Below are 57,671 nucleotides of genomic sequence, written 5' to 3' on the forward strand. Positions count from 1 at the left end.
TGGCTGTTTTGACGCGCAAACGCTTTCCGCTCATATCTCTTGCCATTCTTTTCTTCTTTGCATCACATGCAATCACTAGCGGGCCGCTTCCCTTAGAGCTGGTTTTCGAACATCGCAATTACTTTGCGCTGCTTTCTCCGCTTCTGGTGATCGCATCTTTTGTGCGATGGGGAGTCGAATCCGGACAGCGTTTGGTGGCGTCTACGCTGGTCGTGGCCTTGTTGATCGGTTTTGGCTTCGCATCTGTTTTGCGTAGCGCTACCTGGGGGAATCCCGAGCTCTTCGCCAACTCAGCCACTATCGACAACAAAAATTCCGCCCGCGCTGCGTATGAGTTGGCAACTATCTACTTGCAGAAGTCGGGAGGGGACGTTAATTCGCCTTCCTACATGTTGGCAATGGCTGAATTGGAAAGAGCGGCGATGTTGCCTCGTTCGTCTCCGCTTCCGGAGCAGGCAATCATTGTGACCAAGATAAAGCTCGGGCAGCCGGTGGAATCGGAATGGTGGGTTCGTATGATAGGGAAGTTCAAGCATCAGGCCCTGAGTCCTCAGGCATTTAGTGCTTTCTATACGCTGCAAAGTGAGCGCATGGATGGTGTGGAAATACCTGACGACAAATTAAAAGAGATCAGCGAGACATATGTCGCGCGCCAGCCAAATTCTTTTGAGGCGCACATCCTGTATGCAGATTATGCCGGAAGGGTGTTGCGCGATTTTGATTTGGCCGCTCGTGAGTACTGTGTTGCGATAAAGTTGAAAAAAGACGATCCTGGCTATGGATTGCGTTTGACTTCTTCGCTGGTCAAGCAAGGGCGAATTGGCGAGGCCAAAGCTTTGGCTCCATGCGTCCTGTCGGCTCAACCTGCAGGGAACATATCAGTTGGTCGTTAGGAATTGCCGGGAGTTGATTTCTAAGCTTCCATGGTGCTGAGGATATCTTTCCAGCTTGATGTGATGCTTGCCTCTCCTAGATGCTGGATGTAATAGGATCGCGCTTTTTTGCCCAATTCCGATCGAAGTTGGGAATGCTCGGCTAGCGATAAGATTCCATTCGCAATGTCCACGGCTGTTGCATGGACAGTGTGGGCTGGGATGGGGGGGCAGCCTTCGGGAAGGCTATAAAACTCCTGCGTCACGATAGGCTTGCCAGCGGCAAGTGCAATATATATCTTCAAAGGCAGTACGCGGGCTGCCTTGTCGCGTCCGCCGAAGACGCCTAGGCAGATGTCTGACTCAACGATATGTCGTTTGATATCATGGAGTGCCATCCAGGTGCGTAGCCATTTCACCCGGGGATGGTTCGTTAGATAAGTTTCTGCTGCTTCTGCCGCTTGCCCATCTCCAATAAGCAGGAATTCGAGATTGGTGCGATCGCGTAGTAGCTCGATTGCCTGCGCGATTTTTGTCGTGCCTTGCAAGGGAACGAAGGTTCCAAAAAATAGCACCCGAATGGGGGCATCTTTTCGCCGACTGTGGACCATTCCCATGTCTGTAGTTATGTCTTCGGGCATGGCGAGCGGCAGGGCGTGTATGCGGTGGCGCTCTACGTTGAATGTTGCGGCGACGTGGTCGGCGTTTTTACTGGTGTCGACGATCAATCCGTCGGCGCATTTCAAAGCGCGTGATTCGAACCTTAGTACCAGGTTCGACAGCCATCCTCCACGTGTCCCGCCTAGCCCCCGATCCTGATAGATCGTATCCCAGATCGTGATGTATGCATCACATATGCATCGCGGCCTTAGACCTCGAGGAACCCAAGATAGTAACCAGAGTAAAAGCGCGCCCGGGTAAGGGATGTAGACCAAGTCATTGCGTCGAGTGTGTACTAGTATCTTGAGAGCAGATTTCGCGTTCCGAACTGCTAGTCTGCTTAAGGCGACAGCCGCTTGCCAGCGGGGAAGTTTCGTCAGTTTCCAAAGATGGAACTCTTCCGGAAGCCAGTAGCAGAGATCCATGACCTCTATGTCCGCGTTTCGAAGAATGCGCAGGGTGTTCCATGCATTGGGATAGCCGTTGCCGCGAAGTGCGGCTCCACCAACGATCAGCCTCCGGGGGCGGTCGCGGGTGCCGGGCGATGTATTGTTTTCGCTCGATGGCGGAAGAGGGGTCACTGGATTCGGTTCTCTTCGTGCACAAAACGAGTCGTCACTAGTGACAGCAGGAAGACAAGAATATCTCCCAGAACACTGGCACCTCTGGTCAGGAGTACGAGCAGCAGGATCTTTTCCTGATTGTGCTGGTTTTCAAGGATGAGCAGCATGATGCCTTCACGTGCGCCCAATCCTGCTGGTGCGCCCGGAGCAAGGAAGCCAAGTGTCCAGGAAAGCGCGAAGGCCGCAATCGCCATGGCAAGGTCAACATCTGCTCCAAGGCTCCCGGACAGCAACCATATTCCGGTTCCAACGGCCAGAAAGTTGGCCATATAGGCTAAGAGGGCAGTCAATGCGATCTTTGGTCCTGGCAAGCCACCGGCTCGTCCAAGGATTCTCAATATCCATAGCTTGCTTCGTTCGAGTGATGCTGCGGAGAAGTCGAGGCAGAGCAGACCGGCGCCCGCAAAAGCGGCAAAAGACAGGGCATAGAGGGTCTTGGCGTGCCCGTGTGAGACGAGCGCTTGCGCCCCGTTCGGCGATAGTGCCAGTGCGGCTGTGCCCACGCAGAGGCTTGCGGCGACGGTGAGGAGTGCTTCCTGACCGGCGGTGATGACGTAGACTTTCGCGGTGATGCCTTGCTTCATGGATAGCGCGGCACGAGACACATGTTGAGCAATATTGCCTGGAATGTACTTGGCTAGTTGGGTTAGGCCGATGATGCTTGTGAGCAGAATTGCCGAATACACCTGGCCCTGTCTTATGAGTAGCTGCTTCCAGGCAAAGCCTGTCAGTGGGTAGATCAGACAGTAGCAGAGGGCAGCGGCTAGGGTGGCAAACATCACTTCCCGGTTCGACAGCGCGCGGCGGATTTCCTGGATGCCAAGATGCGTCGCAGCAAACCACAGGACATAAAACGTCAGTGCCGCCGCGAGCAGCCTGGATGCCCAGCGCCAAAGGGAGTTCATCGTTTCCTAGCGGCGATCAGGTAGCCGCTGCCCCAGTCCGTGTTGCGCGCAAGCGATTGCATCGCCATTGCCGTGCGCAAGCCCAGGCGGCCTGGCAATGACGAGATCAGCGTGGCCAGGCGAGAATAGTCTCGCCGATCGATGCCGCTGGCATGCGTTGCGGCCAGCTTTGACAGGTCACCACGCTCCTCAATCATTCTCCGATAACTGAATTCCCCAATCCATTCAGTCAGGTTCGCGACGGGGAAGCCGTAGCACTCGAAATGCACGCAGTCCAATTGCTGCGATTCGAGCAGGCGCGCGAGGCTGTCGCGATCATACCTGCGCCAATGGCCGGCCCATTCATCGCCTGCACCCCAGCGCTGCGGGTGCGCTGGCACAGACAGCACCATGGTGCCACCCGGCGCGAGCCAGCCTTTCCATTCTTCCAGGGCTGCACCATCGTGCTCGATATGCTCAAGTACATCGAAAGCGCATACGACAGCGAATTTTTCGGCCCAGCTATCGCCAGCGCTTTCTTCTATGGTGTGTCGTTCCTGATCGAGTGCCGCAATCGTTCGTGCCACTGCAAGTGCGGATTCGGAGCTCTCCAGACCAGTGGTCTGAAACCCGATTCGATCGAAGTCGCACAGCAGTGCGCCGGCGCCGCATCCCACCTCCAGCAGATGTCCTCGTGGCAGGCGCTTAGCGATCTCAAGCACTCTCGCTCTCCGCAGCAGGTAACGGATGGGTGGCGTCCATCCTGCTTCGGGGGCAAAGATGCCCAGCGATGTCGAGTAAATCATGGCTTCTGCTTTAGGAGGAACATCAATGATCGCGACGATAGGTCAGATTGGTGATTTGTTCTGAGATCAGTCCGATCAGAAAAACGATGACTGCAGCGCTGAAAAGCAGCGCGCTCATGTTGGTAAAACGATGCATCGTCGCGAATGTGTAGCCGTAGTAGGCCAGTCCAGTGACGAAGAAAGCAATGGAAACCGGAACGAATAACTTCAGGGGCGAGTACAACGTTGCGATCTTGAAAATAATGAGCAGGAACCGGATGCCGTCTTTCAAGGGCCTGATATGGCTCGCGGTCCCTACACGTTTTGCGACTGGGATAGGCACATACGCAACGGGATAGGCGCTTCTGAAGAAGGCCATGGTGCTTGTGGTGGGGTAGCTGAAGCCATTGGGAAGCAGATGCAAGAACTCTCGAAATCTTTCCGCGCGGACGGCGCGAAAGCCCGAGGTGAGATCCTTGACATGGAAGCCCGTCATGCGGCTCGCGAGCCAGTTGTAGAAGCGGTTGGCGAAGCCGCGGTGAATGCTCGCCTGGCCGCTACGGTCACGTGCCCCAACGACCATGTCGTAACCCACATCGAGCATCGCCAGAAGTTTGGGGATGTCTTGGGGGTCGTGCTGTCCATCCGCATCCATGAATACCAGGATGTCGCCGGTAGCCGCGCGCGCGCCTCGCTTGATCGCGGCACCATTGCCCATGGAGTAAGGGCTGCCAAGCACGCGTGCCCCATGCTCGCGCGCGACTTGGGCCGTCGCATCGGTGGAGCCGTCGTCGACGACGATGACCTCCGCTTCCGGTAGGCAGTCGCGCAGCTTTGGCAACGTGCGCGCCAGTCCCGCGACCTCGTTCTTGGCCGGGAGAATAATGCTGATTCTGTCCACTGATCGTTCCCCTTTCCCCGCTCGATATGTTAGCCCTAGTCGCCGCAGGATTCATGACGGTGAAGAGGTGGCATCAGATGCATCTTGCCGGATATGCAGTATCTTTGCCGCTGGCACGGAGAACTCGGACATGAACGTAGCTGTATCGGCCAACCTAGTCGGCATCACCGGGATCGCCCGCCGCCTCGTGCAAGACGGGGCGCTCGAGGAAGCCGTAGCGCGGACCGCCATGGCCCAGGCGGCCGAGGCGAAGGTGCCGCTGCCGCAGTGGTTCTCCGAGAAGAAGCTGGTCACTGCCGCACAGCTGGCCGCCGCGAACGCGGTTGAGTTCGGTATGCCGTTGATGGATGTCTCGGTTTTCGACGCCAGCCAGAACGCGATGAAGCTGGTCAGCGAGGAGTTGCTGCAGAAGTATCAGGTGCTGCCCTTGTTCAAGCGCGGCACCCGCCTGTTTGTCGGCATCAGCAACCCGACCCAGACGCGGGCGCTGGACGACATCAAGTTCCACACCAACCTGACGGTGGAGCCGATCCTGGTCGACGAGGATCAGATCCGCCGGACCCTGGAGCAGTGGCAGGCCAGCAACGATTCCCTCGGCAGCGCGCTGGGCGACGACGAGGGCATGGACAACCTCGATGTCGGCGGCGGCGACGAGGACATGGGCGGCGGTGGCGACACCGGCATCGACGCCAAGGGCGAGGACACCCCGGTCGTCAAGTTCGTGAACAAGGTGCTGGTCGATGCGATCCGCCGCGGCGCGTCCGACATCCACTTCGAGCCCTACGAGGACGACTACCGGGTGCGTCTGCGCATCGACGGCCTGCTCAAGAGCGTGGCCAAGGCCCCTGTCAAGCTCAACCAGCGTATCGCCGCGCGCCTGAAGGTGATGGCGCAGCTGGATATCGCCGAGAAGCGGGTCCCGCAGGACGGCCGCATCAAGCTCAATCTGTCCAAGAACAAGCAGATCGACTTCCGCGTCAGCACCTTGCCGACGCTGTTCGGCGAGAAGATCGTGCTGCGTATCCTCGACGGCAGTGCGGCCAAGCTGGGCATCGACAAGCTCGGCTACGAGCCCGAGCAGCAGAAGCTGTTCCTGGATGCGATCCACAAGCCGTACGGCATGGTCCTGGTCACCGGCCCCACCGGCTCGGGCAAGACGGTGTCGCTGTACACCGCGCTGGGCATCCTCAACGACGATACCCGCAACATCTCCACCGCCGAGGATCCGGTCGAAATCCGCCTGCCCGGGGTCAACCAGGTGCAGCAGAACAACAAGCGCGGCATGACCTTCGCCGCGGCGCTGCGCTCGTTCCTGCGCCAGGATCCGGACATCATCATGGTCGGCGAAATCCGCGACCTGGAGACTGCCGAGATCGCGATCAAGGCCGCGCAGACCGGCCACATGGTGCTGTCTACCCTGCACACCAACGACGCGCCGCAGACCATCGCGCGCCTGATGAACATGGGCATCGCGCCCTACAACATCACCAGTTCGGTGACCCTGGTCATCGCCCAGCGCCTGGCGCGGCGCCTGTGCAACAACTGCAAGCGTCCGGTCCAGTTGCCGGAGAAGGCCTTGCTGGCCGAAGGCTTCACCGAGGCGGAAATCGCCGCCGGCGTCCAGCTGTACGAGGCGGTCGGCTGCGACGAGTGCACCGAGGGCTACAAGGGCCGCACCGGCATCTACCAGGTGATGCCGATGAACGACGAGATCGCGGCGATCGTGCTGCAGGGCGGCAATGCCATGGACATCGCCAGCGCCGCGCAGAACATCGGCGTCAGGGACCTGCGCCAGTCGGCCCTGCTCAAGGCCCGCAACGGCATCACCAGTCTGGCCGAGATCAATCGGGTAACGAAGGATTGAAGGCTGGGAATGGGGAATGGGGATTGGGGAATCGGAAAAGCGGCTTTCCCATCCCTGGTGGCCTGCTGGTATTCCAAGTCTTATTCCCAGGCCTCTCGTAGCGCAGGGCGCATGATGCCGGTTGCGCCCAATCGCATTACCCGCCTGGTCGGATCACTCCCTCGGGCGAAGGGCCGGGGTAGCAGGAAGAGCGGCTTTTCCGATTCCCCAATCCCGATTCCCCATTCCCGGCTCCTCTACTCCATCCCCAGCTTCTTCAGCTTGTAGCGCAGCGCCCGAAAGGTGATGCCCAGTTGCGCGGCGGTGCGGGTCTTGTTCCAGCGGTTCTCTTCCAGCGCCTTCTGGATCGCGGCGCGTTCGAGTTGCTCGATGTAGGACGGCAGGGCGGAGGAGCTGGGGTCGATGTCGACCACGCCGCGAGGCAGCGCCGGGGCGGCCTCGGCGGCGCTGCGGGCGTGGTTGCCGGGTTGCGGCAGGCGCAGGTCGGTGGCGCTGATCTGGTCGTCCTCGGCCATCGCCAGGGCGCGTTCGAGGATGTTTTCCAGTTCGCGCACGTTGCCGGGGAAGGCGTAGCTGCTCAGGGCGTCCAGCGCCGAGGGCGACAGCAGCGGGGTGGGGCGGCCGTGGCTCTTGGCCAGCCGCGCCAGGATCGCCGCGGCCAGTTGCGGCAGGTCGCCGCCGCGCTCGCGCAGCGGCGGCACGCGCAGTTCGATCACGTTGATGCGGTAGTACAGGTCGTGGCGGAAGCGGCCCTCGGCGACCAGGTCGGCCAGGTCCTTGTGCGTGGCCGAGAGGATCCGCACGTCCACCGGCACTTCGCTGGCGGCGCCGACCGGGCGCACCGATTTCTCCTGGATCGCGCGCAGCAGCTTGACCTGCATCGGCAGCGGCAGTTCGGCGACCTCGTCGAGGAACAGGGTGCCGCCGTGCGCGGCCTGGAACAGGCCGGCCTGGTCGGCATGGGCGCCGGTGAAGCTGCCCTTTTTGTGGCCGAAGAACTCGCTTTCCATCAGTTCGGCGGGGATCGCGCCGCAGTTCACCGGCACGAACGGGCCGGCGGCGCGGGCGCCCTGTTCGTGGATGGTGCGCGCGACCAGTTCCTTGCCCACGCCGGACTCGCCGAGGATGTAGACCGGCGCCTGGTTGCGCGCGACCTTGGCGATGGTGCTGCGCAGCGCGTCCATCGCCGCCGAGGCGCCCAGCAGGCGGCTGGCCTGTTCCGGGGCCGGCGGTGGTGGCGCGGCGCGGCTCTCGTTGTTGAGTTCCAGCGCATGCTTGACCAGGCCGCGCAGCACCTGGATGTCCACCGGCTTGCTGACGAAGTCGAAGGCGCCGGCCTTCAGCGCCTCCACCGCCAGGTCCATGCTGCCGAAGGCGGTGATCATCGCCACCGGCGTGCGCGGGTAGTGTTTGGCGATCTCGCTGACCAGTTCGATGCCGTTGCCGTCGGGCAGGCGCATGTCGGTGATGCACAGATCGTAGGGATTGCTCGCCAGCAGTTCGCGCGCTTCGGCGAGGTTGGCGGCGGTGCTGATGCGCAGCCCCATCCGGCCCAGGGTCAGGACCAGCAACTCGCGGATGTCGCGCTCGTCGTCGACGACCAGGGCGCTTCGGGTTTCGTTCATGTGCAGGGAAGATAGCGTAGGAACCGGGGCGTGCGCCAATTTACCGGCGCCGGCCGCGCGCTGGCGGAGCGATTCTCACCTGTCAGCCGCTGAGCATGGCGTGTGGGCCGGGCAGGGCGACGCGGAAACAGGCGCCGCCGGCCGGTACCGGCACGTATTCCAGACGCGCCTGGTTCGCCCGGCACAGCTCGCGGGCGATGTACAGGCCCAGCCCGGTGCCGTGCTCGGAGGTGGTGAAGAACGGCCGGAACAGCTGTGCCGCCACCGCCTCGGGAATGCCGGGGCCGCGGTCCATCACGTCGACGATGGCGTTGTGTTCCTGCAGCGCCACGCGCAGCCGCACCCGCGCCGGCTCCTCCATCACCCGCCCGTACTTGAGCGCGTTGTGCACCAGGGCGCTGAGGATCTGGTGCAGGTGCTTGGGATCGACCAGCGCGTGCACCGGCTGCGGGGCGAGGATCGCTTCGAGGCTGTCGGTCTCGATCGACAGGGTCTGCCGGTACTCCAGGACGAAGCGGCGCACGAACGCGCCCAGGTCCAGGTTCTCCGGATTGGAGCGCTCGCGTCGGGCCAGGCCGAGCACGCTCTCGACGATGCCGTTGGTGCGCTGGCACTGCTGGTGGATGATCTGCAGCAGGCGGCGGTCGGCATCGCCGATCGCCGGCGATTCTTCCAGCAACTGCGAGGCGTAGTTGATCGCGGCCAGCGGGTTGCGGATCTCGTGGGCCAGGCTGGCCGAGAAGCGGCCCAGCGCCGACAGCGTCAACGACTCGGCGCGCCGCGACACCACCGTGGCGTCGTCCAGGAACACCAGGGTCAGGTCGCCCTCGGCCAGCAGCCGGGCGAAGCGCGGCTGCACCTCCGGCTGGTCCGGCGACAGCTGCAGTGGACTTTCGTCCTGGTTCCAGCCGTTGCGCCAGCGCTGCAGGCGCCGGGCCAGTTCCGGCGCGGCGCTGAGCAGGTCGAGCCGGCCGCTTTCGCTGTTGCCGTCGGTGTCGCCGAGCAGTGCCGACGCGGCCTCGTTGGCCAGCGTCACCCGATTCTGCGTGTCCACCACCAGCACCCCGGTGCGCATGCGGCGGATGATCAGCTCGTTGATTTCGTAGAGATTGGCCACCTCGGCGCCGCGGCGTTCGGCCAGGCTCTGGCTGGCGCGTGCGCGCTGGCCGAGGCGGTTGCAGATGTAGGCCACCGCCAGATAGCTGGTGGCGAACATCGCCAGTTCGGCCAGGCTGCGGGTGTTGTCGGCGCCGTCCAGGACGCTCCAGATGTATTCGGCCAGCGTCGCCGCCGAGGCGGTCAGGGCGACGGCGAGGCCGCCGCGCAGGCGCAGCAGCATCGCCGCGGCGGCGACGTTGAACAGCAGCATCATCGCGATGCCGGCGCTGGCCGCGGGCAGGGCGTGCGCGGCCAGGGTCGCGGCGACGATGTCGGCGATGGCGCTGAAGCCGACGATCGGCGCCAGGTGCGCCTCGTTGCGGCCCCACACCAGCAGCGCCAGTGCCACCGCCAGGTAGGCGGTGGACAGGGTGGTGGCCAGTTGCGGGTAGCGCGGCTCGCCGACCAGCACGCCGAGCGGGCTGAACACCAGGGCGGCGATCAGCCCGGCCACCAGCACACGGTACAGCGCGAAGAAATACAGCTCGCGGCGCGGGATGGACTCGATGCGATCGATGAGCGAGGCGCTGGGGGGCAAGCCGGACTCCGGGCGGGCAGCGGACGGCGCGAGTATAGGGGTGGTGCCGTCTGCGCGGATGGCGGCCGGGGCGGCGGCGGCCTGGTCGGGCCGTCGCCGCTGGGGGGCGGTGCCCGGTCGGGGCAAGAGAAGGGCGGGCGAGTGGGGCAGGGCGGGTGCGGCCCGGTGCCTGCGCCAGCCGATGATGCCGCCGCGGACCTCCGCGGCGTCCTCGGCCGGGTCGGAGCGTCGGCGCTTTTGCGCCGCCGCCCTGGGTCGGCGACAATAGGCGTCCCGTCCGTACCGCTCCCGGCCGCCACTCAGGGCCCGGATCGCTGCGGGACGGCCGTTCCTTTTCCCACGGTGACGCATGAATTTCCACGAATATCAGGCAAAACAACTGCTTGCCGAGTACGGCATCCCGGTCCCGGCCGGCAAGGTCGCGGCGACTCCGGAAGAAGCGGTTGAAGCCGCCAAGTCGCTGGGCGCTGGCCCTTGGATGGTCAAGGCGCAGATCCACGCAGGTGGCCGCGGCAAGGCCGGCGGTGTCAAGTTCTGCAAGACCACCGACGACGTGAAGGCCGTTGCCGAGAAGCTGCTCGGCACCAAGATGGCCACCTATCAGACCGCCGGCGTCGAGCTACCGATCAACCTGGTGCTGGTGACTACCGCCGGCGAGATCGTCAAGGAGCTGTACCTGTCGGTGCTGGTTGACCGCGGCACCCGTACCATCAGCTACATCGCATCGAGCGAGGGCGGCATGGAGATCGAACAGGTCGCCGCCGAGACCCCGGACAAGATCCACACGCTCAACGTCGACTTCGTCGAGGGCGTGCAGGGTTACCACGGCCGCGACATCGGCTTCAAGATGGGCCTGACCGCCAAGCAGGCCGGCCAGTTCGCCAGCATCATGGTCAACCTGTACCGCATCTTCAACGAGAAGGACCTGGCCCTGGTGGAGATCAATCCGCTGGCCATCCTGGACGACGGCAACCTCTACGCGCTGGACGGCAAGTTCAACAGCGACGACAACGCCAACTTCCGCCACAAGGAACTGGTCGCCATGCGCGACAAGTCCCAGGAAGACGAGACCGAAGTGACCGCTTCGGAGCTGGACATCAACTACGTCACCATGGACGGCAACATCGGCTGCATGGTCAATGGCGCCGGTCTGGCCATGGCCACGATGGACGTGATCAAGCTCAACGGCGGCGAGCCGGCGAACTTCCTGGACGTGGGCGGCGGCGCCAACAAGCAGCGCGTGATCGAGGCGTTCAAGCTGATCCTGTCCTCGGACAAGGTCGAAGGCATCTTCGTCAACATCTTCGGCGGCATCGTCCGCTGCGACATGATCGCCGAGGGCATCATCGCGGCGGTCAAGGAAGTGGGCGTCAAGGTGCCGGTCGTGGTGCGCCTGGAAGGCACCAACGTGGAAGAGGGCAAGCAGCTGCTGCGCGACAGCGGCATGGCCATCATCCCGGCCGACAACATCAACGACGGCGCCAAGAAGGTCGTTGAAGCTGTCAAGAACGCCGCCTGATCCACGACACCAAGGAACTCCAATGTCTGTTTTGATCAACAAGAACACCAAGGTGATCGTGCAGGGCTTCACCGGCCAGCAGGGCACCTTCCACGCCACCCAGATGATCGAGTACGGCACCCAGGTCGTCGGCGGCGTCACGCCGGGCAAGGGCGGTACCACCCACATCGACCTGCCGGTGTTCAACACCGTGGCCGATGCCGTGCAGAGCACGGGCGCCGACGCCTCGGTGATCTACGTGCCGCCGCCGTTCGCGGCCGACGCGATCCTGGAAGCGGCCGCGGCCGGCATCAAGGTCATCGTCTGCATCACCGAAGGCATCCCGGTGCTGGACATGCTGCGCGTCAAGAACGTGCTGACCCGCTCGCATCCGGACACCGTGCTGATCGGGCCGAACTGCCCCGGCGTGATCACCCCGGGCGAGTGCAAGATCGGCATCATGCCGGGCCACATCCACAAGCCGGGCAAGATCGGCATCGTGTCGCGTTCGGGCACGCTGACCTATGAAGCGGTCAAGCAGACCACCGAAGTCGGCCTGGGCCAGTCCACCTGCATCGGCATCGGCGGCGACCCGATCAACGGCCTGAACTTCGTCGACTGCCTCAAGCTGTTCAACGAGGATCCGCAGACCGAAGGCATCATCATGGTCGGCGAAATCGGCGGCGACGCCGAGGAAGCCGGTGCCGAGTACATCGCCAAGCACGTCAAGAAGCCGGTGGTCGGCTTCATCGCCGGTGCCTCGGCGCCGGCCGGCAAGCGCATGGGCCACGCCGGTGCGATCGCCTCGGGCGGCAAGGGCACGGCCGAAGGCAAGTTCGCGGCGATGGAAGCCGCTGGCGTCAAGACCGTCCGCTCGCCGGGCGACCTGGGCGCGGCGATCGCCTCGCTGGTGAAGTAAGCCGCATTGCTGTCTTGGCGCACAGCGCCACAGCCGGCATGCGTCGAAAGGGCCCCGCACGAGCGGGGCCTTTTTCGTTGGTGGCCAGGGACCCCTCCGCGCTGGCGTCGATGCGGCGACAGGGGAATCGCCGCGCGGCCGGTCGTGGCCCGGCGCGCGCGGCGGCGAGCGCATCAGGCGGCGATCCCGTTCTCGGCCAACGCGACCGCGCGAAGTTTTTCCCGGTCCGGGGCGAAGGGCATGGTGTCCACGGCCCGTTGCAGGGCGAGCCGCGCGTGCGCCAATGCGGCCTCGCGCATCGGCGGGTGGCCGCTCTGCGCGATCGCGGCGAACGCCTTCTGCAGGCGGATGCCGACTTCCAGCATGCCCGCGGCGTCGCGGGCGATCGGCTCGAACACGTCCTCGAACATGTCGGCCTCGTCCAGCGCAGCGACGCGCACGTTGTCGAAGCGCACCTCCGGTGCCTGCGCCTTGGCGCGGGCGTGCGCCCAGCCGCACAGCAGGCGCACGCAGGTGGCGATCACGTCGATGCAGGTGCCGGGATCGTTGATCGCCGGCGACATCGCGCGCTGCCCGATCTCGGCAAGCATGACCAGGCCATAGCGCGGATCGTTCTCGATGCGCCTCGCCTCGCCCAGACTGATCGCCTCGCAGAGGCGCTCCCGAACGCTGTCCTCCGCCGCGCCCTCGACCGCCAGGATGGGCCGCACCGGCGTGGCGAAGGTGCCGGGCTGGCACAGCACGTGGACGATCAGCGCGTGTTCGCGGGCCAGCGCGTCCAGGCGCGCCACGTCGATATGCTCGACGTAGCCGATGCGCGGACTGTGCAATTGCCTGGCATGCTCGGGTAGCGGCAGGCTGCATGGCGCCGCCCCCAGCAGCGGGTCTTCGGCGCGGCGGCGCATCGCATCGCGGGTGGCCAGTTCCACCAGATCGATGGTCTCGCCCAGTCGACCGAAGCGGGAGAACTGCTCGATGGCCCGCAGCAGCGTCACCGTGATGACCGTAATGACCGCGATGGTGGCGCCGAACAGCACCAGCCGGCCGCCCTCGCCATACAGACCGGTACTCAGCGCGATCAGCCCGACGATGGAGAACAGGAACGCGCCGATGAAGGTGGCCAGGGCGCCTTGCGCACGGGTGTCCTCGATCAACAGCCGGGCGGCGCGCGGGGTGGCGCTGTTGGAGGCGGAGCCGTAGGCGGACACCATCGTCGACAGCGAGAACGTGGTGACCGTCAGCATCGAGGCGGCGAGGATGGCGAGGATGTTGCCGACCGAGTCGGCACCGATCCGCGTCGCCAGTCCCTCCGGAATCAGGAACTTCAGGAACGCGCCGGCCAGTGCGGTGATGACGCCGAGCGCGCCATACAGCGTGGAGCGGAACCACATCCGCTTGCTGAGCTTGCCGAGGGCAAGTCTCCATCGGGTCAGCATGGTGCCGCGCTCCTGGTGGTGGGGTGGTGGGGGCTGGCGCACTATCGCGCGGTAGGCGCGCAAGCCGGGTCAACGCCGTCGCAGTAGGCGCGCGGAAGGCGCCGCGCTTACGCCGTGGGTGGCCGCTGTCGGCGCCACCGTTCGTCCCTGCGGCCCGCCACTGGTCACCGGCATGGCCGTTTCTGTCCCTGCTGCGCTGCCAGGGACCGACGCGGTGCCGATACTGCCGCCACTTTCTTCGGCAGCGACAGGAGCGGATGCGTGATCAGGCGATGGCGGGCGGCGGTATGCGGGGCGGGCATGGCGATGGGCATCGGTGGCCTCTGCGCGGCGGCGCCGGGCGACTGGGCCAGTTATGCCGGCGCGCCCGGCGGCGGGCAGTATTCGCCGCTGACCCAGATCACCCCGGACAACATCGGCCGGCTGCGCATCGCCTGGTCGTTCCGCACCGGCGAACTCGGCGCGGGCCTGCCCGATCCGGAACGGCGCCGCTTCGAGGCCAATCCGCTGGTGCTGGGCGGGCGCATGTACCTCACCACCGGGACCGGCATCGCCTTCGCCCTGGATGCGACCAGCGGCCGCGAATTGTGGTCGTTCGATGCCAAGGTCGCCCGCAACAAGCACTACAGCGACCCGGCCTCGCGCGGGGTGAGTTTCTGGCGCGACACGCAGGCGACGGCGGGCGCGTGCCGCGAGCGCATCGTGTACGGCACCCTGGATGCGCGGCTGATTGCGCTGGACGCCGCCGACGGCAAGCCCTGCGCCGAGTTCGGCGAGGACGGCACGATCGACCTGCATGCCGGCATCGACGTGCACGACAACGCCAGCGATGCCTGGGCCAACTATGCGGTGACCTCGCCACCGGTGGTGGCCGGCGACGTGCTGGTGGTCGGCAGCTCGATCGGCGACAACCGCGGGCATGCGCTGGAGCAGGGCGTGGTCCGTGGCTACGACGCGCGCAGCGGCCGCGAGCTGTGGCGCTGGGATCCGGTGCCGCGCGATCCGGCCAAGGCGGCTGCGGCCGGCTGGCAGCCGGAGCAGGCGGCCACGGTTGGCGGCGGCAATGCCTGGGCGCCGCTGTCGGTGGATCCGGCGCTGGGCCTGGTCTACGTGCCGACTGGCTCGGCCAGCCCCGACTACTACGGTGGCGAGCGCCTGGGCGACAACCGTGACGCCGACTCGCTGGTGGCGCTGGACCTGCACAGCGGCCGCCGGGTGTGGGCGCAGCAACTGGTGCACCACGACCTGTGGGACTACGACCTGGCCTCGCAGCCGGTGCTGACCACGGTGCAGACCGCGCAGGGGCCGCGCGCGGCGGTGCTGCAGGCGACCAAGACCGGCTTCCTGTTCGCCTTCGATCGCCGCGACGGCACGCCGCTGTTCCCGATCAGCGAGGTGCCGGTGCCGGCGTCCGACGTGCCGGGCGAGCGCACCTCGCCGACCCAGCCGATGCCCGAGCCGGGCTTGCGGCTGGCACGGCATACGCCGCTGACCGCCGCCGATGCCTGGGGGGCGACGCCGGGCGCGCGCCGCGAATGCGCCGCGCTGATCGCCGGGTTGCGCTCGGAAGGCCTGTTCACCCCGCCCAGCGTGCGCGGCACGATCGCGCTGCCGGGCTGGGCCGGCGGGGTGAACTGGGGCGGCATTGCGGTGGATCCGCAGCGGCAACTGGCGATCATGCCAGTGTCGGACCTGCCGATGCAGGTGGCGCTGATCCCGCGCGAGCAGTTCAGCGAGGCCGAGTACGCGCGCCATCCGGACCAGCAGTTCAACGACATGCAGGGCACCCCGTACTACATGCGCCGCGGCATGCTGGGCTCGTCCCGCGGCGTTCCCTGCGTCAAGCCGCCCTGGGGTCGGCTGGTGGCGGTGGACCTGCGCACGCGCAAGATTGCCTGGGAGCGCCCGCTCGGCACCCTGGAAGACAGATTGCCGTGGCTGCCGCTGGAGGTGGGCACGCCGCTGCTCGGCGGCGCGGTGACCACGGCCAGTGGCCTGACCTTCATCGCCGCGGCGGCCGATGCGCGCCTGCGCGCGCTCGACAGCGCCACCGGCAAGACCCTATGGGAGGCCAAGCTGCCGGCCGGCGGCCAGGCCACGCCCTCGGTCTATGCGGTGGGTGGCCAGCAGTATGTGGTGATCGCGGCCGGCGGCCGCGAAGGCATGGGCACAATGGGCGACTACGTGGTCGCCTATACGCTCGACGGCACGGGCAAGGAGGTGGTGTTCCAGCATGGCGTCGGCGTGCGCATGGCGGTGCTGGGTACCGTCGCGCTCGGGTTGTGCGCGGGAGTGGCGATGCTGGTACGGCGTTGGCGCCGGCGGCGCCGTGCGCGGACTGGCGCTGGCGTCCGCTGAAGCGCATGGCGGTGGCTGGCCGGCGCTTCGGGGTTGATGCAGTCGGGACTGAAGTCCCTCCCACAGTGACGCCTCGGCACGTGCTGTCCCTGGAGTGAGCGCGGCTTCGGCGGCGACGCGCGGCGCATGCGCCAGCGATTTCTATTGGTCGTGCATGTTGCTCGATCGTGGGAGCGACTTCAGTCGCGACGCGGGGTGCCTGGCCAAACGGCTTTCTCGGGCGCGCGCAGCAGAGAGAGCGGCCTGCGGCATCGCTGCGGCTGTCGCCATGTGCGCATCCAAGATGCGGCTTGCACGGGCTGCACGCCGCATTCCAGCGCAGTGGCATGCGCATCACCGGCCGCAACCCGGCACAGCGCTACACTGCGCATGGCGCCGCGCGATGCAACGGCGCCGCGGCAGGTGCGATGCGCTCGCGTGGCGCCTGACGGTCTTCCATCCGTTCCTGCAAGGTTGCCTATGTCCGCCTCCCTCCGCCTCGCCATGGCCCAGTTCGATTTCCCGGTCGGCGCCGTGGCCCAGAACACCGACCGCATCATCGCCTTGATCGAGGAGGCGCGCGACGAGTATGGCGCCGACGTGGTGCTGTTCCCGGAGCTGGCGGTGAGCGGTTATCCGCCGGAGGACCTGCTGCTGCGGCCGGGCTTCCTGGCCGACTGCGAGCGCGCGGTGCAGCGCATCGCTGCGCAGGTGCGCGGTATCGTCGCGGTGGTCGGCTGGCCGCAGAGCGCCGGCAGCGTGGTCTACAACGCCGCCAGCGTGCTGCGCGGCGGCCGCATCGAACGCACCTATCGCAAGCGCGAACTGCCCAACTACGCGGTGTTCGACGAGCGCCGCTACTTCGATGTCGATCCCGACGGCGAGAACTGCGTGTTCGAGGTCAAGGGCACACCGGTCGGCCTGGTGATCTGCGAGGACCTGTGGTTCCCGGAGCCGCTGGCGGCGACCGTGCGGGCGGGTGCGGAACTGGTGCTGGTGCCCAATGCCTCCCCCTACGAACGCGGCAAGCATGCGCAGCGCGACGCGCTGCTGGCCGAGCGCAGCCGCGAGAGCGGCGCGGCGCTGGCCTATCTCAACGTGGTCGGCGGCCAGGACGCGCTGGTGTTCGACGGCGCCTCGGTGGTGGCCGACGGCGACGGCACCGTGCATCCGGCGGCGGCCGCCTTCACCGACCAATGGCTGGTGGTGGAGTACGACACCGCCGCGCGCCGCTTCGCGCCGCTGCGCTGGACCGACGACGGCGACGAGAGCATGGATGCGCTGGCCTGGCGCGCGGTGGTGCGCGGGCTGCAGGACTACTGCGCCAAGAACCGCTTTTCCAAGGTCTGGCTGGGCCTGTCCGGCGGCATCGATTCGGCGTTGGTGCTGGCGATGGCGGTGGACGCGCTGGGTGCGGACAATGTCACCGCAGTGCGCCTGCCGTCGCGCTATACCGCCGATCTGTCCAACGACCTGGCTGCGGACCAGTGCCGCGTTCTCGGCGTGAAGCTGGAGACGGTGGCGATCGAGCCGGCGTTCGAGGGCTTGCTGAGCGCACTCGGTCCGCTGTTCGCCGGCACCGAGCCCGACGTCACTGAGGAGAACCTGCAGTCGCGCAGCCGCGGCGTGATCCTGATGGCGCTGGCCAACAAGTTTGGCGGTCTGCTGCTGACCACCGGCAACAAGAGCGAGTACGCGGTGGGCTACGCCACCATCTACGGCGACATGTGCGGCGGCTACGCGCCGCTGAAGGACCTGTACAAGACCGAGGTGTTCGGCCTGGCGAAGTGGCGCAACACGGTCGGCGGCACGCCGGTGATCCCGCCGGCGGTGATCGCGCGGCCGCCCTCGGCGGAACTGCGCGCCAACCAGACCGACCAGGATTCGCTGCCGCCCTACGATGTGCTCGACGGCATCCTGTACCGCTACGTCGACCAAGAGGAATCGCGCGACGAGATCGTCGCCGCCGGCTATGCCGCCGAGGTGGTCGACCGCGTGGTGCGGCTGGTGCGCATCAGCGAATGGAAGCGGCACCAGGCTGCGCCGGGGCCGAAGGTGTCGCGCCGCGCGTTCGGCCGCGAGCGGCGCTATCCGATCAGCAACGGGTACCAGGCCTGACGCAGTCGTCGACCTGGCATCTGCCTTCATCTGTAGGAGCGGCTTCAGCCGCGATGGGCCTTGCTGGTAAGGCCCGTCGCGGCTGAAGCCGCTCCTACGAGAGATGTTACGAGGTGGGTCGTTGACAGGATGACGCCGCAGCGCACGCTGCAGCCGCTTTTGCTAATCCCCAATCCCGAATCCCCAATCCCGGCCTTCAAACCACCTGCAACAACCGCAGCCCGAACGCATCGTCCTGCGCATTCCAGCCATGACTGACGCGCAGGCCGGCTTCGGCGGCCATCGCCGCGAAGCTCTGGTCGGTGTACTTGTGGCTGTACTCGACCTGCATCGCTTCGCCGTCGGCGAAATCGAAGCGGCGCCCGGCCACGGTCACCGGCTGCGCGCGCTGGCTGACCAGGAAGGTCTCGATGCGCTGGCGCGTTTCGGAGTACACCGCATGATGGCGGAACTGCGCCAGGTCGAAATCACTGCCGATTTCGCGGTTGAGCCGGCGCAGCAGGTTCAGGGTGAATTCGGCGGTGACACCGGCGGCGTCGTTGTAGGCAGCCTCCAGCAGCGCCGTGTCCTTGACCAGGTCGATGCCGATCAGCGCGCAGCCGTCCGCGCCCATGGTCTGGCGCATCGAGCGCAGCAGGGCGATGCCGTCCTCGCGGGTGAAGTTGCCCAGGGTCGAGCCGGGGAAGAACACCAGGGTGCGGCGCGCGCCGCGCTGCGGCGCCGGCAGCGCCACCGGTGCGGTGAAGTCGGCGCACACCGGCAGCATCTGGATGTGCGGGAAGCGCTCGGCCAGCCGCGCGGTGCTGGACATCAGCATGTCGCGGGAGATCTCGATGGGCGTGTACGCCACCGGCATGCGCAGGCCGTCCAGCAGCAACTGGGTCTTGCGGCCGCTGCCGCTACCCAGTTCCACGACATGCGCGCCGGTGCCCACCGCCTGCGCAATCGACGGCATCCGCGCTTCCAGCAGGTCCAGCTCGGTGCGGGTCAGGTAGTACTCGGGCTGGCGGGTGATCGCCTCGAACAGGCGCGAGCCTTCGGCGTCGTAGAAATACTTGGACGGCAACTGCTTGGGGCTGCACGACAGGCCTGCGATGGCATCGGCGGTGATGTCGTCCGGCTGCGGATGCAGGTCGGTCAGGGCGGCTTCGGTCAGGGCACGGGCGGTTGCGGCATTCATGCGGAATCCTTGGCCAGGCGCACGCCGGCGAACTGCCATCGCGCATCGGAGGGGAAGAAGTTGCGGTAGCTGGCGCGGATGTGGTCGTGCGGCGTGGCGCAACTGCCGCCGCGCAACACCCACTGCGCGTTCATGAACTTGCCGTTGTATTCGCCCAACGTGCCCGACCATGGGCGGAAGCCGGGGTAGGGCAGGTAGGCGCTGCCGGTCCACTCCCAGACATCGCCGAACAGCTGCTGCAGACCGGTGTCGGCCGCTGCTGCCGGCTGCGGGTGCAGTGCATCGGTCTCGACGAAGTTGCCGGCGATGGCGACGCCGGTGGCGGCTTGTTCCCATTCCGCCTCGGTCGGCAGCCGCACGCCAGCCCAGCGCGCGAAGGCGTCGGCCTCGAACAGGCTGAGATGGCACACCGGTGCATGCGGATCGCGTTCGCGCCAGCCGCCGAGGGTGAATTCGCGCGCGCCGTCGGCATGCCAGTACAGCGGGCGCTGCCAGTCCTCGGCGCAACGCTTGGCCCAGCCGTCGCTGAGCCACAGCCCGACCGTGCGGTAGCCACCATCGGCGACGAACTCGGCGTATTCGGCATTGCTCACCGGGCGGCTGGCCAGCGCATGCGCCGGCACCAGCACGCGATGCCGCGGCGATTCGTTGTCGTAGGCGAAGTCGGCATGCGCCGGCCACGGCGCGGCACCGATCTCGCCGATCTGTTCGTCGCGCTGCAGCCAGCGCAGCGCAGAAGCGGGCGCGTGCTGGGTCGCCAGGTCGGCACGATAGGCCGGACCCAGCGGATTGCGCCAGAACGCATGCTTGATGTCGGTGAGCAGCAGTTCCTGGTGCTGTTGTTCGTGCTGCAGGCCCAGTTCCAGGATCTGCAGCGTCTGCGGCTCCAGCGTGCCGGCCTGCAGCTGCGCCAGCACGCGGCTTTCGATCTCCGCGCGGTAGTCCAGCACCTGCGCCAGCGATGGCCGCGACAACAGGCCGCGATGCGGCCGCGCATGCGCCGGACCGATGCTCTGGTAGTAGCTGTTGAACAGGTAGTCCCACTGCGGATCGCGCGCGCGGTACGCCGGATCGGCGCCGAGCACGAAACGCTCGAAGAACCATGTGGTATGTGCCAGATGCCATTTGGCCGGGCTGGCGTCGTCCATGCTCTGCACCATCGCGTCTTCTTCGCTCAGTGGCGCGGCGAGATGACGGCTGCGGTCGCGCACGCGGCGCAGGCGCTCGGCCAGCGTCGCGGCGGACGCGATGGGCGAGGGCGGTGACGCCGGAGAGATCGCTTGCATCGACGCAGTCTTAGCGCTGGGGCGTGAACGGACCGTCACGCGTCGCGGACCGTGGCGTTACCCTAGGCACATGTCTACGATCGCCTCGCGCCACGCAGCCGGTCTGGCGTCCACCGGACAACTGGTCGACCTTGATGCCGCGGCGGATGCCTTCGCCCTGCCGGCCGGGGTGCGTTACCTGGACGCCGCCAGCAAGGGGCCGCGCCTGCACCGGGCACTGGCCGCCGGGCAGGCGGCGCTGGCCGAGTCGATCGCGCCGTGGACGCTGTCCTTCGATGCCTGGCGCGCGCAGATCGAAGACCTGCGCGCGCTGGCCGCAGCCACCGTGTTCGCGGGCGACAGCGAAGGCGTGGCGATGGTGCCCTCGGCCGCCTACGGCCTGGCCATCGCGGCGCGGCAGGTGCCGTTGGCGCCCGGCGATGCGGTGCTGCTGCTCGATGGCCAGTTTCCGTCCAATCTGCTGGCGTGGCAGCAACGCTGCGCCGAGAGCGGCGCACACCTCGCGGTGGTGCGGCCTGCGCCGGGCCAGGACTGGACCGAGGCGGTGCTGGCCACGCTCGACGCGCAGCCGCGCGTGCGTGTGGCGACATTGCCGAATGCGTATTGGCGCGACGGCGGTCTGCTGGATCTGGATCGGATCGCGCCGCGCGTGCATGCGGCCGGCGCGATGCTGGTGCTGGACCTGAGCCAGAGTCTCGGCGTGCTGCCGGTCCGGCTGGACGCCTGGCGGCCGGATTTCGTGGTCTCGGTCGGGCACAAATGGCTGCTCGGGCCGATGGGACTGGCGTGGCTGTGGGCCTCGCCGCACTGGCGCGCGCACGGCGTCCCGTTCGAGCAGCACTGGCAGGCGCGCGATCCGGGCGGCGACTGGCAGTTCCCGGCCGAGGCGCCGCCACCCTACCGCAGCGGCGCGCGCCGCTTCGATGCCGGCGGCGTGGCCGATCCGCTGCGCCTGGCGATGGCCAACGCGGCGCTGCAGCAGGTGCAGCAGTGGCAGCCGGCACGCATCGCGCAGCGGCTCGGTGAACTTGGCGCGGCGTTCGATGCGGAGCTGCAGGCGCTGGGCGCAGGCGACTGGACCGTGCCTGAGCACGCGCCGCATCTGTACGCGCTGCGTCCGCCGGCCTCGACGATGCCGGTGTTGCTGCCATGGCTGCAGCACGCACAGGTCATCTGCACCCATCGGCATGGCGCGCTGCGCATCGCGCCGTACATGCAACTGACGCCCGAGGCGATGCGCGACCTGGCGCGCGAGATGGTGACGGTGGTGCGCGGCTGAAGGCACGCGTGTGCGAGCGTCGTCTGTCCGCGGCCGACGACAGATCCGAATCGTCGATCGTGTTGAGATGCATGCCTTCGTTCGTCGCGGCTGAAGCCGCTCCTACGGCATGCATGCCGCTTCTGGCGTAGGAGCGGCTTCAGCCGCGACCTCCATGTCGGTGTGAGTCGTGTTGCCACGGGCCGGCACACGCTCAACTCTCCAGGCGCTGTACCTGCTTCACCGCCGCGCCGCCAGGCGCAAGCCGCGCGGGGTCAACACCCGTTCCAGCAACTCGAACAGGCCCTGGACGAACAACGCCAGCAGCGCGGCCGGCACCGCGCCTTCCAGGATCAGGCCGAGGTCGTCCAGGCGGATGCCGGTCAGGATCGGCTGGCCGTAGCCGCCGGCGCCGATCAGCGCGCCCAGGGTCGCGGTGCCGACATTGATCACCGCGGCGGTCTTGATGCCGGCGAGGATGGTGCGCAGCGCCAGCGGCAGTTCGATCCGCCACAGCCGGGTGCCCGGCGGCAGGCCGAGTGCGGCGGCGGTCTCGCGCAGCTCGCGCGCAATGCCGGTGATGCCGGCGTGGGTGTTGCGCACGATCGGCAGCAGGCTGTACAGGAACAGCGCGGCGATCGCCGGTTTGGCGCCGATGCCGAACAGCGGGATCATGAACACGAACACCGCCAGCGACGGCAGCGTCTGCAGCACGCCGGTCAGGGCCAGCACCGCCTGGCCGAGCCGTGGCCGATGCGCGGCCAGGATGCCCAGCGGCAGCGCCACCAGCAGGGCCAGGCCCAGCGACAGCCCGACCAGCGCCAGATGCTCGCGGGTGCGTTGCAGCAGCCGCGGCAGGCGGCCGTCCTCGGCCGGCGCGGCGATGCCCAGCCAATGCGCGGCGATGGCGCTCTCGGCGCGCTTGCGGAGCTTGGCCTCGGCGTTGAGCCGCTGCATGGTCGCCGCGTCGATGCGGCCGCCCAATCCCTGCAGCGCCTGCACGAAGCGCGGCGCGCGCTGCGCCAGGTCGGCGCGGTACAGGAACACCGCGGCGTAGCGCGGGAAGTAATGCCTGTCGTCCTGCAGCACCAGCAGGTCGTGCGCGGGGATCTCGGCGTCGGTGCTGTACAGGTCGGTGAGGTCGATCGCGCCGCTGTCCAGCGCGCGGTAGGCGAGGTCGTGGTCCAGACCGGTGGGCGTCTGCGGCAGGCCGTAGGCGTCGCGCACGCCAGGCCAGCCGTCGGCGCGCGAGACGAATTCGTTGCTCAGCCCGAATTTGAGCGTCGGATGTGAGGCCAGGTCGGACAGGCGCACGATGCCCAGCGCCTGCGCGCGTTGCCGGCGCATGCCGAACGCATAGGTGTTGTCGAAGCCCAGCGGCGCGCTCATCGCCAGGCCGCGCTGCGCCAGCGCCCGCCGCAGCGCGGCGTCGTCGGCGCCGGGCATGTGCAGCAGTTCGGCGGCCAGGGTGCCGGTGTACTCGGCGTAGGCGTCGATCGAACCGTGCTCCAGCGCACGCCACAGGATGCGGGTGCCGCCGAGTTGGCGCCGGTGCTCGACCTCGACGCCGGCCTGGCGCCCGGCGCCGGCGGCGATCTCGCCCAGCACTACCGCTTCGGTGAAGTTCTTGGAGCCGACCACGACCTTGGTGTCGGCGGCGGCCGGCAGGCTCAGCAGACTGGTTGCTGCACCGAAGGCGAGCAGCGCGACCGCGCGCAAGTGCGCGCCCAGCGACGTCATCGCGCATCCTCCAGGGTGCGCTGCGCCTGCAGGAACTGGCGGACGAACGTATCGGCCGGCGCCTCCAGCAACTGGCGCGCGCTGCCTTCCTGCAGCACGCGGCCGCTGCGCATCAGCACCAGGGTGTCGCCCAGGTAGGCGGCCTCGGCGACGTCGTGGGTCACCAGCACCACGGTCTTGCCGAGCAGCGCGAACAGCTCGCGCATCTGCGTCTGCAGTTCGTGGCGCACGATCGGGTCGAGCGCGCCGAGCGGTTCGTCCAGCAGCAGCACCGGCGGATCCAGCAACAGCGCGCGGATCAGCCCCACGCGCTGGCGCTGGCCGCCGGACAGCTCGGCCGGGTAGCGCGCCAGCAGCGCTTCCGGCAGCCGGCACAACTCGGCCAGCTCGTGCAGGCGCGCGGCGATGCGCGGCCGCGTCCAGCCCAGCGTGCGCGCCAGCAAGGCGGCGTTGTCGCGCGCGGTCAGGTGCGGGAACAGCCCGCCTTCCTGGATCACGTAACCGATGCGCCGGCGCTGTGCCAGCAGGGTGGCGCGGCGCAGCGGTTCGCCCTGGAAGCGCACCTCGCCGCCATCCGGCCATTCCAGCCCCAGCAGCAGGCGCAGCACGCTGGACTTGCCGGCGCCGCTGGGGCCGATCAACGCGGTGGTGCGGCCGGGGGCGATGCAGAGATCGACCCGGTCCAGCGCCAGCATGTCGCCGTAGCGGCGGGTGACCCGATGCAGTTCGAACATCGCCGCAGCATAGCCGCAGGCGGCGACCACGCCGCGCGAAGACGCGGCCGCCTCAGTGCGCGGCGTCGGTCAGCAGGTCCAGCGTCGGCTTCGGCCGGCTCAGGTCGTACATCAGGCCGAAATGCGCTTCCGCGCCCTGCTGGTCCGGCTGGTCGAGCAGTTCGTAGAGATTGATCTCGGCGACCACGTCGGCATAGTCGCTGCGCAACGTCTGCAGCAACTCCGCCACGCTGTCGTAGCAGGCGCCGTCGCCGGGATGGCCGCTATCGGTGTTGCCGGTGTAGATCTCGGCGCAGTTGAGCTCGTTGACGTAGACCTTGGTGCCGTATTTCTGCGCGGCGGCGCGCAGTTGTCCGAGATACAGGTCCATCCAGTAGCCGCGCTCGCCGTGGAAGGCGTAGTAGTGGAAGCTGATCCGGTCGAAGTCGAAACCGGCGGCCTTGGCCTGGTCGAGGAACCACAGCGAGCCGTTGCGGTCGCCGGGGCAGCGCGCGGTGGCCGAATGGTCGTCGCTGTTGCAGGCGGTGATGTTGATGGTGAACTGCAGGCCGGCGCCCAGCTCGTCGGAGGCCTGCTTCATGCCGCGGTACATCGTGGTCATCGCCGCGATCCGCGCCGGCGCGGCGGCACGGTCCAGGTCCTGCTCGTTGCCGATCTCCCAGACCTTGATGTCGTTGGCATAGCGGCGCGCCAGCGCGTAGCCGATCTCGCGCGACATCGGATACACCATCGGCCGCAGCGCGATGTTGTACTGGCGCGAGAGCTGCACCAGCCGGTCGAGCACGGTGAAGTTGCGCGGGTCCACGTCGAACCGGTAGCTGCGCAGGTTGCGCTGATCGAGCAGGCGGAACACCGCCTCGCTCTGGCTGAGCGGGTAGGCCTGGCGACCGTCGTGGCCATTGACCCCGTACACGATGGCCGCTGCCGCGGCGGTCGGGAGGGCGGCGGTGGCGAGGACGGCGGCGAACAACCACGGCAGCGGGCGCAGGATGGGCATGGGCATGGGTCCCAGCGGATCGGCACGGAGGAGGTGTGCGGGCAGCCTAGCAAGCCTGCGCAGCGGCCTGGCCGACAATCGCCCGGATTGGGGCATGCGTCGCAGTCCGCAGCGCCAGGCTGGCCCGGCGGCGTTGCGCTGCGGCGCGGCGTTCGCGGCGTGTGCCGGTTCGGATCGGTTCGCCTTGCAGGGAGGCCGCAGCGATCGCCCTCCAGAACGCGACAGGGGCCTTGCGGCCCCTGTCGGTGTGCATCCTGCCGGCGCGGTGGATCAGCGCTGAATCTGCGAGTTGGACTGTCCGGTGGCGGCGGACTTCTCGCCGGCGAACGGGTTGAGCTTGCGGATCATCCACGGGTACTTCGGCCAGTTGCCTGTCAGCCACGGGTGCTGCGGATCGTTGAGTTCGAGCACGCGGCGCGCGTCGGCGGCCAGGGTCTTGTTGCCGAGGTGGGTGTAGGCATCGGCCAGCACCGCCACCGCGTCGTTCTGATACGCGCTCTGCGGGTAGGTCTCCAGCAGGTAGGTGGCGCGCGAGGCGGCCGACACCCAGGCGTCGCGGCGCAGGTAGTACAGCGCGTTGTCCAGCTCGTGCTGTGCGAACACGTTGCGCAGGGCGATCATGCGCGCACGCGCGTCGGCGGCGTAGCGGCTGTTCGGGTAGCGCTCGGCGACGGTGTTGAAGTCGGCGTAGGCCTGCTGCGGGGTGGACAGGTCGCGGCGGCTGGGATCCAGCGACCACACGCGGCGCAGGAACACCGTGTCGCGGTTGGAGTTGGACAGCCCGCGCAGGTAGTACATGTAGGCGATGTTGCGCTGAGTCGGATAGGTGCGGATGAAGCGGTCGATGGTCGACACCGCGTCGTCGTGCTTGCCGGCCTTGTACTGGGCGTAGGCGCTCTCGATCATCGCCTGCTCGGTGTAGTTGCCGTACGGGTACTGCGCGATCAGTCGCTTGAAGCTGCTCTCGGCACCGGCCCAGTTGCCGGTCTCCATCTGCCCGTGCGCCTTCTGGTAGAGCTGCTCCACCGGCATGCCTTCTTCGGGGTTCTTCTTCTGACGGTGGCAACCCGTCGCCACGACCAGCGTGACCAGCAGCAGGGCGATGAAACGGACGTGCGCGGACAGCGGGACGGAGCGTCGGATCATGGGTTCGGGCGCGGCAGGGCAGGAATACGAAGGGGCGATGATAGCCTAGTGGCCTGTCCTGCGACTGACTACGGCCGCCGCGACCCCCTTTTCCGACCCAAGCCGTGCCCCTGCCATGCCCCATACCCCCCCGGATCTGCCCGAGGACGCCGTCAGCGACGGCCCGCGCCAGGCGCGCGTCCCCGATCACGCCGCCGGCCGCCGTTTCGACGCGGTGCTGGCCGAACTGTTCCCCGAATACTCGCGCTCGCGCCTGGCCGAATGGATCAAATCCGGCGACGCCCTGCTCGACGGCGCCCCGGCACGCCCGCGCGATGCGCTGCGCGGCGGCGAGATCGCCAGCCTGCACGCGGTGCTGGACACCCAGACCCACGCCCTGCCCGAGGACATCCCGCTGGAGGTGCTGTACGAGGACGACCAGGTCATCGTGCTGAACAAGCCAGCCGGGCTGGTGGTGCACCCGGGCGCCGGCAACCCCAGCGGCACCCTGGTCAACGCCCTGCTGTACCGCGACCCGGGGCTGTCGGCGCTGCCGCGCGCCGGCATCGTGCACCGCCTCGACAAGGACACCAGCGGCGCCATGGTGGTGGCGCGGACCCTGCAGGCGCATACCTCGCTGGTGGCGCAGCTGTCGGCGCGCGACGTGCACCGGCAGTACCTGGCGGTGGTGGTCGGGGCACTGGTCTCCGGCGGCACCGCCAACGCGCCGATCGACCGCCACCCGCGCGATCGCCTGCGCATGGCGGTGCGCGAGGACGGCCGCGACGCCGTCACCCACTACCGGCTGCGCGAACGCTTCCGCGCCCACACCGCCCTGGAATGCCGCCTGGAGACCGGCCGCACCCACCAGATCCGCGTGCACATGGCGCACCTCAAGCACCCCATCGTCGGCGACCCGCTGTACGGTGGCCCGCTGAAGCTGCCCAAGGGCGCCAGCGACGAACTGATCGCCGAATTGCGCGGTTTCAAGCGCCAGGCGCTGCACGCCGAGACCCTGGAATTCAAGCACCCGCTGAGCGGCGAGCCGGTCCGCGCCACCGCGGCCGTGCCCGCCGACCTGCAGCAGCTAATGGCCGCCCTGCGCGCGGATGCGCAGGCGGCCGCCGAACGGGCGCGGCGCTGAGCATGGTCGCGGCGCCGCTTTCCCGCGCCATGGCACGCGGCTCCGTCTCGGGCTGCTGCCGGAGACGCCAGGCGGGCGGCATGGCGCCCCATGTCGGGCGAGGGCGGCGCCGATGAGCGACTTCGCATTGCAAGCCGACTGGCCGGCCCCGCCGCGCGTCCATGCCCTGACCACGCTGCGCCATGGCGCCGGCGCCTCGCTGCCGCCGTTCGACCGCTTCAACCTGGGCAACCGCAGTGCCGCCGACGGCGACGACCCGGCCACGGTGCAGCGCAACCGCGACGAGCTGGCCGCGCGGCTGGCGCTGCCGACGCCGCCGCATTGGCTGCGGCAGGTGCACGGCGTGCAGGTGCTGCGCTTCGACGCGCCGCCCCGCGGGACCGGCATCGACGCCGAGCCGACCGCCGATGCCGCGGTCACCGCCGAGCCGGGGGTGGTGCTGGCGATCCTGACCGCCGACTGCCTGCCGGTGGTGTTCGCTGCCCGCGACGGCAGCGAGGTCGGCGCCGCGCATGCCGGCTGGCAGGGGCTGGCCGGCGGCGTGCTGGAGGCCACAGTCGCCGCGCTGCGCACGGCGCCGGCGCAACTGCAGGCCTGGCTGGGGCCGGCGGCCGGACCGCAGCACTACGAGATCGGCGTGGAGGTGCGCGAGGCGTTCCTGCGCCACGATCCGGCTGCCGCGGCCGCGTTCGTCGCCACCCGGCCCGGTCATTGGCTGGTGGACCTGTACGCGCTGGCGCGGCAGCGCCTGGTCGCGGCCGGCCTGGCGCCGGAGCAGATCCACGGCGGTGGCCTGTGCACCATCGCCGACGCGCAGCGCTTCTACTCCTATCGGCGCGACCGCCGCAGCGGACGCATGGCGACCCTGGCGTGGATCGCGCCCTGACACCGCCGCTGTTCGCGCAGGTGCTGGGGCCGGCGTTCGCGCAATTGCCGCCGGTGCTGCGCGAACTGCACACGCCCTCGCCACAGTCGCGCTATGTCGGCCAGGCGATGGTGCAGCGCGGCCGCCATCCGCTGTTGCCGCTGTGCGCGTGGCTGGTGCGGCTGCCGCGCACCGGGCCGGCGACACCGGTGGAAGTGGTGTTCCGCGCCGATGCGTGCGGCGAGCGCTGGGAACGCCGGTTCGGCACGCATGCCATGCCCTCGCGGCTGTGGCTGCACCGCGGCCGGCTGCGCGAGCGCCTGGGTGCGGTGGTGTTCGAATTCGCCTTGCGGGTCGACGGTGCCGGCATCGAATGGCGTGCGGCACGGGCCTGGGCGTTCGGCGTGGTGCCGCTGCCGCGACGCTGGCTGGCCGGCGTGCACTGCCGCGAAGACCAGCGCGACGGCCGCTACGCGTTCGTGATTGCGGTGACGCTGCCGTGGATCGGCCCGTTCATCCGCTACGAGGGCTGGCTTGCGCCGGCCTGAGCCGCCACCGGGTGCGGCGCCCACGGCGCCGGAGGACGCGGCCATCGTCGTGTTCGATGGGGTATGCGCGCTGTGCAGCCGCTGGGTGCGGTTCCTGCTGCGCTTCGATCGCCGCGGCCGCTATCGCTTCGCGGCGATGCAGTCGCCGCGCGGCAGCGCGCTGTTGCGCGAGCATGGCCTGGATCCAACCGATCCGCTGTCGTTCCTGCTGCTGACACGGCACGGGGCATTGACCGATTCGGACGCGGCGATCGCGGTGATCGCCGGGCTTGGCGGCGTGTGGCGCAGCGTCGCGTTGCTGCGCCTGCTGCCGCGGCGCTGGCGCGATGCCGGCTACCGCGTGCTGGCGCGCAACCGCCATCGCTGGTTCGGCACGACTGAACAGTGTTTCCTGCCCGAGCCGCAGCAGCGCGCGCGCTTTCTGGAGTGAGCGCCTCGCGCGGACCGGCTCAGCCGGCGCCGCGCGCGAACGGCACGACCTTGCCGTCGCTGCCGCCCGCACGGCCGCTGTCGATCCGGAACACCGCGACCGCCGCAGCCAGCCCGCCGGCCTGTTCCTCCATGCTGCGCGCGGCGGCGGTGGCTTCCTCGACCAGGGCGGCGTTGCGCTGGGTCACCTCGTCCAGTTGCGCCACGGTGCGGTTGACCTGTTCGATGCCGCTGGACTGCTCGCCGCTGGCGGCGCTGATCTCGCCGATCAGGCCGGTGACCCGCTGCACCGAACCGACGATCTCGTGCATGGTGGCGCCGGCGCGGTTGACCAGTTCGGCGCCTTCGCCGACGGTACGTGTGGAGGCCTCGATCAACTCCTTGATCTCCTTGGCCGCATCGGCCGAGCGCTGCGCCAGCGAGCGCACTTCCGAGGCGACCACGGCGAAGCCGCGGCCCTGTTCGCCGGCGCGCGCGGCTTCGACCGCCGCGTTGAGCGCCAGGATGTTGGTCTGGAAGGCGATGCCGTCGATCACCCCGATGATCTCGCCGATGCGCTGCGAAGACGTGCTGATCGCGCGCATCGTCGCCACCACATCGTCCATCACCTTGCCGCCGGAACGGGCGACCTCGCCGGTGTTCTGCACCAGGCCGTTGGCCTGCTGGGCGTTATCGGCGTTCTGCTTCACCGCCGAGGTCAACTCTTCCATCGAGCTGGCGGTTTCCTCCAGGCTCGCGGCCTGCTGCTCGGTGCGGTCGGACAGGTCGGTGTTGCCCGCGGCGATCTCCGAGGCGGCGCGGCGGATCGTTTCGGCCGAGTCCTGGATGCCGACGATGATCTCGGTGAGCTTGGCGACGGTGCGGTTGGTGTCCTCGCGCAACCGCGCGAACACGCCCTGCGCCTGGCCGTCGACGCGGTGGGTGAGGTCGCCTTCGGCCAGTGCCGCCAGCGCCCCGGCCAGTTGCGCCAGGTTGCTCTCCACTCCATCGGCGATGCGGTTGACGCCCTCGGCCAGCGACTTGAGGACGCCGTCCATGGCCGCGGTCTCGATGCGCTGGCTGAAATCGCCGTGCGCGGCGGCTTCGATCACCGTGGCCAGCGCCTGCTCGGCGCTGACCTGCGCGGTCACCTCTTCCCATTGCGCGATGGTGCCCAGGCGGCGGCCGTCGGCGCCGTCGATCGGGCTGTACACGAAATCGATCTGGCGGCCGAAGAACGGCGCGCGCACGCGCTTGGAGCCGGTCAGTGCGCGCATGCGGTCGATCGCCGCCTGGCTGTCCGGATAGATGTCGCCGATGCTGCCTCCGACGAACTGTTCGGCGCGGAATTCCGGGCGGAAGCGCTGCACGTCCGGTTCGATGGTCTTCAACATCTGCAGCAGCTTGCGGTTGGCGAAATGCACGCGGCCATCGTCGTCGGCGATGCGCACCATCGTGTCCAGGTCGTCCAGCGCCTGGATCACGAAGCGGCCATGCTGCAGCTCCGCTTCGGTCTGCGCCTGGCGCGCGGCCAGCGCCTGTTGTGCGTTCTGCAGCGCGCGCAGCAGGGCGACTTCGGACGCGTCGCCGGCCAGTTCCACCCGTTGCGCGAAGCGGCCTTCGCCCAGCGCCTGCAGCGCCTGCGTGGCCTGCTCCAGGGCACGCGGTGCGCTGCGCCTGCCGAGCCAGCCCAGCGCCGCGGCCACCGCCACGGCGATCAGCAGGGCCGGCAGCAAACGCGGCAGCGCCGATCCGGTTGCACCGACCGTGCGGCCGACGTGCAGCGCATAGTCGGCCAGCGCCAGCAGGAGCAGCGCATGGAAAAGGGCAAGCAGCGCCGAACGGGAGCGCAGCCACGAGGCTGTGGTGGAGCGGGGAACGGCGGATGGCGAGGGCATGGTCTGCACCGGCTGGGAAACAACGGGCATCGCCGCGAGGGCGAGGCGGTCGCGCGGGGGCTTATCCAGTATCGGCGCATCACCACGCTGGCTTGATCGCCTGCACCTGCCGTTCGTCGGAAACTTTACATGGCCTGAACGTCCATGGGGGGCTGCATGGGATGTTCTGACGTGCTGCATCGCAGCAGGGCAAGCGGCGGAGACGCCTGTGGCGGGCACTGGGGTGTTCCGCCGCCCTCTGGCCGGGTCGCTCAACGCCGCTGCCGGCCACCCGCCATGGCCGCAGGCGGCCGATGGCGGGTGGTGCGCGGTGGGCGGTTACTTCGCCGGCGCCGCCGCGTCCGGCAGGGTCCAGGCGATCACGCTGTCGCCGGCCTTGGTGTCCATGCGGTCGTGGCCGCCGATCGCAGCGACGATGTATTGCTTGCCGCCGACGGTGTAGCTCAGCGGCGCGGCCTGCGGGCCGGCCGGCACGCGCACTTCCCACAGCAGCTTGCCGGTCTGGGTGTCGTAGCCGCGCAGGAAGTTGTCCAGCGCCGCGCCGATGAAGGTCACGCCGCCGGCGGTGGCCAGCGAACCGCTGTTGTTGGGCGTGCCCAGTTCGAACTTCATCTTCGACGGGATGCCCATCGGGCCCTGGTCGTAGCCGGTGCCCAGCGGGCGCCGCCAGATCACCTGCTGGGTGCGCAGGTCCACGCCGGAGATGTAGCCCCACGGCGGCGCCACGCACGGGGTGTTGAGCGGCGACATCCACGGTTCCTTGCGCGCGCCGTAGGGCAGGCCTTCCTGGGCCATGTAGCCGGGCGTCCTGCTCTTGCCGTTGAACACCGACACCACGCCCAGCGACTGCATTTCCTGCCGCGGATACACGTGCTCGGTGTAGGGCAGGCGATTGCTGTTCATCACCATGATGCCGCGCTGCAGGTCCACCGACACGCCGCCCCAGTTGATGCCGCCGTGGTTGCCGGTGAAGGCCAGCGAGCCGCCCAGGCTGGGCGGGGTGAACATGCCTTCGTAGCGCAGCCGCTTGAACTGGATGCGGCACACCAGTTGGTCGAACGGGGTGATGCCCCAGGCGTCGGATTCGACCAGGGTCTCGTAGTCGTGGCTGGGCGCGCCCACGGTGTTGGGCATGCCCGGGGACACCGGTTGGGTCCTGGCGGTCCAGTCGCCGTGGTCGGTGCCCTGCGGCACCGGCTTCTGCTCCACCGGCATGATCGGTGCGCCGGTTTCGCGATCGAGCACGAACACCTGGCCGGACTTGGTGGCCTGGATCACCGCCGGGCGGGTGCCGCCGCCTGGGACGGGGAAATCCACCAGGTTCGGCTGCGGGCCGATGTCGTAGTCCCACAGGTCGTGGTTGACCGTGCGGAAATGCCAGCGTTCCTTGCCGGTGGCCGCATCCAGCGCGACCAGCGAGGCGGTGTACTCCTCTTCCTGCGGCGTGCGCTGCTTGCCGAAGAAATCGCCGGAGGCGTTGCCGGTGGGCAGATAGACCAGGCCCAACTGGTCGTCGGCGGCCATCAGCGACCACACGTTCGGGGTGGAGCGGGTGTAGGTCTGGCCGGCCGGCGGGGCCGCAGCGATCGCCGGGTTGCCCAGGTCCCAGGCCCAGCGCAATTGCCCGCTGACCGCGTCGAAGGCACGCACCACGCCCGACGGCGCATCGCGCTCCTGGCCGTCGCGGACCTGCCCGGTGGGCTGGATCACCACGCCGCGCATCACCACCGGCGGCGAGGTGGGGCCGACGTAGCCGGGCTTGGTGTTGCCGGTGTCCTTGTTGAGGTCGACATAGCCATGCGTGCCGAAGCTCTCGCACAGCTTGCCGGTGAGGGCGTCGAGCGCGCCCAGGCGGCCGTCGACCATCGGCCAGAAGATGCGCTTGGCGCATTCGGCGACCGGCGTGGTGGCCTCGAAGTAGGACACGCCGCGGCAGGTGGTGGCGGCGACGCCGGCCATGGCCTTCGGATCGGTGTGCGGATCGAAGCGCCAGCGCTCTTTGCCGGTGGTCGCCTCCACGGCGATCACCTTCTGCGTGGGCGTGCAGATGTAGACCAGGTCGCCGACCTTCAGCGGGGTGTTCTGGAACGCGTAGCCGAGCTTGGAGCCGGCCGGCTTGAGGTCGCCGGTGTGGAATTCCCAGGCGATCTTCAGGTCCTTGACGTTGTCCGGCGTGATCTGCGCACCCGGGCTGTAGTGGTTGGACAGGTTGGAGCCGGCGTAGGCGGTCCAGTTGCCGGCGTCGTGGTTGCCGGCGACGTTGCCGTCGGGGCTGTCCACCGTGGCGCGGCTGAAGGCGGCCTGCGGGCGCTGCGCGGCCAGGCTGGGGTCGGCCAGTTCCACCGTGCGCGGGAACAGCAGCGGCACGAACACCAGCGTCGCGCCGAGCACCGGCAGCACGCCGGCGACCAGCAGGTAGCCGACGCCGGAAACGGGTGCCAGGCGCCAGCGCGCCACCTTCCAGAACGGCAACAGCAGCAGGCCGAGCACCGAGATCATCGCCAGGCGCGGGATCAGCGCCCAGCCGTCGAGGCCGACCTCGGCCAGCGCCCAGGCGATGGTCGCGGCCAGGGTGACGCCGAACAGCCACAGGCCGGCGCGACGGCCGAGCGCGAGCAGCAGGCCGGACACGGCCAGCGCCACGCCGGCGAGCAGGTAGTACCAGGAGCCGCCGACGGCGACGAGTTGCCCGCCCATGATGGCGAGCGCGACGCCGATCGCGGCGATGAGGACGGCATAGCCGGCGAACAGCCAGCGGCCGGCATGCGGTGGGGAAGAAACGGTCATGAGCGAAACATCCGACGAGGATCCCTGCGCGTGGCGCGATGGCGGCGGTGCAGGCGGATCGTGGGGGGAGAGGCGGGGGCGTGGCCGCAAGCGCGGCGTGCATCGCCAAGCAGCGACCGCGCTGCGGTGGTCTGGCAAAGCAGAGGAACCGGCGCGGCGCGTGAGGGCTATTTTAGGCGACGCAGGTGGTCTGGCCGTGACGGAGCACGGAACACTGCGTCATGCGGCGCCATCGCGGGCGCCGCGTGGCGTGCAAGGTCGGATCGTGCGACGCGCAGGCGATGCGCGCCGCGTCGTGCGAAGCGCGCGCTGCCGCTAGCGCACGCTCTCCAGCGCCTGCAGATAGCGCTGGCGCCACGCATTGATGTCGTGCTTGCGCAGGTGATCCATCATCGCCTGCCAGCGTTCGATGCGCTTGGGCTTGGGCAGCGACGCACCGGTGGCGATGGCATCGGCCACGCCGTCCAGGTCGTGCGGATTGACCAGCAGCGCTTCCTTCAGTTCGTCGGCGGCGCCGGCCAGCAGCGACAGCACCAGCACGCCGGGATTCTCCGGGTCCTGCGCGGCCACGTATTCCTTGGCCACCAGGTTCATGCCGTCGCGCAGCGGCGTCACCAGGCCCACCTGCGCAGCGCGGTAGAAACCGGTGAGCGTGGCGTGGGTGAAGTTGCGGTTGACGTAGCGCAGCGGGGTCCAGTCCGGCTCGGCATGGCCGCCGTTGATGTGTCCGGCGATCTGCTCGAGCTGGTTGCGCAGCTGCTTGTACTCGGTGACGTCGCCGCGCGAGACCGGCGCGATCTGCAGGTAGGTGAGGCTGCCGCGCTGGTCCGCATGCCGTTCCAGGTAGCGCTCGAAGCCGAGGAAGCGTTCCGGCAGGCCCTTGGAGTAGTCCAGCCGGTCCACGCCGATCGCCAGCTGGCGATCGCGCAGGCTGCTGCGCAGATCGCGCACCGCCGGCTTGGACATCGCCGCGCGCGCCTGCTGCGCGATCAGTTCGGTATCGATGCCGATCGGGAACATGGCCGCGCGGAAGCGGCGCCCGCCCGGCGCTTCCAGCAGGCCGTCCTTGACCACCTTGCCGCCGCCGAACAGGCGCACGTAGGCCTGGAAGCGGTCGACGTCGCGGCGGGTCTGGAAGCCGATCAGGTCGTAGGCGTAGAAGCCGGAGAACAGCCGCGCGTGATCCGGCAGCGCCTGGATCAGGTCGGCCGAGGGGAACGGCACGTGCAGGAAGAAACCGATGCGGCAGCCGATGCCGCGCTCGCGCAGCAGCGAGGCCAGCGGGATCAAGTGGTAGTCGTGGATCCACACGGTGTCGTCCTCGCGCAGCATCGGCGCGAGCTTGTCGGCGAACATGGCGTTGACCCGGCGATAGCCCTCGCGCGTGGCGCGGTCGTAGTCGACCAGGTCCAGGCGGAAGTGCAGCAGCGGCCACAGCGTGCGGTTGGCGAAGCCGTTGTAGTACGCGTCCAGGTCGGCGCGATTCAGGTCCATGGTGACGAAGCGGATATCGCCCTGGGTCTGTTCGTGCATCGCGCCGCTGTCGCCGCGCACGGTCTTGCCGCTCCAGCCGAACCACACGCCGCCGCGCTCCTTCAGCGCCGCCAGCAAGCCTACCGCGAGGCCGCCGGCGCGGTTCTCGCCGGGCAAGGCCACGCGGTTGGATACCACCACCAATCTGCTCATGACGCCTCCTGCCAACTGCGCGACAAGCGCATGGCGGCGATGATCAGGCCGACATGCGAATAGGTCTGCGGGAAATTGCCCCAGGCTTCGCCGTTGTCGAAGGCCAGATCCTCCGACAGCAGGCCCAGGTGATTGCGCCGGGCGAGGATGCGCTCGAACAGCTCGCGCGCCTCCTCCTTGCGGCCGATCGCGGCCAGCGCGTCGATGTACCAGAACGTGCAGATGGTGAAGCTGGTCTCCGGTTCGCCGAAATCGTCCGGCGCCACGTAGCGGTACAGCGCATCGCCATGCTTGAGGTCGCGGCCGATCGTCTCGACGGTGGCGATGAACCGCGGATCGTCCGGGGCGATGAACCCGATGTCGGCCAGCAACAGCAGCGATGCGTCCAGCCGGTGGCCGTTGAAGGTGTCGGTGAAGTGTCCGAGGTCCGCGCTCCAGGCCTCGCTGAGTACGCGCGCGTGGATACGGTCGGCGCGCTCGCGCCAGTACAGCACGCGGTCTTCCAGGCCCAGCCGCGCGGCGATCTTGGCCAGGCGGTCGCAGGCGGCCCAGCACATCGCGCTGGTGTAGGTGTGCACCTCGGCGCGGCCGCGGAATTCCCACAGGCCGGCGTCGGGCACGTCGTGCAGTTCGAACGCGCGCTCGCCCAGCGGTTCCAGGCGCAGGAACGTGTGGGTGTCGCCGGGATCCTTCAGGCGCAGGTCGAAGAACAACTGGGTGGAGGCGAGCACCACGCTGCCGTACACGTCGTGCTGCTTCTGGATCCAGGCCAGGTTGCCGCGCCGCACGGGGCCCATGCCGCGGTAGCCGGCCAGCGACTCGACCTCGTGTTCCTCCAGCGCCGCTTCGAAGCCGATGCCGTACAGCGGCTGCAGGCTGCCGTCGGTGGTGGCGATGTTGAAGATGTAGCCGAGGAACTGCTCCATGGTGCGGGTGGCGCCGAGCCGGTTCAGCGCGCGCACCACAAAGGCGGCGTCGCGCAGCCAGCAGTAGCGGTAGTCCCAGTTGCGCGGGGTGTCCGGCGCTTCGGGAATCGAGGTGGTCATCGCCGCGATGATCGCGCCGCTGTCCTCGTACTGGCACAGTTTCAGCGTGATCGCGCTGCGGATCACCGCCTCCTGCCAGTCCAGCGGCACCGACAGATAGCGCACCCACTCGCGCCAGTATTCCTCGGTGCGTTCCTGCGCTTCCTGGATGTAGCCGGTCAGCGAGCGGGTCAGCGACTCGTCCACGCCCAGCATCAGGTTGACCGGGTGGTTGAGCACGAACGGCAATTCGTCGCGGATGAAGCGCACCGGCACGTCGGTGGTCAGGCGCAGGGTGAAATCCGGCAGCAGCCAGCGCACGTGGTTGCTGCCCCAGGTGCTCTCCGGCTGGCGCGCGCCCCAGTCGGCCAGCGGCCTGGCCAGCACGCGGATGCGCGGGTTGCCGGCCAGCGGCCGCACCTGGCGGATGATGCTGACCGGGCGATAGAAACGGCCGTGGTTGCGCCAGCGCGGCGCGAAATCGATCACCTCCACCGCGCCGCCGTGGGCGTCGCGCAGCACCGTGCGCAGGATCGCGGTGTTGGCCAGGTAGTGCTGGTCGCTGTCGACGAAGTCTTCCAGCTCGATGCTGAAATCGCCGCCGGGATGCGCGCGCGGGGAGAGCAGCGCGCAGAACGCCGGATCGCCGTCGAAGGCCGGCAGGCAGCTCCACACCACGCTGGCCCGTTTGTCGATCAGGGCGCCGAAGCTGCCGTTGCCGATGACGCCGAGGTCGAGATTGGGGGAACTCATGGAGCGGACGGGTCCTTGTGCGGAAGCAGTGGGGGAAACGGCCATGGGGCGCGGACGGACAGTCGTCGTTGCGGCGGCCTCATCCGGCGTTATCGCGCAGCCAGGCGTGTACGCCGCGTGGATCGGGCAGCGCATAGGTGGCGACGCTGTCGGCGCGGCTGCCGACCAGCACGCTCCAGCCGCCGGCCTGGTTGGCCGCGGCGAAGCCGAATTCGTCGGTGAGATCGTCGCCGACGAACACCGGGCGGCGCCCCCGGAACGGCGGTTGCTGCAGCAGCGTGGTCAGCGCCACGCCCTTGTCGCTGCCCTCGGGCACGAACTCGACCACGTGGTCGCCGGGCTGCAGGCGGTAGCCGGGCAGATCGGCGAGCTGTTCGTCGGCGAACGCCAGTACTGCCTCCGCGGCGCTCGGCGCGGCCCGCCAGTGCAGGGCCATGCTCGCGCCCTTGTCTTCGACCAGCACGCCCGGATGCGCCTGGCGCAGATGCGCGGCGCGCGCATGCAGCCCGTGGAGAAACTCGGAGGTATCGGCGGGCATCGCTGCCTGCGCGTCGGCGTCGCTGCGCAGCTCGTGGCCGTGCAGGCCGGCGGCGGGCAGCCGCAGCGGGGCGAACAAGGCGTCCAGCTGCGTCAGCGGACGTCCGCTGACCAGCGCCACCGCGCCACCGAGGCGCTGGTGCAGGCGGCCGATCGCCTCACGCACCTCGGGCAGCAACTGCACCTGGTCGGGGCGTTCGGCAAAGGCGATGAGGGTGCCGTCCACGTCCAGGAACAATGCGCAGGCATCGTCCAGACGCGGCGGCGGCGGTCGGAGGGGGAGCGCGTCTGCCATTCCATCATGATGAACGGGGTGGCGTTAGCGTCAGGTGGATTGGAGCTGGGAATGGGGAGGCGGGAATCGGGAATGGGGAAAAGCAACAGCCGTGCGGGCAGGCTCTTGCTCTTCCGATTCCCGTTTCTCGATTCCCGATTCCCCGCTCCTCCCCATTCCCGATTCCCGTCTCCCCATTCCCCACACCTCCGTCAGAAGGTGTAACGCACCCGCCCATAGTAGTAAGCGCCGTTGCTGCCGATCGGCGAGAGCACGTCGTAGGGCAGGTTGCCGTAGTAGGCGATGTCGGGCTTGGAGCGGTCGGCGTAGGCGTCGGTGAGGTTCTGTCCGCCCACCGCCACGCTCCACTGCGGGGTGAGGTGGTATTCGACCTCGGCGTCGAGTTGCCACTTGGCGCTGTAGGTCTGCTCCGGGGCGAAGCCGCCGCCGAAGTCGAACACGCGGGTGGCGCTGCCGTAGCGGGTGACGCGGGTCTGCAGCGACCAGCGCGCGTCGCTCCAGTTCGCCGCCAGTTGCGCGCGGGTGCGCGGGGTCGCCTCGGTCAGGGTGTTGCGCTCCTCCACGCCGAACAGCACGTAGTCCGGATTCAGCGCCAGCAACTGCGCCGGCGTGGCCACCACGTTCTCCAGCTCGGTCTTGGCGTAGCTCCAGGTGCCGGTCAACTGCAGTTGGCCCTGACCCAGCGCTTGCCGCCAGTTGCTGACCAGTTCGGCGCCGCGGGTGCGGGTGTCGGCGGCGTTGACGAAGAAGCTGGCGCTCTGCAGGCCGGTGATGCCGAAGCGCTGCGCGACGAAGTCGGTCAGGGCGTCGCCGTCGATGCTTTCCGACAGCGCGATGCGCTTGTCGATGTCGATCTGGAACAGGTCCAGCGACAGGTCGAAGTGGCTGCCGACGCGGCTGGTGAAGCCCAGGCTGTAGTTGCGCGACTTTTCAGGCTGCAGCGTGCGGGCGCCCAGCGCCTGCGCGATCGGGTTGTCGACCGAGAGCAGGCGGCCCTGCAGCAGCTGGCCGTTGGCGTTGTAGCCAGTGGAGCTGGCTTCGTAGCCGATCTGGCTCAGCGACGGCGCGCGGAAGTTGTTGGAGATCGCGCCGCGCAGGGCGAACGCCGGGACGAACTCGTAGCGCGCGGCCAGCTTGCCGGTCAGTTCGCCACCGAAGTCCTGGTAGTGCTCGTAGCGCGCGGCCAGGTCGGTGGAGAGCTTGTCGCCGAACTGGCTGGACACGCTGGCGTAGAGGCTGGCGACGTTGCGCGACAGGTCGGCCGCGTCCTGCGGGGTCAGGCCGCCGCCGGCCTGGGCGCCGGTGGGCCGGTCGGTGTAGGGGCCGGCGGCGTAGCTGGCCGGGTCGCCCGGACGGGTGCGGTAGTGCTCGCGGCGCAGTTCCACGCCGGTGCCCACGGTGTGGGTGGCGCCGGCGGCGTCGAAGCTGCGGCTCAGGTCGAGGTTGGCCACGCCTTGCGCGAAGGCGTAGTCGCCGGTCTTGAAGCGGGTCGGGCTGCCCGGGCCCAGCGAGGCGTTGAGCGAGTGCTTGAGCCGGTAGGTGAAGTCGTTGCGGCCGTAGTCGAGGCTGGCGTCGTAGGCCCATTCGCCCCACTGACCGCGCGCGCCGACCACCGCCTGCAGGTCGCGGTTCTCGCCCAGCGACACCGGGCGGTAGCCCTGCGGATACACCTGGGTCCAGTTGGCGGCGCCGTCGGGATAGCGGAAGTAGTTGTCGCCCTGGGTGTCGCGCTGGTTGTAGGTGCCGAAGGCGTAGACCTCGCTGCTCTGGCCGAACGGCAGCTTGCCGTTGAGCCAGGCGTTGAGGTCCTTGCTGGCGCCGTCGCCGAGCGCGTAGTTGCGCTTGCCGGCCAGGGCCAGGTTGGCCGGGGTCTGTTCCTCGAACGAGGGGATCTGGTCGAAGCCGGCGCGGTTGGTGGCTTCGTGGTTCTTCAGTTCCAGGCCGACCTTGAAGAAGCCGCCGTCCTCGCCCAGGCGCGTGCCGACCTTGCCGCTGGCATAGCCGGTCTGGCCGTCGGTGAGGGTGCGGTGGATCGGCTTGACGTCGGTGTGGTTGGCGCCGTAGCTGGCCTCCAGCGCACCGCTGTCCGGGTCGTCGTCGAGGATCACGTTGATCACCCCGGCCACCGCGTCGGAGCCGTACTGCGCGCCGGCGCCGTCGCGCAGCACCTCGATGCGCTTGATCGCGCTGATCGGGATCGCGTTGAAGTCCACCGGCGTGGTGCCCTTGCCGATCTTGCTGTCGGTGTTGACCAGCGCCGAGGTGTGGCGGCGCTTGCCGTTGACCAGCACCAGCACCTGGTCGGGCGAGAGCCCGCGCAACTGCGCGGCGCGCACGTGGTCGGCGCCGCCGGAGTTGGACTGGCGCGGGAAGTTGAAGGAGGGCAGCAGCGCCTGCAGCGCGCTGCCGAGTTCGCCGTTGACCACGCCGGCCTTGCGGATGTCCTCGGCGCTGAGCACGTCCACCGGGGCGGTGGATTCGAGCACGGTACGGCCGCTGGCGCGGGTGCCGGTGACGATCACCGTGTCCAGATTGGTCGCGGCGGCCGGGGCGGCGTCCTGGGCGAAGGCGGGGGCCGCAAGGACCAGGGCGATGGCCAGGCTCAGCGGCCTGACGAACGGGGACGACATGGGGGCTCTCTCCTGAAACGATGACCATCAAGACCGGCCGCGCCGGCCATGGCGGCGACTGGGGTCGGTAAAGGTTGCTGCATCCATCCGGATGAAGCGATATATTAGCCCGACGTTAAGGCGATGTGCGAGCCGCGTGTTCGGTGCGCTCGGGCATGAGCTCATGCCCGGCGGTTATCCGGCCGGGTTCGCACCTGGCCTACGATCGTGTGTTGCCTGCCCCCTTCCGACCGAGACCTTGCCGATGCTGCTGCGTGCCCCGTTGATCGCCGTCCTCCTGGCCCTGAGCGCCTGCGCCAGCGTCGCCCCGTCTGCGCCCACCGCGCCGAGCAAGGTCAGCGCCACGCTGCAGGGCGACACGGCGCGGCCGGCGCAGGCCAGCGGTTGGGTGCGCAGCGAGCTGTACTTCGGCGTGGGCGAGGAGAGCGGCCCGGCCGACCGCCCGCAGGCCGAGCCGATCAGCGAGGCGCGCTGGCGCGCGTTCCTGGACAAGGAGGTGACGCCGCGCTTTCCCGACGGCCTGACCGTGTTCGATGCCTACGGCCAGTGGCTGTTCCGCGGCGCCAAGGAGCCGAACCGGCTCAACACCAAGGTGCTGGTGATCCTGCACGAGGACACCCCGCAGCGCCGCGCCGACATCGAGGCGATCCGGCTGGCGTGGAAGCAGGCCACCGGGCATCAGTCGGTGCTGTGGGCGCGGCAGGCGGTGGACGTGTCGTTTTGACTGCCGGGATTCGGGAGTGGGGATGACCAGCCGTTCGGCTGTGGAAAGCGGGATTCGCAAAAGCGGACCGCTGCAGTGAGTGCGGGGCCGTTCGTGATTCGGCCTGGTGATCTGGACGATCCGGCGGTGCGTGGATTGCTGGAGTACCACGTGCAGCAGATGCATGCGCAGTCGCCGCCGGGCAGCGTGTATGCGTTGGACCTGTCCGGTCTGCGGCAGCCGCAGGTGCGGGTGTGGAGCGTGTGGCGCGACGAGGCGCTGGTCGCGGTTGGCGCGCTGCGGACGCTGGACGATGGCGGTGGCGAACTGAAGTCGATGCGCACGCATCCGGCGTTCCTGCGCCAGGGCGCGGCCGCGGCGCTGCTCGAACACCTGATCGCGCTCGCCCGCGCCGAAGGCCTGCAACGGCTGAGCCTGGAGACCGGCAGCGGCGCGGCATTCGAGCCGGCGCTGGCCCTGTATCGCCGGTGCGGCTTCCGCAATGGGGCGGCGTTCGGCGATTACGTGCCGAGCGCGTTCAACCAGTTCCTGCATCTGCCGCTGTCGCCGTAGCGGCGCGCCGCCGCCGGAAAACGGCATCCTGCGCGTGCGCCGATCCGTCGGCACCGCTTGCCCTTACCATCCCTCGACCCCCAACGCCGACACTTCCGCATGTCCAGTCCCGCTCCCGTTTCGCCGCGCCTGCGCTGGTTCGTCGCCGGCGACCTCAACGGCTTCTTCGGCCTGGTGGTCGACAACCTGTCGATCCTCGGCTTCATCACCCTGGCCCTGGTCGGCCTGTTCCAGTTCCCCGCCGAGGTCATCTACACCCGGATGATTCCCGGCACCGCCTTCGGCGTGCTGGTCGGCAACCTGCTGTACACCTGGATGGCGCGGCGGCTGGCCGCGCGCATCGGGCGCAGCGACGTCACCGCGATGCCGCTGGGCCTGGACGCGCCGACCAGCATCGGCATGGCCCTGCTGGTGCTCGGCCCGGCGTTCGTGCGCTACAAGCAGCAGGGCCTGGACCCGCAGGCCGCGGCGCTGGCCACCTGGCACCTGGGCATGGCGTCGCTGGTGGTGATGGGCGCGCTGAAGACCGTGCTGTCGTTCTTCGGCGACGCGGTCACCCGCGCCTTGCCGCGTGCCGCGTTGCTCGGCTCCATCGCCGGCATCGCCATCGTGCTGATGGGCTTCCTGCCGCTGCTGGAGACGCTGCGCACGCCGCTGGTCGGGCTGGTGGTGCTGGGCCTGCTGCTGTACGTGCTGATCGCCAAGGGGCGGCTGCCGTGGCGCCTGCCCGGGGTGCCGGTGGCGCTGGCATTGGGCACCGGCCTGTATTACTGGGCCAATGCGGCCGGCGTCGGCATTCCCGGCCACCAGGCGCCGCAGTGGATCGCGCCGCAGTTGGTGCTGCCGTGGCCGAGCCTGGGCTTCGTCGCCGGCCTGGCCGACACGGTGCCGCTGCTGCCGCTGCTGCTGCCGTTCGGCCTGCTGATGGTGGTGGGCGGCATCAATGTCAGCGAGAGCGCGCGCGCCGCCGGCGACGACTACCGCACCCGCGACATCCTGCTGGTCGAGGCCGGCGCGACCTTGATCGCCGGCGTCTGCGGCGGCGTCGCCCAGACCACGCCGTACATCGGCCAGCCGGCCTACAAGCACATGGGTGCGCGCAGCGGCTACACCCTGCTCACCGGCCTGTTCATCGGCCTGGGCGGCATGCTCGGGCTGGTCGCCGGCCTGGTGCAGTGGCTGCCGATGGCGGTGCTGGCGCCGATCATCGTCTACGTCGCCATCGACATCACCACCCAGGCCTTCCAGGCCACGCCCAAGCGCCACGCTGGTGCCATGGTGTTGGGCTTCCTGCCGTCGGTGGCCTATCTGCTGGCGATCAAGGCACCGGGCTGGATCGCCCCGGAGCAGTTGGCCAAGCTCACCACTACCCTCGACGGCCACGGCCTGCCGGAGCTGGCGGTGATCCTGACCCTGGGCAACGGCTTCATCATCACCGCGATGCTGTGGATCGCCGCGGTGGCGGCGATGGTGGACGGGCGCCTGCGTCGCGCCGCCGCGTTCCTGCTGGTGGCGGCCGGGCTGACCCTGTTCGGGCTGATCCATTCGGTAGACCCACGCGGCGGCCTGTACCTGCCATGGACGCTGAGCGGCGTGCCCAAGCTGATCGCCTGGCAGTTCGTCGGCGGCTACCTGGTGCTGGCCGCCTTGCTCGGCCTGCTGTCGTTGCAGAAGCCGCGCGCGGTGCTGGTGGACTGACGGCGGCGCGACAAGCGGTGCCGGAATCGCAACGATGCACGAGAGGAGGATGGCATGAATGCTTGCCCTGGCCTGCGCATGCGTGTGCTGGCACTGCTGCTGGCACTGGGCTGGATGCCCGAGGCCGGCGCGGTGTCGTTCGACTGCAGCAAGGCAACCACGGCGGTGGAGCGACTGTTGTGCACCGACAAGCGATTGGACGCCACGGAGGAATGGCTGGCCCTGCGCTATGCGGCGCTGCGCGACGTGGTCCCCGCGGCGCAGCGGCCTGGCGTGCGCAACGCGCAGCGCGACTGGCTGGCGCAGCGCCAGAGCTGCCTGGCCGAGACCGATCCGGGGGCCTGCCTGAAACAGCGGATGGAGGCGCGGGTACGCGCGCTGGACGCCGAGTTCGCGCCGCAGGCGGCGCGCTTCGACCGCATCGTCGCCAGCATTCCCACCACGCCGGCCGCGGCGGCGGCGCAGCTGCGCGTCTACGATGGCGGTCTGGCCTCGGCCTGGCTGGTGTACCTGCATCGCTTCGTGCCGGCGGCCGGGGTGGCGGCGGCCGAAGCGCGTGCCCGGTTCGCGTCCGCTAGCACCGCGCTGCGGCAGCAGGACGGGGTGTCCGCCGGGCTGCTCGACACGTCCGAGCCGAGCAGCCGACAGGCCGGGGAAGCGCGCGACCTGACCCTGTTGCGGCTGTGGATCGAACGCAGCGGCTATACGCCGGATGCGGCCACGCAGCCGAATCCGCGTCCCTACGTGCATTGTTTCGTGTTCGCCGCGCAGGGCGAGGCCGCCTACGACGCCATGGGCCCGCTGTATGGCTCCAGCCGCGATCTTTCCGCACCGATCTGCCGGCCGTTGCCCGGCCTGTTCGATCAACCCGCATGGATGCGCTTGCAGCAGGCATTCGGCAGCCTGGTGGATCGCGTGTCCGACGACGCGGGCACCATGCGCTACGCGGATTTCGCCGCATGGCGGGTGCTCTCGCTGCAGGCCACGGTGTCGCCGCTGCTATTGCTGAAACAACCCAAGGGCGCCGAGCCGCCCGGCGATCCGGCCGCCGCCATCGCCGCGTGGCACGACGCGAGCGTGTGGCCGCAGGCCGATCGCAAGGCGGCACTGGCGGCATTGCAGCCGGCGCGCGCTGCCACGGCGCAATGGATGATCGCGCACAAGGCGATGCCGGCGGCGCAGGCCGACCGCGTCGCGGCGGCGCTGGTCGCAGCCTGGGTCGGTGCGCGCATCGCCTTTGCCGAAGGCCCGCAGGGGTAATGGTCGCGTACGCGGCGCTGGTGGGGCGCTGGCGCCTCGCGCAAGCCGTGCATCTAGGCTGAACGCTGGCCGTCGCGCGCTGGAACCGGTGCGCATCGCGACGGTCACACCTCCATTGTCCGATGGAGATGTGCATCCCATGCAGTCGCGTCCTTCGTTCTGGCCGTGGATCCTGGTCGCCGTGCTGGTGGCCGCCGCTGCGGCATGGTTGTTCCGCGACAACATCGCGGCGTTATGGCCGGCCGCCGCGCCGGCGCCTGCCGCAGTCGCGCCGGCGCCCGCCGCGGCTCCGCCTGTCGCGCCGACCGCGCCCGCGCCGGCGGCAACACCACCGCCGATCCAGCACCCGATCGATGCCGCGGCCGCTGCCGATGCGGCGATTCCGGCGCTTGCCGCCAGCGACGATGCGGCCTGGTCGGCACTGAGCGCGCTGGCCGGCGGCGACGCACCGCTGGCGCTGCTGCTGCGCGACCACCTGATCCAGCGCCTGGTGACCATGGTCGACAACCTGACCCAGCGCCGCGTCACTGCCCGCTCCCTGGCGCTCAAGCAAGTGCCGGGCAACCTGCAGGTGAGCACCGATGCCAGCGGCGCCAGCGTCATCGCCGACACCAATGCCCAGCGTTATGCGCCCTACGTGGAGGCCTTCACCCGCGCCGATCCGGGCACGGCGGTGGCGGCCTACCGGCGCTTCTATCCGCTGTTCCAGCAGGCCTACGTGGAACTGGGCTATCCGCAGGGCTACTTCAACGATCGGCTGGTGCAGGTGATCGACCACCTGTTGCAGACCCCGACGCCGACCGCGCCGCTCGCGGTGGAGATGGATCCGGTGCGCGGCAAGTACCGCTTCGTGGATCCGGCGCTGGAATCGCTGTCGATCGGCCAGAAGGCACTGCTGCGCATGGGCCCGACCCAGGCCGCGGCGGTGAAGGCGCAATTGCGTGCGGTGCGGGTGGAATTGACGCGGACCTGAGCCGGACGCGAGGCGCGTGCCGCGTCATGCGGCCGCGGGCTTTGGGTTCTCGTAGGAGCGGATTCGGCCGCGACGGGCCTTACCGGGACATGCCCATCGCGGCTGAAGCCGCTCCTACAACCGCGATGCCGTCATCTGCCAGCCCGCCGGGTGACAGCGGTGTTCCGGTAAATGACAAGGCCGTCGGCCCGCTCAGCCGTCCAGCTCCGGGTAATGCCGGAAGATGCCGTTCTCGTTGAACGGCAGGCGCCGTGGCGAGGCTAGGTAGGCGGCGATGCCCGGGCGCTCGCACACGCGTTGCTGCAGCGCGCGCAGCCGCGGCAGCTTCGGCGACAGTTTCTTCATTGCCTGCGGAAACGCGTAGTCCAGTCCGCTCATCAACTGGAACAGCGACAGATCCACGTAGGAGTGCTCGCGCAGGACGTGGCGCCCGCCGCCCTGATCCAGCACCTGTTCGAAATAGCCCAGGAACTTCGGCAACCGCTGCTTGCGCAGGTCTTCGGCGCGCCGCTGCGCTTCGGCCTTCTGGTCTTCGTAGTACAGCCCGCTGGCGATGGGGTGGTGGCTGTCGTGGACCTCGGCGACCAGGTCGGCGATGGTCAATTGCAATTGCAGCGCCTGCAGCCGCCGCGAGTCGCTGTCCGGCACCAGGCCCAGCGGCGGGCCGAGGTAGTGCAGGATGTTGGCGACCTGGGCGATCACCAGCCGGCCGGCCTTGAGGAACGGCGGTGCGAACGGCCGCGCGCCGGCATGGGCGCCGTCGAGGAAGGGCTGCATCGCCGCATCGCCCTGCTCGCGGGCCACGTCGCGGTAGCCGGCGCCGGCATCCTCCAGCGCCAGCCGCACGAACTCGCCGCGGCCCTGGATGCCGGTCCAGTAGTAGAGCTCGTAGTGCATGACGGGGCCTGCGCGTGGGGACGAAGCGCCGAGGGTAGCGCCCTTGCGGTAGCGGCGTGTGACTGGCAGGTACCAAAGTGCGGCCAACGGCACACCGCGTCGCGGTGCTCCTGCGTAGCGTATACAGACGCCGCCGACGGCCTTGAAACAGGGGCGGACAGCCGCATTTTGCTGGCATGCCGGCACGGCCGGCCCCTTCTTTCAGAGGACTTCCCGATGCGGATGGACAAGCTCACCTCGCGCTTCCAGCAGGCCCTGGCCGACGCGCAGTCGCTGGCCGTGGGCCGCGACCACACCATCATCGAGCCGGTGCACGTGTTCGTGGCGCTGCTCGACCAAGCCGGCGGCAGCACCCGTCCGCTGCTGGCGCAGGCCGGCGTCAACGTGCCGGTGCTGCGCGAGCGGCTCGGCGAGGCGCTGGACAAGCTGCCCAAGGTCAGCGGCCAGCCCGGCAACCTGTCGATGGGCAACGACCTCAGCCGTCTGCTCAACCAGACCGACAAGCTGGCGCAGCAGCACAACGACCAGTTCATCGCCAGCGAGTGGTTCGTGCTGGCCGCGGCCGACGACGCCGGTGCGCTTGGCCTGGCGCTGCGCGCGGCCGGTGCCGACAAGAAGAAGCTCGAGGCCGCCATCGACAAGCTGCGCGGCGGCGAGACCGTGCAGTCGGAGAACGCCGAAGAGCAGCGCCAGGCGCTGGAGAAGTACACCATCGACCTCACCGCGCGCGCCGAGAGCGGCAAGCTCGATCCGGTGATCGGCCGCGACGAGGAGATCCGCCGCACCGTGCAGGTGCTGCAGCGGCGCACCAAGAACAATCCGGTGCTGATCGGCGAGCCCGGCGTCGGCAAGACCGCCATCGTCGAGGGCCTGGCCCAGCGCATCGTCAATGGCGAAGTGCCGGAAGGCCTGCGCGGCAAGCGCGTGCTGTCGCTGGACATGGGCGCGCTGATCGCCGGTGCCAAGTTCCGCGGCGAGTTCGAGGAGCGGCTCAAGGGCGTGCTCAACGACCTGGCCAAGAACGAAGGCCAGATCATCCTGTTCATCGACGAACTGCACACCATGGTCGGCGCCGGCAAGGCCGATGGCGCCATGGACGCGGGCAACATGCTCAAGCCGGCGCTGGCGCGCGGCGAGTTGCACTGCATCGGCGCCACCACCCTGGACGAGTACCGCAAGTACATCGAGAAGGACGCGGCGCTGGAGCGGCGCTTCCAGAAGGTGTTCGTCGGCGAACCGACCGTGGAGGACACCATCGCCATCCTGCGTGGGCTCAAGGAGCGCTACGCGGTGCACCACGGCGTGGAGATCACCGACCCGGCGATCGTCGCCGCGGCGACGCTGTCCAACCGCTACATCACCGACCGCCAGCTGCCGGACAAGGCCATCGACCTGATGGACGAGGCCGCCAGCCGCATCCGCATGGAGATCGACTCCAAGCCGGAGGAACTGGACCGCCTGGAGCGGCGCCTGATCCAGCTCAAGATCCAGCGCGAGATGCTGAAGAAGGAGAAGGACGAGGCCTCGCGGCAGCGCCTGGCCGACCTGGAGAGCGACATCGACAAGCTCGAGCGCGAGTTCTCCGACCTGGACGAGGTGTGGAAGTCGGAGAAGGCGGCGCTGCAGGGCGCGACCAAGATCAAGGAGCAGATCGAGCAGGCGCGCGTCGAGCTGGAGGCGGCGCAGCGACGCCAGGACTACGCCAAGATGAGCGAGATCCAGTACGGCCTGCTGCCGAACCTGGAGAAGCAGCTGGCCGCGGCCAACGAAGCCGAACAGCACGACTTCAAGCTGGTGCAGGACCGCGTCACCGCCGAGGAGATCGCCGAGGTGGTGTCGCGCTGGACCGGTATCCCGGTCAACAAGATGCTCGAGGGCGAGCGCGACAAGCTGCTGCGCATGGAGGACGAACTGCACCGGCGCGTGGTCGGCCAGGAAGAGGCGATCAAGGTGGTGTCCGACGCGGTGCGCCGCTCGCGCGCCGGCCTGTCCGACCCGCACCGGCCGAGCGGCTCGTTCCTGTTCCTGGGCCCCACCGGCGTCGGCAAGACCGAGCTGTGCAAGGCGCTGGCCGAGTTCCTGTTCGACAGCAGCGACGCGATGATCCGCATCGACATGAGCGAGTTCATGGAGAAGCATTCGGTGGCGCGGCTGATCGGCGCGCCTCCGGGCTACGTGGGCTACGAAGAAGGCGGCTACCTCACCGAGGCGGTGCGGCGCCGGCCGTACTCGCTGATCCTGCTCGACGAGGTGGAGAAGGCGCATAGCGATGTGTTCAACATCCTGCTGCAGGTGCTCGACGACGGCCGCCTCACCGACGGCCAGGGGCGCACCGTGGACTTCCGCAACACCGTCATCGTGATGACCTCCAACCTGGGCTCGCACCAGATCCAGGAGCTGAGCGGCGACGGCAGCGCCGAGGCCTACACGCAGATGAAGGCGGCGGTGATGGGCGTGGTGCAGGCGCATTTCCGCCCGGAGTTCATCAACCGCCTGGATGACATCGTGGTGTTCCATCCGCTGGACAAGGCGCAGATCAAGTCGATCGCGCGCATCCAGCTGCATGGCCTGGAGAAGCGCCTGGCCGAGCGCGGGCTGAAGATCGAACTGGGCGAGCGCGCGCTGGAGCTGCTCGGCAATGTCGGCTTCGACCCGGTTTACGGCGCGCGGCCGCTCAAGCGTGCGATCCAGGCGCAACTGGAGAACCCGCTGGCGCAGCAGATCCTGTCCGGCCAGTTCGTCAGCGGCGACACCATCAAGGTCGAGGCCGAGGGCGGCAAGCTGGTGTTCGAGAAGGCCTGATGCTGCCCGTCGCGCAGGTGCCACAGGCGCGCACCGCCGCGCCTGCGGCGCGCGCGCTGTTGATCGACATGGACGGCGTGCTGCGGCTGTGGCCCGCCGACGACGCGGAACTCGAGCGCGCGCACGGCGTGCCGCCGGGCAGCCTGCGCGCGGTGGCGTTCGCGCCGGCGTTGCTGGAGCCGGCGATTCGCGGTGCGACGCGCGATGCGCAATGGCGGGCCGAGGTGGCCGCGCGCCTCGCCGCGCTTGCGCCCGGGGCCGACGTCGCGGCCTTGGTCGACGCCTGGTCCGCGCCGACGGCGGCGCGGCTCAACCCGCCAGTGCTGGCGCTGCTGCGGCAGGTGCGCCAGCGCATGCCCGTGGTGCTGCTGAGCAACGCCACCTCGCGCCTGTCGCACGACCTGCAGGCGCTCGGCATCGCCGACGCGTTCGATGCGGTGGTGAATTCGAGCGAAGTCGGTGCGATCAAACCCGAGCCGGCGATCTTCCTGCATGCGCTGGCGCAATTGGGGATGGCCGCGGACGAGGTGTTGTTCGTCGACGACACCGCGGTCCATGTCGAGGCCGCGCGTGCCCTGGGCCTGCGCGCCCGAGCGCTATGTGGACGCAGAAGCCTTGCGTGCCTGGCTGCTCGCCCAGGGCGCGCTCGGCGACGACTGAGCCCGGCAGGCCGCCACCGGTACCGGTGGCGACGCTGACAACCCAGCGGCATGGCTTCATAACCGCAGGTTTGCATCTTCCGTCGTACGCGGCGCTATCGTCTGCGCTCCCTCGTTGCCGAGACGCGCGCCATGTCCGACCCGAACTGGAAGCTGGAAACCATCGCCGTGCACGGCGGCTACCGTCCAGATCCGACCACCCGCGCGGTGGCGGTGCCGATCTACCAGACCGTGGCCTACGCCTTCGACGATACCCAGCACGGCGCCGACCTGTTCGACCTGAAGGTGCAGGGCAACATCTACAGCCGCATCATGAACCCCACCACCGACGTGCTGGAGCAGCGCATCGCCGCGCTGGAAGGCGGCATCGGTGCGCTGGCGGTGGCCTCCGGGCAGGCGGCGGTGACCTACGCCATCCAGACCATCGCCGAGGCCGGCGACAACATCGTCTCCTCCAGCGCGCTGTACGGTGGCACCTACAACCTGTTCGCGCATACGCTGCCGCTGTCCGGCATCCAGACCCGCTTCGCCGACTACCGCGATCCCGGCGCCTTCGCCGGGTTGATCGACGAACGCACCAAGGCCATCTTCGTCGAGTCGATCGGCAATCCGCGCGGCAACGTCACCGACCTGGAAGCGGTGGCCGCCATCGCCCACGCCCATGGCGTACCGCTGATCGTCGACAACACCGTGCCCACGCCGTACCTGCTGCGGCCGTTCGAGTTCGGCGCCGACATCGTGGTGCATTCGCTGACCAAGTACCTGGGCGGCCACGGCACCAGCCTGGGCGGGGCGATCGTCGATTCCGGGCGCTTCCCGTGGGCGGCGCACGCGCAGCGCTTCCGCCGCCTCAACGAGCCGGACGTGAGCTACCACGGCGTGGTCTACACCGAGGCGCTGGGCGAGGCCGCCTACATCGGCCGCGCGCGGGTGGTGCCGCTGCGCAACACCGGCGCGGCGTTGTCGCCGTTCAACGCCTTCCAACTCCTGCAGGGCATCGAAACGCTGCCGCTGCGCATGGACCGGATCAACCAGAACGCGCTGGCGCTGGCGCGGCACCTGCAGGGCGAAGCCAAGGTGGAGTGGGTCAATTACGCCGGCCTGCCGGACCATCCCGAGCACGCGCTGGCGCAGAAGTACCTGCGTGGGCACGGCTCTGGCGTGCTGACCTTCGGCCTGCGCGGCGGCCGCGCCGCTGGCGCGCGCTTCCTCGATGCGCTGCAACTGTTCACCCGCCTGGTCAACATCGGCGACGCCAAGTCGCTGGCCACGCATCCGGCATCCACCACGCATCGCCAGCTCTCGCCCGAGGAGCTGCAGCGCAGCGGGGTCAGCGAGGACACGGTGCGGCTGTCGGTGGGCATCGAACACATCGACGACCTGCTCGCCGACCTGCAGCAGGCGCTGGCGCAGGCCTGAGCGCGAGGCAGCATCGCCGCGATGGGGGCTTCTGCAGCACTGCTTGTGGGGCTTCAGGGCATGTAGGAGCGGCTTCAGCCGCGACGGGGGCGTTCCCGGCAGCCCATCACGGCTGAAGCCGCTCCTACCGGGCAACCAGACTCCGGCTCGCTGGGCCGGAGGCAGCTGACGAGAGGTGCCTTTCAATCGGACACGCGCCAATCGGCGAAGATCTCCAGCAGGAAGTCGACGAAGGCGCGCACCTTGCGTTCCTGGGTGGCGCGACGCGGATAGAGCGCGGTGATCTCCAGATCCGGCCAGCGTTGCCAGTCGGGCAGCAGGCGCACCAGTTGGCCCTGGTCCAGTCGCGCCTGGACCAGCGGCTGGGAGAGCAGGGCAATGCCGGCCCCTTGCGCGACCTGGCGGATCACCGTGGTCGATTCGTTCGAAATGAGCAGCGGACGCAGGGTCAGCTCGGTCGATTCGCCGGTGCCGTGCCGCAACGCCCAGACCACGAGCGGGGCATCCGCGCCGACCGCGAGCACCGCGTGGCCGAGCAGGTCCTTGGGATGCGCAGGCGTGCCGACACGGGCCAGGTAATCGGGACTGCTCACCAGGATGGCGCGCGAGGCGCCCAACGGCCGCGCAACGTAGCTGGAGTGGGGCGGTGGCCCGACGTGGACGGCAACGTCCAGGCCATGGCTGAGCAGGTCCAGCGGCTGATCGTCGTAGGTCAGCGCCAGTTGCACGCCTGGGTGGCGCTGGCGGAATCGCGCCAGTTGCGGCTCCAGCACCAGCAGGCCCAGCGCATACGGAGCCAGCACACGCAGGGTGCCGCGCGCCTGCGCGCGCAGGTCGCGCGCATCCTGCACGGCATCCTGCAGGGTCTGCTCGGCCTCCACGCAACGGGCATAGAAGGCGCGCCCGGCCTCGGACACCGCCAGCCGACGGGTGCTGCGATGGAGGAGCTGCACGCCCAATGCCTGTTCCAGTGCCTTGATGCGACGGCTGACGCTGGTCAGGGGCAGGCGCGCCTGGCGCGCGGCGGCGGTGAGGCTGCCCTGTTCGACCACGCGCAGGAACAACCGCACGTTGTCGAAGTCCACGCGGCCGGCGCGCGCGGTTTCTTCCGTTTCTGGCAAGAGTCTATCCATCTCTGGCCGCATTATGCTGAAAACCGCCCGCCGCTACGATGAGGGCCATGCGCCTGCCCAGCTTCGACGCGGTGTCGATGGTCCGTCTCCGTCCTTCTCCCGATGTGTGGTTTGCGCTGCGGACCACGGCCGCCGCGCTGCTGGCGCTGGCCATCGCGCTGCTCTGTTCGATGGAAGACCCCAAGTGGGCGGCGATGACGGTCTTCATCGTGGCCCAGGCCGACCGCGGCATGAGCGTGGTCAAGGCCCGCAACCGCATCGTGGGCACGCTGGTGGGGGCGAGCATGGCCGTGGTGCTGATGGGCCTGTTCGGCCAGGCGCCGCCGTTGTTCATGATCGCGCTGGCGCTGTGGCTGGGCGCCTGCACCGGCATGGCCAGCGTGGTCTCGGCCTTCCGCAGCTATGGCGTGGTGCTGGCCGGCTACACGGCGGTGATCGTGGGCATGTCTTCCACCGCCCATCCGCAGCAGGTGTTCGACATCGCCGTGGCGCGCGCGACCGAGATCCTGCTCGGCATTGCGGTCGAAGGCGTGATGGCGGCGATCTTCTCGCCGGCGTCGCCGCGCCCCGCACTGGAGCGACGGCTGGAGACGTATCTGCGCCAGGGCAGTGCGCTGGCCGCACGGCTGCTGCGCGGCGAGGCGACGGGCACGCAGATCCACGGCTTCTTCGCCAGCGCCCTGGCGCTCAACGACGCGGTCGACTATGCCGCCGCGGGTTCGCGCGAGATCGCGCGGCTGGGCGGCCGCCTGCGTCACCTCAGTTACCTGATGCTGGCGCAACTGTTGGCGGCGCAATCGTGCCGGGTCGGCCTGGATGGACGCGCGCCGTCGCGCGCGCTGTGCGGCGTGCACGACCTGTTGGTCCAGCGTGCCGAGGGCCGCTCGCCCGGCGAGAAAGCAGTGGCCGCCACGCTGGGGCGGCTCGATCGGCGCCATCGCCGCCTGCGCCGGCTGTGCATGCAGCGGCGCGACGCCTTCGACCGCGCCTTTGCGCTGGAACATGCGCGCACCATCGTGCGCGACGTGCAGGCCAGCCAGCACGAACAGGCGGCGTTCGAACAGGGCCAGCCGTCGCGCCGTCGCTTCGCCACGCGCCGCCATCGGGACCTGTACGAAGCGGCGTACAACGGAGTGCGCGCCTTCCTGGCGATGGGGGCGGCGTCGCTGTTCTGGGTCCACAGCGGCTGGAGCGCCGGTGCGGGCATGGTGACCATCGTCGGCGTGGTGTGCGCGCTGTATGCGACCCGGCCCGATCCGGTGTCCGGGAGCATCGGCTTCCTCAAGGGCGCCGGGTTGGCGGCGCTGGCCGCCTTCGTGTGCATCGTCTGGCCGCTGCCGTGGGTGGAGGATTTCGCCGGATTGGCGGTGGTGCTGGCGCCGTTCCTGATCCTGGCGGGGCTGGCGATGCGACGGCCGTCGACGGCCGCGCTGGGTGCAAGCGGCTCGATCTTCTTCATCGATCTGGTGGGGCCGCTCAACGGCACCACGACCGGCGTGGTGCAACTGTTCAATGGCGCGCTGACGCTCTTGCTGGGAATCGGCATCGGCGTGCTGATGTTCACCGTGCTGCTGCCCAGTGGGGCCGAGCGCTACCTGCGCCGGCTGCGGCGTTCGGTCGATGCCGATCTCGCGGCGATCGCGCTGCATCCGCGGCGCATGCAACGACGCGCATGGTTCGGCCTGATGGCCGATCGCATGCGCGCGCGCCTGGGCCTGGCCGCCGCGCTGCCAGAGGCGACGCTGCAGCGCGACCTGGCCGCCTTGCTCGGCGCGCTGGGCATGGGCGGCGACGCGCTCGATCTGGCGCGGACCGATGACGCGCCGGGGCCACGGGTGCGTGCGGTGCTGCGCCGGCTTGCGCGCGGCGACCTGCCCGGCGTGGCCCACCTCGCCATGCGCGCGGCGCGCCACCATGCCGGCCTGGCCGGCGCTCGCCAGGACGCGCAGGCCCAGGGGCACTGGCGCACGGCGATGGTGCTGTGGGACATGGCGCTTTGCGCGCGCGAGTACCTCCAGGCCGGCGGCGAGCAGGCCGGCGGCGAGGACAGCGTGCAAGCGCAGGCGCCGCTGACGCCGTCGGCGACGCTGCAGTCCTGAGATGGCCCACGATGCGACCGGCCTGCCGGGCTGCGCCGAGCAGGTCGGCTGCCGCGGCCGCGTGGGTGGTCAGACCTGCGCGAACCCGCCGTCCACGAACACCTCGCTGCCGGTCATGAAGCTGCTCTCGTCCGAGGCCAGGAACAGCGCCGTCGCCGCGACGTCTTCCGCGCGCCCGATGCGGCCCAGCGGCACCTGCGCGGTCATGCCCGCGACGATCGCCTCCTGCTGCCCGGTGCCGGACAGCACCGAGTCCAACCCGGGCGTGGCGATCGGCCCGGGCGAGAGCACGTTGACGCGGATGCCGGTGCCTTTCAGGTCCAGCGCCCAACTGCGCGCGAAGTTGCGCAGGGCCGCCTTGGTCGCGCTGTAGACGCTGAATGCCGCAGTGCCCATGGTGCCGGTGGTGGAGCCGGTGAGGATCACCGACCCGCCGGCGCGCATCAGCGGCAGCGCCTTTTGCACGGTGAACAGCGTGCCTTTGACGTTGACGCCGAAGGTGCGATCGAAGGACTCCTCGGTGATCGAGCCCAGCGGCTGGAAATCGCCCAGCCCCGCATTGGCGAACAGCACATCGATGCGGCCCGTGCTGGCCTGAATCTGCGCGAAGACGCGGTCCAGATCGTCCATCCTGGAAATGTCGCCCTGGATGGCGATGGCGTCGGCACCGATCAGGCCCAGCGCCTTGTCCAGTTCCTCCTGCCGACGCCCGACGATGACGACCTGCGCGCCTTCGGCGGCGAAGCGGATCGCGCTCGCCAGACCGATGCCGCTGTTGCCGCCGGTCACCACTGCAATCTTGCCGTCGAGCCTGCTCATGCTGCGCTCCAGAGGATGGGGAGGCGCCACTGTAGAACTGGGCTATTCTTTTGAATAGTATGCACCATTAGGTAAGTGCCTTCGGAGCGGACGGACCATGGCCAATCCCACTTTCAGCTGCGGTCTCGAGGCCGCCCTGTCCGTGCTCGGCGGCAAGTGGAAGCCGCTGATCCTCTACAACCTGGCCAAGCACGTGCACCGCTACGGCGAGCTGCGGCGCGCCATCGGCGGGGTGACCGACAAGGTGCTGATCCAGCAGCTCAAGGAACTGGAACGCGATCAGGTCGTGGCGCGCATCGACTTCCAGGAGATCCCGCCCAGGGTCGAGTACGCGCTGACGCCGTTCGGGCAGTCCCTGGCGGCGGCACTGGCTGGGCTGTGCGAGTGGGGCACGCAGCACATGCAGATGGTCGAACGCATCAGCGCGCGTCGCGCGGCGGCCGTCGCCACGCCCAAGTCCCGCGCCTGATCGCAGGTGCCGTGGGCGGTCGCGCGCTGCAGGTCCGGACTCGCGCGTCTGGTTGCGCGGACATCGCGCGCGTGGGGCGGTGGTGTCGTGGCTGCGCGGTCGATGCGCCGCCGCCGCGTCGCGGCCGCCGCTAGCGGAAGAACTGGCTCGGCGGCTGCCCGAACTGGCGCTTGAACATCGCGGTGAACGCGCTGGGGCTGTCGTAGCCCAGTTCCACGGCCACGTCGATGATGCGGTCGCCGGCGGCCAGCCGTTCCAGCCCGCGCAGCAGGCGCAGTTGCTGCCGCCACTGGCCGAAGCGCATCCGCAGCTCGCGCTGGCACAGGCGCTGGATGGTCTTGACGTCCACGCCCAGCGCCGCGGCCCAGGCGTGCAGGGTGGTGGGGGCGGCCGGGTCGGCGTCGAGCGCGGCGCCGATGCGCAGCAGGCGCGGATCGCGCGGCTGCGGCAGGTACAGCGGCAGCGCCGGCAGCGCGTGCAACTCATCCAGGATCAGCCGCATCAGCCGTCCGTCGCGCGAGTCGGCGGCGTGGTCCCAGGGGATCTCCGCGGCGCTGCGGATCAGCGCTTCCAGCAGCGGCTCCACCGCCATCACCGCCGGTGTGTCGGGCATGCCGGCGATCGCGGCGGGGCGAATGTACAGGCTGCGCATGTGCAAGCTGCCGATCCAGCGCACGCTGTGCTCGGTGCCGGCGGGAATCCACAGTGCGCGCGTGCTCGGCACCACCCAGTGGCCCTGGCCCGAACGCACCACCATCAGCCCGGATACCGCGTAGATCAACTGATGACGCGCATGCCAGTGCGGGGCGATGGCGCTGTCGGGCGGGTAGTCGACGGCCTTGCACACCACGTCGGCGGGCGCGTCGTCCGCATTGCGGCCGGAGCGCGGCACCAGCATGTCCTTTTTGCGATGGTTGCTGGGCATGTCGCGCAAGAAGGTCGGGGCAGGGCAGCCTACCATGCACGCACTTCCGGCAATGCCCGTCCCGCCATGTCCACGCTGCGTCCTGCCGCCCCCGTCGTGTCTTCCCCCACCGGCACCGTCGCCCCACG

Annotated in this window: 45 protein-coding genes (2 of these 45 running past the window's edge); 22 read left to right on the forward strand and 23 right to left on the reverse strand. The window is 68.9% G+C overall.

Annotated features, from left to right (window positions below; genetic code table 11):
* A protein-coding gene (locus tag J7357_RS09175; RefSeq protein WP_343237402.1) for a hypothetical protein crosses the window boundary here: on the forward strand, positions 1–893 show its 3' portion. The gene continues 955 nt to the left of window position 1, outside the view; only the last 893 of its 1,848 coding nucleotides appear in the window; its start codon lies off the left edge, out of view; the stop codon is at positions 891–893.
* A 20-nt stretch (positions 894–913) separates the two neighbouring features.
* Here the strand turns inward: J7357_RS09175 and J7357_RS09180 are convergent, their stop codons facing one another.
* The 4 genes from J7357_RS09180 to J7357_RS09195 all read right to left on the reverse strand — a co-directional run bounded on the left by J7357_RS09180 (position 914) and on the right by J7357_RS09195 (position 4,725).
* Positions 914–1,957 (reverse strand): glycosyltransferase, encoded by a 1,044-nt coding sequence (locus J7357_RS09180; RefSeq protein WP_244667406.1) that lies wholly within the window; start codon positions 1,955–1,957, stop codon positions 914–916.
* Between the two features lie 152 nt (positions 1,958–2,109).
* Entirely contained in the window at positions 2,110–3,060 is a 951-nt protein-coding gene (locus tag J7357_RS09185) for a lysylphosphatidylglycerol synthase transmembrane domain-containing protein (protein ID WP_209245881.1), read from the reverse strand.
* Complete coding sequence (locus tag J7357_RS09190) at positions 3,057–3,845, reverse strand: class I SAM-dependent methyltransferase (protein WP_209245882.1); 789 nt, start codon at positions 3,843–3,845, stop codon at positions 3,057–3,059. The genes J7357_RS09185 and J7357_RS09190 overlap by 4 nt, the downstream gene beginning before the upstream one ends.
* A 22-nt stretch (positions 3,846–3,867) precedes the next feature.
* The gene (locus tag J7357_RS09195) at positions 3,868–4,725 is read right to left on the reverse strand and encodes a glycosyltransferase family 2 protein (protein WP_209245883.1); all 858 of its coding nucleotides are present in this window, start codon (positions 4,723–4,725) and stop codon (positions 3,868–3,870) included.
* A 130-nt stretch (positions 4,726–4,855) separates the two neighbouring features.
* Between J7357_RS09195 and pilB the strand changes: the two genes are divergently transcribed.
* Complete coding sequence (gene pilB, locus J7357_RS09200; RefSeq protein WP_209245884.1) at positions 4,856–6,589, forward strand: type IV-A pilus assembly ATPase PilB; 1,734 nt, start codon at positions 4,856–4,858, stop codon at positions 6,587–6,589.
* 236 nt (positions 6,590–6,825) lie between these two features.
* Here pilB and J7357_RS09205 read toward each other — a convergent pair whose 3' ends face one another.
* Positions 6,826–8,214, reverse strand: coding sequence for a sigma-54 dependent transcriptional regulator (locus J7357_RS09205; protein ID WP_209245885.1), 1,389 nt, complete (start codon positions 8,212–8,214; stop codon positions 6,826–6,828).
* 82 nt (positions 8,215–8,296) lie between these two features.
* Complete coding sequence (locus J7357_RS09210) at positions 8,297–9,910, reverse strand: ATP-binding protein (RefSeq protein ID WP_209245886.1); 1,614 nt, start codon at positions 9,908–9,910, stop codon at positions 8,297–8,299.
* Between the two features lie 349 nt (positions 9,911–10,259).
* Here J7357_RS09210 and sucC point away from each other — a divergent pair, with 349 nt between their 5' ends.
* Both sucC and sucD read left to right on the forward strand, forming a co-directional pair.
* On the forward strand, positions 10,260–11,429 hold the full coding sequence (gene sucC / locus J7357_RS09215; protein ID WP_010342227.1) for an ADP-forming succinate--CoA ligase subunit beta: 1,170 nt from the start codon (positions 10,260–10,262) through the stop codon (positions 11,427–11,429).
* A gap of 22 nt (positions 11,430–11,451) precedes the next feature.
* Positions 11,452–12,327, forward strand: coding sequence for a succinate--CoA ligase subunit alpha (gene sucD, locus J7357_RS09220; RefSeq protein ID WP_010342226.1), 876 nt, complete (start codon positions 11,452–11,454; stop codon positions 12,325–12,327).
* Positions 12,328–12,500: 173 nt separating this feature from the next.
* Here the strand turns inward: sucD and J7357_RS09225 are convergent, their stop codons facing one another.
* Positions 12,501–13,763: a DUF2254 domain-containing protein gene (locus J7357_RS09225; RefSeq protein WP_209245887.1), complete on the reverse strand. Its 1,263-nt coding sequence runs from the start codon at positions 13,761–13,763 to the stop codon at positions 12,501–12,503.
* A gap of 261 nt (positions 13,764–14,024) precedes the next feature.
* Between J7357_RS09225 and J7357_RS09230 the strand changes: the two genes are divergently transcribed.
* A complete protein-coding gene (locus J7357_RS09230) occupies positions 14,025–16,121 on the forward strand; it encodes a pyrroloquinoline quinone-dependent dehydrogenase (protein ID WP_343237403.1) in 2,097 nt (698 codons plus the stop codon).
* A gap of 459 nt (positions 16,122–16,580) precedes the next feature.
* Positions 16,581–18,218, forward strand: coding sequence for an NAD+ synthase (locus J7357_RS09235; protein WP_209245888.1), 1,638 nt, complete (start codon positions 16,581–16,583; stop codon positions 18,216–18,218).
* Between the two features lie 196 nt (positions 18,219–18,414).
* On the opposite strand, the gene egtD is transcribed toward J7357_RS09235, so the two are convergent.
* Positions 18,415–19,398, reverse strand: coding sequence for an L-histidine N(alpha)-methyltransferase (gene egtD / locus J7357_RS09240; RefSeq protein ID WP_209245889.1), 984 nt, complete (start codon positions 19,396–19,398; stop codon positions 18,415–18,417).
* Positions 19,395–20,684, reverse strand: a complete 1,290-nt coding sequence (egtB, locus tag J7357_RS09245) for an ergothioneine biosynthesis protein EgtB (RefSeq protein ID WP_209245890.1) — start codon at positions 20,682–20,684, stop codon at positions 19,395–19,397. Before egtB ends, egtD begins: the two co-directional genes overlap by 4 nt.
* Before the next feature lie 70 nt (positions 20,685–20,754).
* Between egtB and J7357_RS09250 the strand changes: the two genes are divergently transcribed.
* Positions 20,755–21,963 carry an aminotransferase class V-fold PLP-dependent enzyme gene (locus J7357_RS09250; RefSeq protein ID WP_209245891.1) on the forward strand — a complete coding sequence of 403 codons (1,209 nt, stop codon included), beginning with the start codon at positions 20,755–20,757 and terminating at the stop codon, positions 21,961–21,963.
* A 219-nt stretch (positions 21,964–22,182) separates the two neighbouring features.
* On the opposite strand, the gene J7357_RS09255 is transcribed toward J7357_RS09250, so the two are convergent.
* The 4 genes from J7357_RS09255 to J7357_RS09270 form a co-directional block, all read right to left on the reverse strand.
* Positions 22,183–23,682, reverse strand: coding sequence for a glycine betaine ABC transporter substrate-binding protein (locus J7357_RS09255; RefSeq protein ID WP_209245892.1), 1,500 nt, complete (start codon positions 23,680–23,682; stop codon positions 22,183–22,185).
* A complete protein-coding gene (locus J7357_RS09260) occupies positions 23,679–24,416 on the reverse strand; it encodes an ATP-binding cassette domain-containing protein (RefSeq protein WP_209245893.1) in 738 nt (245 codons plus the stop codon). The genes J7357_RS09255 and J7357_RS09260 overlap by 4 nt, the downstream gene beginning before the upstream one ends.
* A 52-nt stretch (positions 24,417–24,468) precedes the next feature.
* On the reverse strand, positions 24,469–25,419 hold the full coding sequence (locus J7357_RS09265; RefSeq protein ID WP_209245894.1) for a hypothetical protein: 951 nt from the start codon (positions 25,417–25,419) through the stop codon (positions 24,469–24,471).
* 264 nt (positions 25,420–25,683) lie between these two features.
* Positions 25,684–26,559, reverse strand: a complete 876-nt coding sequence (locus tag J7357_RS09270; RefSeq protein ID WP_209245895.1) for an outer membrane protein assembly factor BamD — start codon at positions 26,557–26,559, stop codon at positions 25,684–25,686.
* 115 nt (positions 26,560–26,674) lie between these two features.
* On the opposite strand from J7357_RS09270, the gene rluD reads away from it, so the two are divergent.
* From rluD to J7357_RS09290, 4 genes are all read left to right on the forward strand, one after another.
* Positions 26,675–27,682 (forward strand): 23S rRNA pseudouridine(1911/1915/1917) synthase RluD, encoded by a 1,008-nt coding sequence (gene rluD, locus J7357_RS09275; RefSeq protein WP_209245896.1) that lies wholly within the window; start codon positions 26,675–26,677, stop codon positions 27,680–27,682.
* 112 nt (positions 27,683–27,794) lie between these two features.
* Positions 27,795–28,568 carry a peptidoglycan editing factor PgeF gene (gene pgeF / locus J7357_RS09280; protein ID WP_209245897.1) on the forward strand — a complete coding sequence of 258 codons (774 nt, stop codon included), beginning with the start codon at positions 27,795–27,797 and terminating at the stop codon, positions 28,566–28,568.
* On the forward strand, positions 28,553–29,095 hold the full coding sequence (locus J7357_RS09285) for a DUF4166 domain-containing protein (RefSeq protein ID WP_209245898.1): 543 nt from the start codon (positions 28,553–28,555) through the stop codon (positions 29,093–29,095). The genes pgeF and J7357_RS09285 overlap by 16 nt, the downstream gene beginning before the upstream one ends.
* Positions 29,082–29,525 carry a DCC1-like thiol-disulfide oxidoreductase family protein gene (locus J7357_RS09290; RefSeq protein ID WP_209245899.1) on the forward strand — a complete coding sequence of 148 codons (444 nt, stop codon included), beginning with the start codon at positions 29,082–29,084 and terminating at the stop codon, positions 29,523–29,525. The genes J7357_RS09285 and J7357_RS09290 overlap by 14 nt, the downstream gene beginning before the upstream one ends.
* A 19-nt stretch (positions 29,526–29,544) precedes the next feature.
* Here the strand turns inward: J7357_RS09290 and J7357_RS09295 are convergent, their stop codons facing one another.
* The 6 genes from J7357_RS09295 to J7357_RS09320 all read right to left on the reverse strand — a co-directional run bounded on the left by J7357_RS09295 (position 29,545) and on the right by J7357_RS09320 (position 41,114).
* Entirely contained in the window at positions 29,545–31,401 is a 1,857-nt protein-coding gene (locus J7357_RS09295; RefSeq protein WP_209245900.1) for a methyl-accepting chemotaxis protein, read from the reverse strand.
* A 318-nt stretch (positions 31,402–31,719) separates the two neighbouring features.
* Positions 31,720–34,152, reverse strand: coding sequence for a membrane-bound PQQ-dependent dehydrogenase, glucose/quinate/shikimate family (locus tag J7357_RS09300; protein WP_209245981.1), 2,433 nt, complete (start codon positions 34,150–34,152; stop codon positions 31,720–31,722).
* Between the two features lie 351 nt (positions 34,153–34,503).
* Positions 34,504–35,874, reverse strand: a complete 1,371-nt coding sequence (otsA, locus tag J7357_RS09305; RefSeq protein ID WP_209245901.1) for an alpha,alpha-trehalose-phosphate synthase (UDP-forming) — start codon at positions 35,872–35,874, stop codon at positions 34,504–34,506.
* Complete coding sequence (locus J7357_RS09310; RefSeq protein ID WP_209245902.1) at positions 35,871–37,652, reverse strand: glycoside hydrolase family 15 protein; 1,782 nt, start codon at positions 37,650–37,652, stop codon at positions 35,871–35,873. The genes otsA and J7357_RS09310 overlap by 4 nt, the downstream gene beginning before the upstream one ends.
* Before the next feature lie 79 nt (positions 37,653–37,731).
* Complete coding sequence (otsB, locus tag J7357_RS09315) at positions 37,732–38,484, reverse strand: trehalose-phosphatase (RefSeq protein ID WP_209245903.1); 753 nt, start codon at positions 38,482–38,484, stop codon at positions 37,732–37,734.
* Between the two features lie 191 nt (positions 38,485–38,675).
* Positions 38,676–41,114: a TonB-dependent receptor gene (locus J7357_RS09320; protein WP_209245904.1), complete on the reverse strand. Its 2,439-nt coding sequence runs from the start codon at positions 41,112–41,114 to the stop codon at positions 38,676–38,678.
* A gap of 244 nt (positions 41,115–41,358) precedes the next feature.
* On the opposite strand from J7357_RS09320, the gene J7357_RS09325 reads away from it, so the two are divergent.
* From J7357_RS09325 to J7357_RS09345, 5 genes are all read left to right on the forward strand, one after another.
* Positions 41,359–41,838, forward strand: coding sequence for a DUF3574 domain-containing protein (locus J7357_RS09325; RefSeq protein WP_209245905.1), 480 nt, complete (start codon positions 41,359–41,361; stop codon positions 41,836–41,838).
* A gap of 126 nt (positions 41,839–41,964) precedes the next feature.
* Positions 41,965–42,390 carry a GNAT family N-acetyltransferase gene (locus J7357_RS09330; RefSeq protein ID WP_343237404.1) on the forward strand — a complete coding sequence of 142 codons (426 nt, stop codon included), beginning with the start codon at positions 41,965–41,967 and terminating at the stop codon, positions 42,388–42,390.
* Positions 42,391–42,489: 99 nt separating this feature from the next.
* Positions 42,490–44,088 carry a hypothetical protein gene (locus J7357_RS09335; protein ID WP_209245906.1) on the forward strand — a complete coding sequence of 533 codons (1,599 nt, stop codon included), beginning with the start codon at positions 42,490–42,492 and terminating at the stop codon, positions 44,086–44,088.
* Positions 44,089–44,142: 54 nt separating this feature from the next.
* Positions 44,143–45,348: a lysozyme inhibitor LprI family protein gene (locus J7357_RS09340; protein WP_244667388.1), complete on the forward strand. Its 1,206-nt coding sequence runs from the start codon at positions 44,143–44,145 to the stop codon at positions 45,346–45,348.
* Positions 45,349–45,487: 139 nt separating this feature from the next.
* Positions 45,488–46,321 carry a DUF3014 domain-containing protein gene (locus J7357_RS09345; RefSeq protein ID WP_209245907.1) on the forward strand — a complete coding sequence of 278 codons (834 nt, stop codon included), beginning with the start codon at positions 45,488–45,490 and terminating at the stop codon, positions 46,319–46,321.
* A 192-nt stretch (positions 46,322–46,513) separates the two neighbouring features.
* Here the strand turns inward: J7357_RS09345 and J7357_RS09350 are convergent, their stop codons facing one another.
* On the reverse strand, positions 46,514–47,218 hold the full coding sequence (locus J7357_RS09350; protein ID WP_010344362.1) for a glutathione S-transferase: 705 nt from the start codon (positions 47,216–47,218) through the stop codon (positions 46,514–46,516).
* Positions 47,219–47,434: 216 nt separating this feature from the next.
* On the opposite strand from J7357_RS09350, the gene clpB reads away from it, so the two are divergent.
* The 3 genes from clpB to J7357_RS09365 all read left to right on the forward strand — a co-directional run bounded on the left by clpB (position 47,435) and on the right by J7357_RS09365 (position 52,098).
* Positions 47,435–50,020: an ATP-dependent chaperone ClpB gene (gene clpB, locus J7357_RS09355; RefSeq protein WP_209245908.1), complete on the forward strand. Its 2,586-nt coding sequence runs from the start codon at positions 47,435–47,437 to the stop codon at positions 50,018–50,020.
* Positions 50,020–50,718, forward strand: a complete 699-nt coding sequence (locus J7357_RS09360; RefSeq protein WP_244667389.1) for an HAD-IA family hydrolase — start codon at positions 50,020–50,022, stop codon at positions 50,716–50,718. The genes clpB and J7357_RS09360 overlap by 1 nt, the downstream gene beginning before the upstream one ends.
* Before the next feature lie 93 nt (positions 50,719–50,811).
* Complete coding sequence (locus J7357_RS09365; protein ID WP_209245909.1) at positions 50,812–52,098, forward strand: O-acetylhomoserine aminocarboxypropyltransferase/cysteine synthase family protein; 1,287 nt, start codon at positions 50,812–50,814, stop codon at positions 52,096–52,098.
* 182 nt (positions 52,099–52,280) lie between these two features.
* Here the strand turns inward: J7357_RS09365 and J7357_RS09370 are convergent, their stop codons facing one another.
* Complete coding sequence (locus J7357_RS09370) at positions 52,281–53,219, reverse strand: LysR family transcriptional regulator (protein ID WP_209245910.1); 939 nt, start codon at positions 53,217–53,219, stop codon at positions 52,281–52,283.
* 59 nt (positions 53,220–53,278) lie between these two features.
* Here J7357_RS09370 and J7357_RS09375 point away from each other — a divergent pair, with 59 nt between their 5' ends.
* Positions 53,279–55,330: an FUSC family protein gene (locus tag J7357_RS09375; protein ID WP_209245911.1), complete on the forward strand. Its 2,052-nt coding sequence runs from the start codon at positions 53,279–53,281 to the stop codon at positions 55,328–55,330.
* A 69-nt stretch (positions 55,331–55,399) separates the two neighbouring features.
* Here J7357_RS09375 and J7357_RS09380 read toward each other — a convergent pair whose 3' ends face one another.
* Positions 55,400–56,149: an SDR family oxidoreductase gene (locus J7357_RS09380; RefSeq protein WP_209245912.1), complete on the reverse strand. Its 750-nt coding sequence runs from the start codon at positions 56,147–56,149 to the stop codon at positions 55,400–55,402.
* A 97-nt stretch (positions 56,150–56,246) separates the two neighbouring features.
* On the opposite strand from J7357_RS09380, the gene J7357_RS09385 reads away from it, so the two are divergent.
* Positions 56,247–56,618 (forward strand): helix-turn-helix domain-containing protein, encoded by a 372-nt coding sequence (locus J7357_RS09385; protein ID WP_209245913.1) that lies wholly within the window; start codon positions 56,247–56,249, stop codon positions 56,616–56,618.
* Positions 56,619–56,748: 130 nt separating this feature from the next.
* On the opposite strand, the gene J7357_RS09390 is transcribed toward J7357_RS09385, so the two are convergent.
* The gene (locus J7357_RS09390) at positions 56,749–57,516 is read right to left on the reverse strand and encodes a helix-turn-helix transcriptional regulator (RefSeq protein ID WP_244667390.1); all 768 of its coding nucleotides are present in this window, start codon (positions 57,514–57,516) and stop codon (positions 56,749–56,751) included.
* A 93-nt stretch (positions 57,517–57,609) separates the two neighbouring features.
* On the opposite strand from J7357_RS09390, the gene J7357_RS09395 reads away from it, so the two are divergent.
* On the forward strand, positions 57,610–57,671 hold the 5' portion of the coding sequence (locus J7357_RS09395) for an MFS transporter (RefSeq protein ID WP_209245914.1). 1,177 nt of this gene lie beyond the right edge of the window; 62 of the gene's 1,239 nt are visible here — the first part of the coding sequence; the start codon lies at positions 57,610–57,612; its stop codon lies off the right edge, out of view.

Source organism: Xanthomonas sp. D-109 (assembly GCF_017746095.1).
GTDB lineage: Bacteria > Pseudomonadota > Gammaproteobacteria > Xanthomonadales > Xanthomonadaceae > Xanthomonas_A > Xanthomonas_A sacchari.

What these genes read in the sequence shown, in the direction of transcription:
- J7357_RS09180 (WP_244667406.1), bottom strand. Translation starts at nt 1,957, where the DNA reads ATGGATCTCTGCTACTGGCTTCCGGAAGAGTTCCATCTTTGGAAACTG.
- J7357_RS09185 (WP_209245881.1), bottom strand. Translation starts at nt 3,060, where the DNA reads ATGAACTCCCTTTGGCGCTGGGCATCCAGGCTGCTCGCGGCGGCACTG.
- J7357_RS09190 (WP_209245882.1), bottom strand. Translation starts at nt 3,845, where the DNA reads ATGATTTACTCGACATCGCTGGGCATCTTTGCCCCCGAAGCAGGATGG.
- pilB (WP_209245884.1), top strand. Translation starts at nt 4,856, where the DNA reads ATGAACGTAGCTGTATCGGCCAACCTAGTCGGCATCACCGGGATCGCC.
- J7357_RS09205 (WP_209245885.1), bottom strand. Translation starts at nt 8,214, where the DNA reads ATGAACGAAACCCGAAGCGCCCTGGTCGTCGACGACGAGCGCGACATC.
- sucC (WP_010342227.1), top strand. Translation starts at nt 10,260, where the DNA reads ATGAATTTCCACGAATATCAGGCAAAACAACTGCTTGCCGAGTACGGC.
- sucD (WP_010342226.1), top strand. Translation starts at nt 11,452, where the DNA reads ATGTCTGTTTTGATCAACAAGAACACCAAGGTGATCGTGCAGGGCTTC.
- J7357_RS09225 (WP_209245887.1), bottom strand. Translation starts at nt 13,763, where the DNA reads ATGCTGACCCGATGGAGACTTGCCCTCGGCAAGCTCAGCAAGCGGATG.
- J7357_RS09235 (WP_209245888.1), top strand. Translation starts at nt 16,581, where the DNA reads ATGTCCGCCTCCCTCCGCCTCGCCATGGCCCAGTTCGATTTCCCGGTC.
- egtD (WP_209245889.1), bottom strand. Translation starts at nt 19,398, where the DNA reads ATGAATGCCGCAACCGCCCGTGCCCTGACCGAAGCCGCCCTGACCGAC.
- egtB (WP_209245890.1), bottom strand. Translation starts at nt 20,684, where the DNA reads ATGCAAGCGATCTCTCCGGCGTCACCGCCCTCGCCCATCGCGTCCGCC.
- J7357_RS09250 (WP_209245891.1), top strand. Translation starts at nt 20,755, where the DNA reads ATGTCTACGATCGCCTCGCGCCACGCAGCCGGTCTGGCGTCCACCGGA.
- J7357_RS09255 (WP_209245892.1), bottom strand. Translation starts at nt 23,682, where the DNA reads ATGACGTCGCTGGGCGCGCACTTGCGCGCGGTCGCGCTGCTCGCCTTC.
- J7357_RS09260 (WP_209245893.1), bottom strand. Translation starts at nt 24,416, where the DNA reads ATGTTCGAACTGCATCGGGTCACCCGCCGCTACGGCGACATGCTGGCG.
- J7357_RS09265 (WP_209245894.1), bottom strand. Translation starts at nt 25,419, where the DNA reads ATGCCCATGCCCATCCTGCGCCCGCTGCCGTGGTTGTTCGCCGCCGTC.
- J7357_RS09270 (WP_209245895.1), bottom strand. Translation starts at nt 26,559, where the DNA reads ATGATCCGACGCTCCGTCCCGCTGTCCGCGCACGTCCGTTTCATCGCC.
- rluD (WP_209245896.1), top strand. Translation starts at nt 26,675, where the DNA reads ATGCCCCATACCCCCCCGGATCTGCCCGAGGACGCCGTCAGCGACGGC.
- pgeF (WP_209245897.1), top strand. Translation starts at nt 27,795, where the DNA reads ATGAGCGACTTCGCATTGCAAGCCGACTGGCCGGCCCCGCCGCGCGTC.
- J7357_RS09295 (WP_209245900.1), bottom strand. Translation starts at nt 31,401, where the DNA reads ATGCCCTCGCCATCCGCCGTTCCCCGCTCCACCACAGCCTCGTGGCTG.
- otsA (WP_209245901.1), bottom strand. Translation starts at nt 35,874, where the DNA reads ATGAGCAGATTGGTGGTGGTATCCAACCGCGTGGCCTTGCCCGGCGAG.
- J7357_RS09310 (WP_209245902.1), bottom strand. Translation starts at nt 37,652, where the DNA reads ATGAGTTCCCCCAATCTCGACCTCGGCGTCATCGGCAACGGCAGCTTC.
- otsB (WP_209245903.1), bottom strand. Translation starts at nt 38,484, where the DNA reads ATGGCAGACGCGCTCCCCCTCCGACCGCCGCCGCCGCGTCTGGACGAT.
- J7357_RS09320 (WP_209245904.1), bottom strand. Translation starts at nt 41,114, where the DNA reads ATGTCGTCCCCGTTCGTCAGGCCGCTGAGCCTGGCCATCGCCCTGGTC.
- J7357_RS09325 (WP_209245905.1), top strand. Translation starts at nt 41,359, where the DNA reads ATGCTGCTGCGTGCCCCGTTGATCGCCGTCCTCCTGGCCCTGAGCGCC.
- J7357_RS09335 (WP_209245906.1), top strand. Translation starts at nt 42,490, where the DNA reads ATGTCCAGTCCCGCTCCCGTTTCGCCGCGCCTGCGCTGGTTCGTCGCC.
- J7357_RS09340 (WP_244667388.1), top strand. Translation starts at nt 44,143, where the DNA reads ATGAATGCTTGCCCTGGCCTGCGCATGCGTGTGCTGGCACTGCTGCTG.
- J7357_RS09345 (WP_209245907.1), top strand. Translation starts at nt 45,488, where the DNA reads ATGCAGTCGCGTCCTTCGTTCTGGCCGTGGATCCTGGTCGCCGTGCTG.
- J7357_RS09350 (WP_010344362.1), bottom strand. Translation starts at nt 47,218, where the DNA reads ATGCACTACGAGCTCTACTACTGGACCGGCATCCAGGGCCGCGGCGAG.
- clpB (WP_209245908.1), top strand. Translation starts at nt 47,435, where the DNA reads ATGCGGATGGACAAGCTCACCTCGCGCTTCCAGCAGGCCCTGGCCGAC.
- J7357_RS09360 (WP_244667389.1), top strand. Translation starts at nt 50,020, where the DNA reads ATGCTGCCCGTCGCGCAGGTGCCACAGGCGCGCACCGCCGCGCCTGCG.
- J7357_RS09365 (WP_209245909.1), top strand. Translation starts at nt 50,812, where the DNA reads ATGTCCGACCCGAACTGGAAGCTGGAAACCATCGCCGTGCACGGCGGC.
- J7357_RS09375 (WP_209245911.1), top strand. Translation starts at nt 53,279, where the DNA reads ATGCGCCTGCCCAGCTTCGACGCGGTGTCGATGGTCCGTCTCCGTCCT.
- J7357_RS09380 (WP_209245912.1), bottom strand. Translation starts at nt 56,149, where the DNA reads ATGAGCAGGCTCGACGGCAAGATTGCAGTGGTGACCGGCGGCAACAGC.
- J7357_RS09385 (WP_209245913.1), top strand. Translation starts at nt 56,247, where the DNA reads ATGGCCAATCCCACTTTCAGCTGCGGTCTCGAGGCCGCCCTGTCCGTG.
- J7357_RS09390 (WP_244667390.1), bottom strand. Translation starts at nt 57,516, where the DNA reads ATGCTGGTGCCGCGCTCCGGCCGCAATGCGGACGACGCGCCCGCCGAC.